General features: G+C 65.0%; 53 protein-coding genes, 1 tRNA gene and 1 pseudogene (2 of these 55 cut by a window edge). 21 read left to right on the top strand and 34 right to left on the bottom strand.

The window, feature by feature from the left end; all coding sequences use genetic code 11:
- Positions 1 to 1142, top strand: the 3' portion of a protein-coding gene (locus tag ACOGJC_RS17700) for a cysteine desulfurase family protein (protein ID WP_419846311.1). The gene continues 1 nt to the left of window position 1, outside the view; the window shows 1142 of its 1143 coding nt (coding positions 2–1143); only part of the start codon is in view: it crosses the left edge, with 2 bases visible at positions 1 to 2; the stop codon is at positions 1140 to 1142.
- Here the strand turns inward: ACOGJC_RS17700 and ACOGJC_RS17705 are convergent.
- Complete coding sequence (locus ACOGJC_RS17705; RefSeq protein WP_419846312.1) at positions 1139 to 1552, bottom strand: HAD family hydrolase; 414 nt, start codon at positions 1550 to 1552, stop codon at positions 1139 to 1141. The two genes, ACOGJC_RS17700 and ACOGJC_RS17705, sit on opposite strands and share 4 nt — an antisense overlap.
- 136 nt (positions 1553 to 1688) lie before the next feature.
- Between ACOGJC_RS17705 and ACOGJC_RS17710 the strand changes: the two genes are divergently transcribed.
- Entirely contained in the window at positions 1689 to 2210 is a 522-nt protein-coding gene (locus ACOGJC_RS17710; protein WP_419848270.1) for a TSUP family transporter, read from the top strand.
- Positions 2211 to 2228: 18 nt separating this feature from the next.
- Here ACOGJC_RS17710 and ACOGJC_RS17715 read toward each other — a convergent pair whose 3' ends face one another.
- Genes ACOGJC_RS17715 through ACOGJC_RS17730 form a run of 4 tightly spaced genes read right to left on the bottom strand, consistent with a single transcriptional unit; the run spans position 2229 to position 5077 of the window.
- Complete coding sequence (locus tag ACOGJC_RS17715) at positions 2229 to 2399, bottom strand: hypothetical protein (protein WP_419846313.1); 171 nt, start codon at positions 2397 to 2399, stop codon at positions 2229 to 2231.
- A gap of 14 nt (positions 2400 to 2413) precedes the next feature.
- A complete protein-coding gene (locus tag ACOGJC_RS17720) occupies positions 2414 to 2932 on the bottom strand; it encodes a cupin domain-containing protein (protein WP_419846314.1) in 519 nt (172 codons plus the stop codon).
- Positions 2933 to 2976: 44 nt separating this feature from the next.
- On the bottom strand, positions 2977 to 3771 hold the full coding sequence (locus tag ACOGJC_RS17725) for an SDR family NAD(P)-dependent oxidoreductase (protein WP_419846315.1): 795 nt from the start codon (positions 3769 to 3771) through the stop codon (positions 2977 to 2979).
- Between the two features lie 49 nt (positions 3772 to 3820).
- Complete coding sequence (locus ACOGJC_RS17730) at positions 3821 to 5077, bottom strand: amidohydrolase family protein (RefSeq protein WP_419846316.1); 1257 nt, start codon at positions 5075 to 5077, stop codon at positions 3821 to 3823.
- 119 nt (positions 5078 to 5196) lie between these two features.
- On the opposite strand from ACOGJC_RS17730, the gene ACOGJC_RS17735 reads away from it, so the two are divergent.
- Both ACOGJC_RS17735 and ACOGJC_RS17740 read left to right on the top strand, forming a co-directional pair.
- Positions 5197 to 5613 carry a Zn-ribbon domain-containing OB-fold protein gene (locus tag ACOGJC_RS17735; protein ID WP_419846317.1) on the top strand — a complete coding sequence of 139 codons (417 nt, stop codon included), beginning with the start codon at positions 5197 to 5199 and terminating at the stop codon, positions 5611 to 5613.
- Entirely contained in the window at positions 5613 to 6791 is a 1179-nt protein-coding gene (locus tag ACOGJC_RS17740) for a thiolase C-terminal domain-containing protein (RefSeq protein WP_419846318.1), read from the top strand. The genes ACOGJC_RS17735 and ACOGJC_RS17740 overlap by 1 nt, the downstream gene beginning before the upstream one ends.
- 22 nt (positions 6792 to 6813) lie before the next feature.
- Here ACOGJC_RS17740 and ACOGJC_RS17745 read toward each other — a convergent pair whose 3' ends face one another.
- The gene (locus tag ACOGJC_RS17745; protein ID WP_419846319.1) at positions 6814 to 7866 is read right to left on the bottom strand and encodes an amidohydrolase family protein; all 1053 of its coding nucleotides are present in this window, start codon (positions 7864 to 7866) and stop codon (positions 6814 to 6816) included.
- A gap of 143 nt (positions 7867 to 8009) precedes the next feature.
- Here ACOGJC_RS17745 and ACOGJC_RS17750 point away from each other — a divergent pair, with 143 nt between their 5' ends.
- The gene (locus ACOGJC_RS17750; RefSeq protein ID WP_419846320.1) at positions 8010 to 10394 is read left to right on the top strand and encodes a CoA transferase; all 2385 of its coding nucleotides are present in this window, start codon (positions 8010 to 8012) and stop codon (positions 10392 to 10394) included.
- Between the two features lie 29 nt (positions 10395 to 10423).
- Here ACOGJC_RS17750 and ACOGJC_RS17755 read toward each other — a convergent pair whose 3' ends face one another.
- Both ACOGJC_RS17755 and ACOGJC_RS17760 read right to left on the bottom strand, forming a co-directional pair.
- Positions 10424 to 11722, bottom strand: a complete 1299-nt coding sequence (locus ACOGJC_RS17755) for a cytochrome P450 (RefSeq protein ID WP_419846321.1) — start codon at positions 11720 to 11722, stop codon at positions 10424 to 10426.
- A 15-nt stretch (positions 11723 to 11737) separates the two neighbouring features.
- Positions 11738 to 12562, bottom strand: coding sequence for a TauD/TfdA dioxygenase family protein (locus ACOGJC_RS17760; RefSeq protein ID WP_419846322.1), 825 nt, complete (start codon positions 12560 to 12562; stop codon positions 11738 to 11740).
- Positions 12563 to 12720: 158 nt separating this feature from the next.
- Between ACOGJC_RS17760 and ACOGJC_RS17765 the strand changes: the two genes are divergently transcribed.
- From ACOGJC_RS17765 to ACOGJC_RS17780, 4 genes are read left to right on the top strand one after another with little or no spacing between them, the layout of a single operon-like run.
- The gene (locus tag ACOGJC_RS17765; protein WP_419846323.1) at positions 12721 to 13800 is read left to right on the top strand and encodes a hypothetical protein; all 1080 of its coding nucleotides are present in this window, start codon (positions 12721 to 12723) and stop codon (positions 13798 to 13800) included.
- A gap of 25 nt (positions 13801 to 13825) precedes the next feature.
- On the top strand, positions 13826 to 14587 hold the full coding sequence (locus ACOGJC_RS17770; RefSeq protein ID WP_419846324.1) for an SDR family NAD(P)-dependent oxidoreductase: 762 nt from the start codon (positions 13826 to 13828) through the stop codon (positions 14585 to 14587).
- Positions 14588 to 14634: 47 nt separating this feature from the next.
- The gene (locus ACOGJC_RS17775) at positions 14635 to 14946 is read left to right on the top strand and encodes a helix-turn-helix domain-containing protein (RefSeq protein WP_419846325.1); all 312 of its coding nucleotides are present in this window, start codon (positions 14635 to 14637) and stop codon (positions 14944 to 14946) included.
- Complete coding sequence (locus ACOGJC_RS17780) at positions 14943 to 15113, top strand: hypothetical protein (protein WP_419846326.1); 171 nt, start codon at positions 14943 to 14945, stop codon at positions 15111 to 15113. Before ACOGJC_RS17775 ends, ACOGJC_RS17780 begins: the two co-directional genes overlap by 4 nt.
- Before the next feature lie 17 nt (positions 15114 to 15130).
- Here ACOGJC_RS17780 and ACOGJC_RS17785 read toward each other — a convergent pair whose 3' ends face one another.
- Both ACOGJC_RS17785 and ACOGJC_RS17790 read right to left on the bottom strand, forming a co-directional pair.
- The gene (locus ACOGJC_RS17785; RefSeq protein WP_419846327.1) at positions 15131 to 16243 is read right to left on the bottom strand and encodes a DUF1214 domain-containing protein; all 1113 of its coding nucleotides are present in this window, start codon (positions 16241 to 16243) and stop codon (positions 15131 to 15133) included.
- Positions 16244 to 16289: 46 nt separating this feature from the next.
- Positions 16290 to 16718, bottom strand: a complete 429-nt coding sequence (locus ACOGJC_RS17790) for a nuclear transport factor 2 family protein (protein WP_419846328.1) — start codon at positions 16716 to 16718, stop codon at positions 16290 to 16292.
- Positions 16719 to 16758: 40 nt separating this feature from the next.
- Between ACOGJC_RS17790 and ACOGJC_RS17795 the strand changes: the two genes are divergently transcribed.
- A complete protein-coding gene (locus tag ACOGJC_RS17795) occupies positions 16759 to 18282 on the top strand; it encodes a nitroreductase family deazaflavin-dependent oxidoreductase (protein WP_419846329.1) in 1524 nt (507 codons plus the stop codon).
- A gap of 22 nt (positions 18283 to 18304) precedes the next feature.
- On the opposite strand, the gene ACOGJC_RS17800 is transcribed toward ACOGJC_RS17795, so the two are convergent.
- Complete coding sequence (locus ACOGJC_RS17800) at positions 18305 to 19594, bottom strand: glutamine synthetase family protein (RefSeq protein ID WP_419846330.1); 1290 nt, start codon at positions 19592 to 19594, stop codon at positions 18305 to 18307.
- Positions 19581 to 21890: a xanthine dehydrogenase family protein molybdopterin-binding subunit gene (locus ACOGJC_RS17805; protein WP_419846331.1), complete on the bottom strand. Its 2310-nt coding sequence runs from the start codon at positions 21888 to 21890 to the stop codon at positions 19581 to 19583. The genes ACOGJC_RS17800 and ACOGJC_RS17805 overlap by 14 nt, the downstream gene beginning before the upstream one ends.
- An 84-nt stretch (positions 21891 to 21974) precedes the next feature.
- Between ACOGJC_RS17805 and ACOGJC_RS17810 the strand changes: the two genes are divergently transcribed.
- The 5 genes from ACOGJC_RS17810 to ACOGJC_RS17830 all read left to right on the top strand — a co-directional run bounded on the left by ACOGJC_RS17810 (position 21975) and on the right by ACOGJC_RS17830 (position 28257).
- Entirely contained in the window at positions 21975 to 23372 is a 1398-nt protein-coding gene (locus ACOGJC_RS17810) for an amidohydrolase family protein (protein ID WP_419846332.1), read from the top strand.
- A 108-nt stretch (positions 23373 to 23480) separates the two neighbouring features.
- The gene (locus ACOGJC_RS17815) at positions 23481 to 24650 is read left to right on the top strand and encodes a BMP family lipoprotein (protein ID WP_419846333.1); all 1170 of its coding nucleotides are present in this window, start codon (positions 23481 to 23483) and stop codon (positions 24648 to 24650) included.
- 7 nt (positions 24651 to 24657) lie between these two features.
- Positions 24658 to 26208, top strand: a complete 1551-nt coding sequence (locus ACOGJC_RS17820; RefSeq protein WP_419846334.1) for an ABC transporter ATP-binding protein — start codon at positions 24658 to 24660, stop codon at positions 26206 to 26208.
- A complete protein-coding gene (locus ACOGJC_RS17825) occupies positions 26201 to 27325 on the top strand; it encodes an ABC transporter permease (protein WP_419846335.1) in 1125 nt (374 codons plus the stop codon). Before ACOGJC_RS17820 ends, ACOGJC_RS17825 begins: the two co-directional genes overlap by 8 nt.
- Positions 27322 to 28257 carry an ABC transporter permease gene (locus ACOGJC_RS17830; protein WP_419846336.1) on the top strand — a complete coding sequence of 312 codons (936 nt, stop codon included), beginning with the start codon at positions 27322 to 27324 and terminating at the stop codon, positions 28255 to 28257. The genes ACOGJC_RS17825 and ACOGJC_RS17830 overlap by 4 nt, the downstream gene beginning before the upstream one ends.
- Here the strand turns inward: ACOGJC_RS17830 and add are convergent.
- The 4 genes from add to ACOGJC_RS17850 all read right to left on the bottom strand — a co-directional run bounded on the left by add (position 28239) and on the right by ACOGJC_RS17850 (position 34134).
- Positions 28239 to 29240, bottom strand: coding sequence for an adenosine deaminase (gene add / locus ACOGJC_RS17835; RefSeq protein WP_419846337.1), 1002 nt, complete (start codon positions 29238 to 29240; stop codon positions 28239 to 28241). The two genes, ACOGJC_RS17830 and add, sit on opposite strands and share 19 nt — an antisense overlap.
- Positions 29237 to 30475: an acyl-CoA dehydrogenase family protein gene (locus tag ACOGJC_RS17840; protein WP_419846338.1), complete on the bottom strand. Its 1239-nt coding sequence runs from the start codon at positions 30473 to 30475 to the stop codon at positions 29237 to 29239. Before ACOGJC_RS17840 ends, add begins: the two co-directional genes overlap by 4 nt.
- Before the next feature lie 87 nt (positions 30476 to 30562).
- Positions 30563 to 32359 carry an adenine deaminase gene (locus ACOGJC_RS17845; RefSeq protein ID WP_419848271.1) on the bottom strand — a complete coding sequence of 599 codons (1797 nt, stop codon included), beginning with the start codon at positions 32357 to 32359 and terminating at the stop codon, positions 30563 to 30565.
- Between the two features lie 5 nt (positions 32360 to 32364).
- Positions 32365 to 34134, bottom strand: coding sequence for an adenine deaminase (locus ACOGJC_RS17850; protein WP_419846339.1), 1770 nt, complete (start codon positions 34132 to 34134; stop codon positions 32365 to 32367).
- A 163-nt stretch (positions 34135 to 34297) separates the two neighbouring features.
- Here ACOGJC_RS17850 and ACOGJC_RS17855 point away from each other — a divergent pair, with 163 nt between their 5' ends.
- Entirely contained in the window at positions 34298 to 35629 is a 1332-nt protein-coding gene (locus tag ACOGJC_RS17855; protein WP_419846340.1) for an amidohydrolase family protein, read from the top strand.
- A 28-nt stretch (positions 35630 to 35657) separates the two neighbouring features.
- Here the strand turns inward: ACOGJC_RS17855 and ACOGJC_RS17860 are convergent, their stop codons facing one another.
- Entirely contained in the window at positions 35658 to 36869 is a 1212-nt protein-coding gene (locus ACOGJC_RS17860) for a cytochrome P450 (protein ID WP_419846341.1), read from the bottom strand.
- Between the two features lie 101 nt (positions 36870 to 36970).
- A complete protein-coding gene (locus tag ACOGJC_RS17865) occupies positions 36971 to 37864 on the bottom strand; it encodes an NAD-dependent epimerase/dehydratase family protein (RefSeq protein WP_419846342.1) in 894 nt (297 codons plus the stop codon).
- Positions 37865 to 37996: 132 nt separating this feature from the next.
- Between ACOGJC_RS17865 and ACOGJC_RS17870 the strand changes: the two genes are divergently transcribed.
- Both ACOGJC_RS17870 and ACOGJC_RS17875 read left to right on the top strand, forming a co-directional pair.
- Positions 37997 to 38230 (top strand): type II toxin-antitoxin system ParD family antitoxin, encoded by a 234-nt coding sequence (locus tag ACOGJC_RS17870; protein ID WP_419846343.1) that lies wholly within the window; start codon positions 37997 to 37999, stop codon positions 38228 to 38230.
- A 3-nt stretch (positions 38231 to 38233) separates the two neighbouring features.
- On the top strand, positions 38234 to 38554 hold the full coding sequence (locus ACOGJC_RS17875; RefSeq protein ID WP_419846344.1) for a type II toxin-antitoxin system RelE/ParE family toxin: 321 nt from the start codon (positions 38234 to 38236) through the stop codon (positions 38552 to 38554).
- Positions 38555 to 38595: 41 nt separating this feature from the next.
- Here the strand turns inward: ACOGJC_RS17875 and ACOGJC_RS17880 are convergent.
- The 3 genes from ACOGJC_RS17880 to ACOGJC_RS17890 form a co-directional block, all read right to left on the bottom strand.
- Positions 38596 to 38680: transfer RNA gene (locus ACOGJC_RS17880), tRNA-Leu, on the bottom strand.
- Positions 38681 to 38822: 142 nt separating this feature from the next.
- Positions 38823 to 42152 (bottom strand): bifunctional proline dehydrogenase/L-glutamate gamma-semialdehyde dehydrogenase, encoded by a 3330-nt coding sequence (locus ACOGJC_RS17885; protein WP_419846345.1) that lies wholly within the window; start codon positions 42150 to 42152, stop codon positions 38823 to 38825.
- A 106-nt stretch (positions 42153 to 42258) separates the two neighbouring features.
- A complete protein-coding gene (locus ACOGJC_RS17890) occupies positions 42259 to 43752 on the bottom strand; it encodes an ABC transporter substrate-binding protein (protein ID WP_419846346.1) in 1494 nt (497 codons plus the stop codon).
- A 156-nt stretch (positions 43753 to 43908) separates the two neighbouring features.
- On the opposite strand from ACOGJC_RS17890, the gene ACOGJC_RS17895 reads away from it, so the two are divergent.
- Complete coding sequence (locus tag ACOGJC_RS17895) at positions 43909 to 44367, top strand: MarR family winged helix-turn-helix transcriptional regulator (protein ID WP_419846347.1); 459 nt, start codon at positions 43909 to 43911, stop codon at positions 44365 to 44367.
- A gap of 69 nt (positions 44368 to 44436) precedes the next feature.
- On the opposite strand, the gene ACOGJC_RS17900 is transcribed toward ACOGJC_RS17895, so the two are convergent.
- The 13 genes and pseudogenes from ACOGJC_RS17900 to ACOGJC_RS17960 all read right to left on the bottom strand — a co-directional run bounded on the left by ACOGJC_RS17900 (position 44437) and on the right by ACOGJC_RS17960 (position 55158).
- Complete coding sequence (locus ACOGJC_RS17900; protein ID WP_419846348.1) at positions 44437 to 45399, bottom strand: ester cyclase; 963 nt, start codon at positions 45397 to 45399, stop codon at positions 44437 to 44439.
- A gap of 5 nt (positions 45400 to 45404) precedes the next feature.
- Entirely contained in the window at positions 45405 to 46547 is a 1143-nt protein-coding gene (locus ACOGJC_RS17905) for a cobalamin-independent methionine synthase II family protein (RefSeq protein ID WP_419846349.1), read from the bottom strand.
- A gap of 9 nt (positions 46548 to 46556) precedes the next feature.
- Positions 46557 to 47735: an ABC transporter ATP-binding protein gene (locus tag ACOGJC_RS17910; RefSeq protein WP_419846350.1), complete on the bottom strand. Its 1179-nt coding sequence runs from the start codon at positions 47733 to 47735 to the stop codon at positions 46557 to 46559.
- Between the two features lie 100 nt (positions 47736 to 47835).
- On the bottom strand, positions 47836 to 48873 hold the full coding sequence (locus ACOGJC_RS17915) for an ester cyclase (protein ID WP_419846351.1): 1038 nt from the start codon (positions 48871 to 48873) through the stop codon (positions 47836 to 47838).
- 2 nt (positions 48874 to 48875) lie between these two features.
- Positions 48876 to 50105 (bottom strand): carbohydrate ABC transporter permease, encoded by a 1230-nt coding sequence (locus ACOGJC_RS17920; RefSeq protein WP_419846352.1) that lies wholly within the window; start codon positions 50103 to 50105, stop codon positions 48876 to 48878.
- Between the two features lies 1 nt (position 50106).
- Complete coding sequence (locus ACOGJC_RS17925) at positions 50107 to 50973, bottom strand: carbohydrate ABC transporter permease (RefSeq protein WP_419846353.1); 867 nt, start codon at positions 50971 to 50973, stop codon at positions 50107 to 50109.
- 96 nt (positions 50974 to 51069) lie between these two features.
- The gene (gene hisD / locus ACOGJC_RS17930) at positions 51070 to 52353 is read right to left on the bottom strand and encodes a histidinol dehydrogenase (protein WP_419846354.1); all 1284 of its coding nucleotides are present in this window, start codon (positions 52351 to 52353) and stop codon (positions 51070 to 51072) included.
- On the bottom strand, positions 52346 to 53383 hold the full coding sequence (locus ACOGJC_RS17935) for a LacI family DNA-binding transcriptional regulator (protein WP_419846355.1): 1038 nt from the start codon (positions 53381 to 53383) through the stop codon (positions 52346 to 52348). The genes hisD and ACOGJC_RS17935 overlap by 8 nt, the downstream gene beginning before the upstream one ends.
- Before the next feature lie 192 nt (positions 53384 to 53575).
- A pseudogene (locus ACOGJC_RS17940) lies at positions 53576 to 53829 on the bottom strand (catalase-peroxidase); the annotation flags it as partial.
- Between the two features lie 130 nt (positions 53830 to 53959).
- Positions 53960 to 54304: a type II toxin-antitoxin system PemK/MazF family toxin gene (locus ACOGJC_RS17945; RefSeq protein WP_419846356.1), complete on the bottom strand. Its 345-nt coding sequence runs from the start codon at positions 54302 to 54304 to the stop codon at positions 53960 to 53962.
- Positions 54288 to 54482 (bottom strand): hypothetical protein, encoded by a 195-nt coding sequence (locus ACOGJC_RS17950; RefSeq protein WP_419846357.1) that lies wholly within the window; start codon positions 54480 to 54482, stop codon positions 54288 to 54290. The genes ACOGJC_RS17945 and ACOGJC_RS17950 overlap by 17 nt, the downstream gene beginning before the upstream one ends.
- Positions 54483 to 54523: 41 nt before the next feature.
- Entirely contained in the window at positions 54524 to 54904 is a 381-nt protein-coding gene (locus ACOGJC_RS17955) for a type II toxin-antitoxin system VapC family toxin (protein ID WP_419846358.1), read from the bottom strand.
- Positions 54901 to 55158: a type II toxin-antitoxin system Phd/YefM family antitoxin gene (locus ACOGJC_RS17960; RefSeq protein WP_419846359.1), complete on the bottom strand. Its 258-nt coding sequence runs from the start codon at positions 55156 to 55158 to the stop codon at positions 54901 to 54903. Before ACOGJC_RS17960 ends, ACOGJC_RS17955 begins: the two co-directional genes overlap by 4 nt.
- Positions 55159 to 55458: 300 nt before the next feature.
- On the opposite strand from ACOGJC_RS17960, the gene ACOGJC_RS17965 reads away from it, so the two are divergent.
- Positions 55459 to 55746: a helix-turn-helix domain-containing protein gene (locus tag ACOGJC_RS17965; RefSeq protein WP_419846360.1), complete on the top strand. Its 288-nt coding sequence runs from the start codon at positions 55459 to 55461 to the stop codon at positions 55744 to 55746.
- A gap of 6 nt (positions 55747 to 55752) precedes the next feature.
- A protein-coding gene (locus ACOGJC_RS17970; protein ID WP_419846361.1) for a HipA domain-containing protein crosses the window boundary here: on the top strand, positions 55753 to 56204 show its start. 1003 nt of this gene lie beyond the right edge of the window; only the first 452 of its 1455 coding nucleotides appear in the window; its start codon is at positions 55753 to 55755; its stop codon lies off the right edge, out of view.

Consider the following 56204-nt stretch of genomic DNA (forward strand, 5'->3'; position numbering starts at 1 on the left):
TGACCAGTCGCCACTATCTCGACCACGCTTCCACCTCGCCCATCAGGCCGGAGGCGGTGGCGGCCATGAACCAGTGGTGGGCCGCGGGCCACGGCGACCCTTCCCGGATGCACGCCGAGGCACTCGGTGCCCGATACGAAATCGAACAGGCCCGCCAGCAGGTGGCCGGCTGCTTTGGCGCCCGATCCCGGGAGGTGGTTTTCACCAGCGGGGCTACCGAGTCGATCGCGGCCGCAGTTCGAGGGGCCTCACACCGGGGTGCCCATCAAGTGCTGAGTGCAGTGGAGCACTCTGCGGTGCGGCTGTCGGCCCAACGGCTGTCGGCCCAACGGCACCGCGCCACCGTGGTAGGGGTTGACCGCACTGGCCGGGTGGACCCCGACGATATGGCCGCGGCCATCGAGCCCCATACCGCGGCGGTCCACTGCCAGTGGGCCAACCACGAGGTGGGGACGGTGCAGCCGGTGGCCGAGGTGGTGGCCGCCTGCCGAGAGCAGTCGCCCGAGGTGTTGATCCATGTGGACGCCGCCGCGGCCGCCGGTCAGATTCCGGTCAGCTTCGAAGAGATCGGCGCCGATTTGCTGTCGATCAGCGCCCACAAGTTCGGGGGCCCACCCGGCGTAGGGGCTCTGCTGGTGCGCCGCGGGCTGCGTATAGTGCCGCTGCTGGAAGGCGGCGACCAGGAGCGGGCCCGGCGGGCTGGGCTGGAGAACGGCGCGGCCATAGCTGGTTTCGGCGCGGCCTGCGCCGCGCTCCTAGGAGGTGCCCTAGAGCAAGAGGCCAGCCGAGCTCGATCGCAAACCGACCGGCTCCGCCACCGGGCTCAAGAGATCGAGGGGGTTGAATTCTACGGTCACGCGACCCAGCGCTTGCCCCATTTGGTGTGTTTGGGCATTCGCGACGTGGAGCCCCAGGCCGTGCTGATCGCCTTGGACCGGGCCGGGGTGGCCGCCCACTCCGGCAGCTCGTGTGCATCAGAGTCACTGGAGCCGTCACCGGTGCTCGAGGCCATGGGGGTCGACGCCCACCACTCGCTTCGCTTCTCCGTGGGGTGGTCGACGTCCGATGACGACATAGACGCCGCGGCTCAGGCCCTTGAAGAGGCTCTGGCCGACCTGCGCCGCCTCAGGTTGGGCGGCTAGCCCAGCCAGTCGAAGAACTCTGTTCCGGCCAGCGCGTCGGAAATGCCGTTGAGGTCCTCGACGTGCAAGAACTCGAAACCGGCGGCCTCGGCGTAGTACCGATCAACGTCGGTGTCGCCGATGTGGATGTAGCGGGAGGCCTCGAACTGGTCCCGAACTTCCTCCAGGTGGTGCTTGCCCCCCACGAAGTCAACATCGATCCCGTGGATGTCCCACAACCGCTGCTGGTCGGAGCGCACCCGGTCGGAGCCGCTGCCCACCACATAGCCCCGGGCTTTGGCCTGGCGCATAGCCTCTAACAAAATCGGCCCGGGCGGATCGCCGCACTCCAGCGTGCCGTCGATGTCGAACGAGATGAGGATGGGGGCAGCATACTGCCGACCCTCACCAACCCTCTTGCCGTCCAACATCTCATTCGCCGTTGTTGGGAAAATGTGTTTGCATCACGGCAGTGAGCACTGATGGGGGCCTAATCGGCAGCATGCTGAGCAGCGACGACGAAGAGTCGGGATTCTCGTTCTGACTGCGCTGGAGATCCTCATCATCATCGGCTTCTCCACCGCCGGGGCTGTGGTGCACGGCTCATTGGGGCTCGGGGCGGCCCTGGTTGCCGGGCCTGCGCTGGTGGCCATCGACCCCGGGTTCGCTCCCGGACCGCTTATGGTCATAGGCCAGATCGTGGGGCTTCGCCACGCCATCGTCGAACGCCACCACACCGACCGCCGGGCAGTGCGCCATTGCGTTGTTGGGCTCCCTTTTGGCTTGGCTGCTGGCCTCGCCGTTCTTACCGCCATCAGCGACAAGACGCTTGGACTCCTGATCGGGAGCCTGACGGCGGCGGCCGCCATCGCGCTCATGTTCGGCCTGCGAATCCGCCGCAACCCTCCCGTCGAGATGGCCACCGGCTTTGCCACCGCGTTCACCAGCGTTACCGCCGGTTTGCCTGGTCCGCCGCTGGTACTCACCTTCAGCGATATGAAGCCGCCCATATTGCGGGGCACATTTGCCACCTACGTCCTCATGGTGGCTGCTTTCGGTCTCATTGGGCTTGTCGTGACCGGGGAGTAGGGCCGCCACGAATTGGAGCTAACTGGTTGGCTGCTCCCAGGGGTCTTGCTCGGGCTGGCCATAGCTCGCTTCGTCCGCCCCTACGTAGACCGCTCCTGGTTCAGGCCCGCCGTGCTGGTCGTCGCCCTTGCCGGGGCAGTGGCGTTGATTCTTCGCCAGCTGCTCTAACGCCGCCCGCCGTGGTGGCATGGCGCTGCGCTGGATTACCTCCCCGGCAGCGGCTGGGCATCGAGCAGAACGAAGGCCAGGCGAGCCGGTTCGGTGCCCCGGTTCTCCCAGTGGTGGGCCGTGCCGCGCTGGACCACCGTGTCGTACTTGTGCAGCGTGACCTCGCCCTCGTCCAGCAACAGGGTGACCTGGCCGTCGAGCACCACCATGTAGTCGATCGTCCTGGTGGTGTGCATCCCGGGTCGGCCATCGCTCTGGGTGACCGCGCCCTCCGCGGCGAGCCGCTCGGCGGTGGCGGCCACTGCTTCCGGGGCGATCTCCTGGCTGGGGGGAAGTTCGACCAGCCAGAACAACGAACCCTGGTGCGGGGCCTCAAGACGGGTCTCCCGCAACGCGGCATCAGCCACCTCCCCAGAGTTGTCCGCTGGGGATCCTTGGGTTGTCCAGATCTGCACCCGGCGCTTGTATTCGTGAACGTCGTTGAAGACGACGACCGACTTGCCATCGGCATCGTGTCCCGTGACCACGCGGCGGATCTGCTGGCTATTTTCCATTGCTTGCCTCTTTCTCAAGTCTTGAGGGTCTCTCTTGGCCGCGCTCAGAGCGGCATGACCCGCCCGCCGCTGGCGTGGATGGTGGCTCCGAGCATGGCGTGGCTCGGCGCCGAGGCGGCGTAGGCGATCACGTCGGCTGCCTCGTCGACCCTCAGCACCCGGCCCCAGGGCAGCAAGCCACGATGAACGACATTCAACATGTGCTCATCCTGCTCGGGAGTCGGAGGATTCTCACTGCCCATACCGCCGGTCGAGATGCCTCCGAGGGCGACAACGTTCACCACGATCCCGTAGGGGGCCAACTCCACGGCGGCCGATTTGGTCCAAGCGATCAATCCGCCCTTGGCGGCGTTGTACAGGGACACCGGGCTCATATCGGCGGGGGGCGGATTGAAGGGCGCCGTCGACGCCACGCTGACCACCCGGCCGTAGTTGGCCTCCTTCATGGCCGGGACAACCGCCTGGGTGCACAGCATCGGGCCGAGCAGGTTTACCCCGATGACCTGGTTGAATTCCTCCACTTCGAAGTGCTCGGTGCTGCTGGCTCCGCCGATTGCGGCGTTGTTGATCAGGGCATCGATGCGGCCGAACTCACCGAGCACGGTATCGGCCATCGCCGCGACATCATCGCGATTCGACACGTCGGCCCGCACCCAGATCGCCCGCTGGCCGGTCTCACCTTGGACGTTCTCGACGCTCTGCTCCCCCCAGTCCTGGCGGAGGTCCACCAAAGCGATGTCGTAGCCCCGTTGGGCCAGGGCCCGCGCGGTGGCTCCACCCACTCCCCAGGGACGAGCCCCGGTGACGATGGCAACCCTGTTGTCGCCGTGTGCAGTCATCTCCTGTGCTCCTTGGTGGTGGCTTGCGGTCTGGTACTAGAACCAAGACTCACGCGTAGGGACCGACGGTTCGGAAGGCAAAGTAGCCATAGCCCTTGCGCTCAGGCCCCTCCAGAGCCGGAATGGCGTCTAGCGGGGTGGTGATTTCTTCGATGGTGGGACCTATCTCGTCGGCGATCGACCGCAACGCGTCCATGTCGAGTCCGTAGACCCGGGCCGCGTTCTCCCCGACGATGGCCCGAACCTTGTCGTGGGGAATGCCGGCCATGGCATGGCGCAGCGACAGGTGGGTCATAGGGGTCTCGTGGGGGTCATCGGAGTAGCGCCAAGTGCCCTCGGGATGCGGGTAGTCGCGGCCCCAGAAGATGTTGGTCCACCACCAGTCCCCCACCGCGGCCTCCACCTCGAACGGGGCGATGAAGCTGGCGCCGACAAACACGTTCTGCTTGAAGTACTCGCTGGGAGGCTTGGATAGCTCTGCGTTGGCCAATGGCAGCGGCGCCAGGGCTGCCGAATCGAGCTCGACCAGGGCAGCTGGGATCCACACACCGGGCTGTTCGGTCATGGCCAGTTTGAGACCGGGGAATCGCTCGAACACTCCCCCCAGGATCATGCGGGCCACCGCCCGGCGGTTGTACGCCCCACCAGCTTCGATCAACAGCAGCGGCGTGCCGCCTACATCCCGCACTGCCGGATCGGTGGCCGCCCCGGCGTGGGTGCCCAGCACCAGACCAGTTTCTTGCACCTCGGCCCAGAACGGATCCCAGTCCGGCTCGTTGTACTGGGTCCATTGCGGTCGAGCGCTGGGGAAGTTAACCGCCCGCAACCCGTGGTCGGCCGCCCAGCAGACTTCTTGAATAGCGGCGTCGATGTCCCACATTGGGATATGGGCCAACCCGACGAGCCGCTCGGGCGCGGCCGAGCAGAAATCGGCCAGCCAGCGGTTGTAGATCTGAAATCCCACCCCGGCCAACTCGGGATTGTCGAACTCGGGCCACCCCTCGTCGACGAAGGGCATCGGCTCGCCGTTGAAGCTGTTGTGGAAGATCACCTCGGCGGCGATGCCGTCGCGGTCCATGTCGGCTAGGCGGGCCTCCGGGTCATTGTGCCCCGAGGTGTTGAGGTACAGCGACCCGCTCTCCCGCACTAGGGCGCGCATTTCCTCGACCTGGGTGCTCGCGGAGAACTCGTCGAAGGCCGACAGATAGGCCGATGGACAATACGACCGCAGCGCATCCAGGCTCGGCCCGGCATGGGAATCGCCGGACACCAACAACACCCGCTCGTTCTCGTTGGCCGTCATCATCGGCCCTAAGCCTTGCGACTACCGCGGAGTGGCACCAATCCGCAGGTTAGCTTCGACAACCACCCCTCGCCGCCAACGGCGACCTACCATGCACAGGCCGTCGCCAGAAAGGAGAGCAAATGGCTGCCGATGCGCCCACCCGGCCCTCGCCCACAGTTACCGACGACAGCGCCGTATTCTGGGATGCGGCTGCCGAGGGCCGCCTCGTGGCTCAACGCTGTGCCGATTGCGGAAGGCTGCGTCACCCGCCGCGTCCCATGTGCCCGGCATGCTCATCGCTGGAGGTGGAGGTGGTCGAGCTGTCCGGGATGGGAACCCTGTACAGCTATGCCATTCTCCACCACCCTCAGCACCCGGCATTCGACTATCCGGTGATTGGAGTACTAGTTGATCTCGACGAAGGGGTGCGTCTGATGTCCAACCTCACCAGTGCATCCAAAGACGATGTTCACATTGGGATGCGGGTGCAAGCCCATTTCGCTTCCACCGCCGACGGCGCGATGATCCCCGTCTTCCGCCCCCGCGAGGATTCGTGATGGGACGAAGCACTCTGTCGCGGAATGCGGCGTCCATTGTCGGAGCAGGATGCACTGAGTTCTCCCGACGTGCGGGTCGCACCGAACTTCAGCTGGCCTGCGAGTCGATCACCGCCGCTCTCGAGGACGCCGGCCTAGCTCCGCCCGACGTCGACGGAGTCGTGAGCTACACGGTTGATCCCGTGGACGAGACCGAGCTCGTCCGCTCAGTGGGGATAGAAGAGGTCAACTTCTCATCTCGAGTCCCCTATGGGGGTGGCGGGTCGGTGGGAGTGCTTCAGCACGCCGCGGCCGCAGTGGCCAGCGGCACCGCCGAAGTCGTGGTGGCCTACCGCGCTATCCGGGCCCGATCTGGAGCCACCCGCTTTGGGTCGGCCAAAACCGCGCCCACTCCCACTTCGGGTCATTCGGGAACCACGGCAATGCAGTGGTGCATGCCATTCGGGGTACTGACGCCGGCGTCTTGGATGGCGTTCAACTCCGTGCGCTACATGCACGAATTCGGGGTGGAGAGCGCGGACTTCGGCCGAGCCGTCGTCCAGCTGCGCGACTACGCCGCTTCGAACCCCGCGGCTTGGGGCTACCAGAACCCAATCACCTTGGATGAGCACCAGGAGTCGCGGTGGATCGTCGAGCCCTGCATCCACTTGCTGGACTGCTGTCAGGAGACCGACGGGTCGGTCGCCCTGGTGATCACCAGCCCGCAGCGAGCACGCGATCTGCCCCATACACCGGTTCACATTGCCACATCCTCAACCGCCGGACTGTTCGAACAAGAGATCGCCAGCGACCACTACCGGCCCAACCTCGCCATCATGGAAGGCACTGCCGCGCTGGGCAGCCGTCTGTTCGAGGATGCCGGTTTCTCCCGCAACGACATCGACATTGCCCTGATCTACGACGCTTTCTCCCCCATATTGCTAATGCAGCTCGAAGGCCTCGGATTCTGCGGGTTCGGTGAGGCGAAGGACTTCATCGCCGACGGCAATCTGGCTCTCAACGGCTCACTGCCCACCAACACCAACGGCGGGCTGATCGGCGAGGGCTACATCCACGGGCTCAATCTCGTGCTGGAGGCGGTGCGCCAGCTACGAGGAACTGCCGTCAATCAGGTGGCCGACGCCCGAACCGCGGTTATCTCCGCCAGCCGGACCGGGGCGATCCTGACGCTCGACTAACCGGCGAGACCGCCGGGTCAGCTCAGAGGTCGAGATTCCAGACCCGGATGGCATTGCCGCTCAAGATCAGCTCGCGCTCATCAGCAGGGATGCCTTCGAAGTCCTGGTTGACCAGCTCTCGCGAGTCCGGCCAGGTGCAGGCAGGATGGGGGTAGTCGGTGGACCACATCATGTTCTCAACGCCGATGTCGTAGCGGAGCTTGTGGACTGCAAACGGCTCGTGGATGAACGTCACGGACATGTTGCGGTTGAAGTAGAAGCTGGGGCGCTCGTCGATCTCGTTGAAGGGGTAATTGGTCACCGTCTTCATCTGGTCGATGATGAACAGCCACCAGGGGATCCAACCCACCCCCGGCTCCACCCACACCGTCTTCAGCTCGGGAAAGCGCACGAAGATTCCGCTGAGGATGAAGTTGGCGTACTGCACCGAGGTGAACATCGCTGACATCGGCTGGATGCAGCCCTGCCCGAACTGGGGCATCTCGTCTTGGAAGTAGTCGATCGGAGCCAGCCCGATGTGAAAGCAGGCTGGAAGCCCGGTCTCCTGGATGGCGGCCCACAGCGGGTCGTAGACCCGGTCGTAATAGTCGGGGGCGCCCAGCTCCACCGGGTACACCGGAAGTTGCAGCGACTTACCGCCCAGGGCAGCCACTCTGTGGACCTCTTCGACCGCGACGTCGATGTCGTGAATGGGTATCTGGTACGAAACCACCAGCCGGCTGGGGTCGGCTTCCCCGAATGCGATCAGCGAGTCGTTGAACGCCTGGGTGGCCTCCCGCCACCCGTCCTTCATGAGATACAGGTAGCGGAACGCGCTGAACTCGCAGTAGCACACCTCTACGTCGACACCGTCTTGGTCCATGTCCTTCAAGCGTTCATGGCCGTCGATATTTCCGGCCCGGCCTATGGCGTGGCGCACCCCCTCAAATCCCGGGGGCATCGTGTTCTGGCCGGCGCGAGTGGCCACCCCGCCCCCGACCTGGTCGACGGCTTGGTCGTAGTCACTGTGGAATTTCGTTGCCAGCCGGTCCTTCACTCCCTCATGGGTCAGGCGGACGTGGGAGTCCGATGACACGAGCAGCTCCCTCGTCCTGCCGTTAGTGGTTGACTCCAATGGTGCAGTCGCAGTCATGAATCTCCCTTGGTTGAGAATCGGGACTTATCCTAGCCCTGGAAGAAATCACCACTTGACATGGACTGGTGGCGGAAGGAGCAGCAATGGGGATCCTGAGCGGGGTGCGAGTGCTCGACCTGTCATGGGGCATCGCCGGCCCCATGGCCACGATGATGCTGGAGGACAACGGCGCTGAAGTCGTCCGCATCCAGCCTCCGCAAGGCGATCCATTCGCAAATCAGTCGGGCTATGTGGTGTGGCACCGGGGCGCAGAGCGCATCCCGCTCGACCTCCACCGCGAAGCCGATGCCGCTTCGTTCCGGGAGCTGGTGGAGAACTCAGACATCGTTGTCAGCGCGTTCTCCAGCGAGGCCACCCGCCGCTTGGGCCTCAGCCACGCCGCACTGGCCGAGATCAACCCCCTGGTCATCTCCTGTTCCATCACCGGCTACGGGCATCACTCCGACCACCAAGACCGGCCCGGAATCGACGCCCTGGTCGCCGCTCGAACCGGCCTGTTCTTCGATCAGCGGGGTCGGGTGGGGACGGCCATGAACTACATCGGCCGCCGCGAGCCCCCGTCGCCCGAGTTCGGCCCTCCCGATGGGATGGTCAGAGGTGTTGATCGACCTGGACCCATATTCCCCCGGACGAACTGGCCAAGCCTGGGCGCAGCTCACCTGGCCATTTTCGGGATCGCGGCCGCCCTGCGGGCCCGCGAGGTCACCGGCAGGGGCCAGGCGGTGGAGACATCGCTGCTCCAGGGCGCACTGTTCGCCGGGTCCCTCGTCTGGCAACGGGTCGAGCGTCCTGAAGACAGCCCCCTGTATTGGATGTGGCCCACCGACAGCCGATCGATCGAAGGCCTATTCGAGTGCGCCGACGGACGATGGGTCCACCACTGGAGCCTTTGGCCGGCTTGGGTCCGCGAAACCGCTTCAGCTTCCTCAGCTACTGCCACTGGTCCCGACACCGACTTTCGCCGGAGTTCTGATCGCATCGGCATGACTGCTGAGGACTTGCTCGTCACCCATTTCCTCTACCCTGAGTTGGCTGAAGCCTTCAAGCGACTCCCGGCCGGTGACTGGGTGGCCCAGGCAGAGGCGAACGAAATGGGGGTCGCGCTGGTGCGCTCCCCGCTCGAGGCCCTGCTCGACGAGTCGTTCCTGGCCGATGGATGTGTGGCCGAGGTTGACCATCCCCAGCACGGTCGGATCCGCCACATCGGCAACCCTCTGGAGTTTGGCGAGCCCTACGCTGAGAGCGTTCCGACCCGACCTAGGGGTGCATCCGAGCTCACCGGTGGGCCATTGGCCGGGATCAAGGTGCTCGATCTCGGTCTCGGGGTGGCTGGACCTTTCGGGCCGAGGATGCTTGCCGATCTCGGCGCTGACGTCATCAAGATCCATGCGCTGCACGACACCTTCTGGGCGGGCACGCATATGGGGCTCGGCACCAACCGGGGCAAGCGAAGCATCTCGGTCAACCTCAAAGATCCCCGCGGATCGGAGATCTTGCACCAGCTCATCGACCAGGCCGATGTCATCGCCACCAACTGGCGGCCTGGGGCGATGGCCCGCCTGGGGATCGATGAAGATTCGCTGCGGGAGCGCCGTCCCGACCTGGTGATCTGCAACTCCCGGGGATACGAGAAGGGGCCGCGCTCCGATCTGCCCGGCACCGACCAGACTGCCGCCGCGCTGTGCGGCACAGAGTGGGAAGACGGTGCCTGCTCAAGCGGCAATCCTCCGATGTGGTCGCGCTCGGGCATGGGAGACACGGGGAACGCGATGCTCAGTGCGACCGCTATCGCGTTGGCGCTGTTCGACCGGGAGCGCACCGGGGTAGGCCGCTCGGTAAGCACGTCCATCGTCAACGCCACCCTTCTGGCCACGTCTTACGCCTGGATAGACCCCGAAGACCCAGAAGTTACCTGGGATCAGGTCGATGCCGACCAGTGGGGCCTCAGCGCCCTCTATCGCATGTACGAGACCAGCGACGGATACATCGCCATCGCGGTGATCGATGAGCCGGCCTGGGCGGCTCTGTGTACGGTCCCGGGCTTTGAGCGATTGGCCGCAGACATCAGGTTTTCCGATCCGACGGCCCGGGCTGAGCACGACCAGGCGTTGAGCGAAGAGATGGCCTCGTGGTGTCGGGAGCGCTCTGCCGCCGAGGCGTTCAAGCTGCTTGATTCCAACCGCGTGCCTGCCGAAGTGGTGAACGAGGAGTTCTGCCGCGACTTCTTCGACGACCCCGAGGCTCTCGCTCTCGGGCTGCGAGCCCAGACGAATTCGGCATCTGTCGGCTTGTTCGAGGACGTCGGGCAGTTGGTGAACTTCAGCGACACCAAAGAGTCGGTTCAGCGGGGCCCCTGCGAGTGCGGCGAGCACACCGCTGAGATCCTGGCTGAGCTCGGCTACACCGCTGAACAGATCGAGGCATTGGCCAGCGACCAGGTTGTTCTGGTGGCCGACGGCGCGACCTGACCCGTAGGCCAACTCGGATTGGTTTCGCCTCAATTGCCGAGGGTGCCGCCGAACGGATCGAAGGTGACCAACAACTGGGTAAGACCGCGGAGGATGTAGCTGTCCATGTAGTTGTAGGTGTGGTCGTCGGCCAGAGTCAGGTTGGGCAAATCCAACATGGCATTGGTGCCTACTTTGCCCTCCAGGCGGGCCAAGCCCTGGCCGATGCAGTAGTGCTCGCCATAGCCGAAGGCAACGTGGTCATTGGAGTCGCGGTCGATGTCGAACCTATCGGGCATCGGGCACAACTCGGGGTCTCGATTGGCCGCCGCGAACGCCACCCATGCGAATTCGCCCTTGGCCACTGGCTTATCGCCCAATTGGGTGTCTCGGGTGGCAACTCGAAACAACCCGGTCACCGGTGCTTCGTGGCGGAGGGCCTCCTCCACGAAGGCGGGCACCAGATCCCGATCCTCGGCCAGCCGGTCGCGCAACTCGTGATCGGTGGCCAGTCGATGGCCGATGTTGGCCAATAGCGTGGTAGTCGTCTCGTTGCCCGCCAGAAGAAACTGTCTCAATGCGGTTATCCGCTCTTCGTGGGTCAAGGGCTCGCCGTCGACCTCGGCGTTGGCTACATCGGAAATCAGATCGCTTCGCGGCTCGGCCTGGCGCTGTTCGATCATGGCCGAGAAATAGTCCTCGAACTCAGACTCCGATCTGATGTAGCTGCGTACTTCGTCCCGGCTTGGGTTGGCCCGCCCGATGGGAATGGCGAAGTCATCCGACCATCCCTTGAATTTCCCGAGCTCTAGCTCGGGGACGCCGAGCATTCGGGAGATCATCACCATGGGCAACAAGACGGCGTACTCGCGAAACAGGTCGGCCCGGCCCCGATGGGCGAACCCAGCAACCAGCTGATCAGATACCGATATGACCTCGGGCTCCAGTGCCCGGAGGCGGGCAGGACGGAACGCCCGATTTAGCGCCCGGCGCTGCCGAACGTGCTCGGGCGGATCGGCGGTGTTGAGCACCCGCCCTCGATTGCGGCTTCGGAAACGGCTGACGGCCTCAGCCATGTCCGGCTCCCTAGCAATAGCGGCGGCGTGATCTGCCACGGGATTTCGGAAGTCATAGGTCGCGGTTGGTGACCGGTTCGACCACGTTTCCGGGTCGACAACGATGTCGTGCAGCAGCTGATAGCTGGTTATGACCCAGGCCCCCATTGCCCCGCTGTAGAAGGCTGGCTCCGACGCCTCCCGCACGTCGTCGAAGAGCTGCCAGGGAGAGGCCAGCAGGTCCTCGTCGCGATCGAGCAGCCGCTGAATCCTGTCATCCAGTGAATCTGCCATCGCCACCCTGGAAAGCTATTCGGCCGCTACCGGGCAGTCGCCCTCGACGAGCAGCCGCCGCAGTACGCGCTCCCCTTCCCAGGGGTCGCGCACGGCGAAGTGAGCGGTGCAACGCTCGTCCCAGATCACCACGTCTCCGTTGCGCCAGCGCCAGCGGCAGGTCACACTGGGATTGGTGGCATGCTCGGTGACGGCGGCCATGAGGCTGTGGCTGGCATCTTCGTCGAGACCGTCGACCGTGGCGTCGCCAACGCAGAAGATCGCCTCCTCCCCCGTCTCTGGGTGCCGACGCAACAGGGGCTGGTGCACCCCTTGGAGCTTGTCCCGCCAGATCTGCGGATCGAAGTCTGGGAATAACTGCTGCTTCAAGCCGATAAGCGTGTCGGGCACGCTGTGCACTGTGGAGAGGTCCCGCATCTGCTCCCGCAGCTCGTCGGGCAGCCACGAGGCAGCCAGCACCAGGTTGGCCCACATGGTGTCGCCGCCCACCGGCGGAACATCGATCGCCCGCAGGATCCCGAACGCCGGCGGGCTGGGCGCGTAGAGCACATCCAAGTGCCACCGATCAGTCAGCAGCTGGTGATCGCTCTTGACCCGCAACTCCGACGGCTCCGCCTTATCGACCCCAGCAAGACGGTCCATCGGATGAATCCACGGCTCGCCCAGCGACTCGGCCAGCCGGACATGATCAGCATCATCAAGGAACTGGTCGCGAACACCCACCACCTTGTACTCCAGAATCGCTCCCCGCAGTTCGGATGCCGTCCTGGCGTCGAGTTCCCCGAGGTTGACATCCAATAGCTCAGCCCCAAGCGCCGCCGTAAGCGGTTCAATTCGCATCCTGATGGCCTCCCGAAACTCAGTAGCGTCAAACATATGGCTTAGCAGCCCTCAAACTCACCAACTACCCGGCCAGCACTTCTCGGGTACTGAACCCCGCATATTGCCCTGGAACTTACGGCTTGAGAGGCGAGAGTGGTCTATTTTGCAGTACGTCTATGACGACATGGAGTGAGTTCTGCGAACGGATTGAGGCCCTCGGCGAGGGTCTGGACGACGAGGGGCAGCGGCACCTGGCCAATCAAGTGGCTTGTTGGCTGACCTATGCAATCGGCCACAACGACCCCCGCCATCCCGCCTTCTTCCGGAGCAGCGATCCCGTTTACCAATGGGGCGGGCCCAACGCCGACCAGGTGGCCCGCCGGACAGCGATCGACGGCGACGGGGTGTACCGGATTTCGGGCCACATGGGGGCCTGTGAGGAGTTCGTTCTCCAGATCAAGCTCGGCGCCACGCAAAGCGGAGGTGCGGGCGTAGGACTGGAAGTGACCGGATCGAGCCTCGGGCTCGGTCCCTGCGACGACATTGACATCCTGCTCGGAGGCGAGGACCCTGACGACGAGACCCAGAGCTGGCTACCCCTCGATCCTGAGGGGTCGTTCGTGCACATCCGCGACTACTACTTCGACTGGCAGCCCGCCGAGCCGGCCACGTTCGTCATCGAGCGCCTCGACACCATGGGCGAGCCCAAGCCGGAAATCGATGCCGGCGCCATCCTCGGCACCGCCCTCGGCGAGATTGAACACTCCTTCGAATTCTGGAACGGCTACCAGGAGCGCATGCTCGGTGATCAGCCCTCCAACACTTTCCTTCCCCCAGCTGGAATGGGGCGCGGTGTGAAGACCTTGATCTACAGCCACGCTGGCGTGGCCCTGGATCCCGAGGAAGCACTAGTGGTGAACGTCGACCACGGGGGCACCACTATGTGGGACGTCCAGCTCTACAACCGGCCGTGGTACGAAGCCCTCGACTTCACCAACCGACTCACCTGCCTCAACCACGCTCTCATCGAACCTGGGCCCATCGTGATTGCTGGCTCCGATCCGGGCGGCGCCAACTGGCTCGACACCGAAGGGCGGGATTCAGTGCTCTGCACCTTCCGATGGTGGAACCCGCCTGACACACCCATTGTCGACGCCCAGGTCATCCCCCTCAGCGAGCTCGACCTCCCCCCGGTAGACCGTCAATCTCAGATTGCCCGCCGCTCATCCCACATCGCCTGGCGATACCGGACATGATTGGGTGGGCCGCACAGGAGGTCTAATGTCAACGAAGCCGCTCACAGGAAGAGTCGCAGTCGTAACCGGCGCGGGACGTGGGATCGGACGGGCAAGTGCTGAGCGTCTGGCCAAAATGGGTGCCTCAGTCGTGCTTGCCGCTCGTTCTGTCCACGAACTTGACGAAACCGCGGCTGGCATTACCGACGCTGGCGGGCGGGCCGAGGTGATTGCGACGGATGTGACCTCGCGCTCCGAGGTTCGCCATCTTCTTGACCGAACCGAGGAGATCTTCGGGCGGCTGGACATCCTGGTGAACAATGCCGGTGCTATGCAGCCGCTTACCCCGGTTGGGGAACTCGCTGACGAAGACTGGGACCGCTGCTTCGACGTCAATGTGCATGGGGTGCACTTCTGCTGCGACACCGCACTCGAGCTCCTGGCCGCTGGCGACGGCGGCCACATCATCGTGATCGGCTCGGGCCAGGGTCATTCGCCCTCACCAGGTGCCGCTGCCTATTGCTCGGCGAAGGCCGCTGTTTCGATGTACGTCCGCGTGCTGGCACGGGAGCTTCGTCCCCGGGGAATCACGGTCAACGAGATTGTGCCCGGCGCGGTTGCCACCGAGCTCTTGAGCTGGACGGTTGGGCTGCCAATGGACCGTCTCGCGGAACTTGAGCCGGCACTCGGCGGGGATCGGGTCAAAGAGCCCAGCGAAGTTGCGGAGTACGTGGCATTTCTCGCCACCCGTTCACCACAAGATGGCCCGACCGGCCAGTGCTTCAGCCTCCTAGGACGCGATCTCTAGACCGGCTGCTATAGCCAAATGGTATCTGATCGGATACCATTGTAGGCATGGACGCGGCCGAGGTGATCCGCACTGCCCGGTGTCGGGCTGGCCTCACTCTGCGGGGCCTTGCTGCGGCTGCCGGCACCTCCCACTCGGCGATCGCGGCCTACGAGGCGGGAGCCAAGATTCCGTCTACCGCTACCCTCGACCGCATCGTGAGTGCCGCTGGTTTCGCCCTTGACTGGGAGATCAGTCCCCGCGTGCGGGGAGACGGCCGCCTTGACCGAGGGGAGGAATTGGCTGCTGTGGTCGAGTTGGCCGCCGAATTCCCGTCCCGACACTCCCCCACCCTGGAATTTCCCGTTTTCGGAAAATGAACCTGGCCGTGTTCAAGGCGTTCTTCGACCGCACTCGTGACTGGGCCGATCTCGAGGAAATGGACGCAGCCGGCACCCTTGACCACGAAGCGGTACTGGGCGTACTCGTTCGCTACTTAGGTGGCGAAGATCAGCGGGTTGCCCGCCTTCGAGCTCTAGCCGGCTAGGGAAGAGACACGGCAGATCAAACCGCGTCCACAGACAACACCTGAGTTTCGAGTTGGGTTGGCTGTTCGTCGGGGAGGAGGTAGCGCCAGAAGATGGTGCCGGTGGGGGCGCCCGCGGTGTCCAGCCAGTTGGGGACGCCGGGGTCGCGATGGGCGAGGATCATGCGAAACGAGCCGTCGGGCTCCAACACGGTCTGGCGTCGGTTGAGCGACACCCGTCGATCCCGGTAGGGCGGGGTCTGGATGAACCGGTTGTTGAGCACAACGTTGGCGAACCGGCAGCTTGGGAACCGGCCGCGGATCTCAAGCGCTTCATTGGGCCCCAGCTCATAGCGGGTCGAGCGGTAGGCATTGTCGGCCGCGGCGTACCCGATAGCTCGATTGCCCTCGTCGAGCGGGGGGTTGGTAAACCGATTGGGCTCGGGGGAAACCCAATCCAGCGGAATGTCGCGAGGACCGGTGGGCCAGTCCACGGTCACGCTGCGAAGGAATGTGATGACCCGCTGGAGACCCAGGGCGCAGGCCTCGTCGTCGGGGATGGCTGGAGGTCCGGGATCGACCGTCGGCTCAATGGACAGTGGAACGTGCATGTTGGGGTCGGTCGCCGCCGGACGATCCCATTCGAAATAATGGCGGGTGGTAACGCTGCCCGATTCTGGGGTGAGCGCCAGCCAGTTTTCGGGCTGGGGGTTCTGACTCAGGTGCAGCTCGTAGCTCCCATCGGAGCCCACCTTTATCTCATCGTCGTTGAGCGTGGCCCCCAGTGCTTTCGACATGCCCCCACCGGCCGTCCCGACCTCGACGGTGAAGGATGTATAGACCGCTCCAGCCAGGTTGCCTCGGATGACATAGTCGCGCTCGGGGGCGATCACCGAGCCGTAGTAGATAGCGTCGGGGTTGTCCCCCAAGAGCTTCTTGGTCGGTGAGAACCACCGATAGAACCACGGCCGGGCCGGATCAGCCTGCGACCAAAACTCCAGGGCGTGCTGCAAGCAGTTGAGTGCGAACATCCGCGCCTCTGCCCGCTCGTCCGCCGTCGGCATGGCTCTGGCTTCGCGCCCCCAATCCCGCTCGATGTCACCCATCAACTCGACGAGTTCGTCCCATACCTGTCCCGATCGATCAGTCACCGATGTCTCCTTCCGCTGGCAATTGTCTTCACCTATTCATAATCGCTCAGTGGTCGGGGTCCAGCAGCGGGCCGAAGGCGGCGGCGCACCGCTGGGAGTCGTAGAACTCGCGGAAGCGGCTGATAAGGCCGTCTTGCATCTCCACCAGCGTGATGTAGCTGTTTTGATACCGCTCTCCCGAGCCAAGCATGTGGCCATCGCTGTCGTACTCCACGAGGAAGCGGTCAGGGTCGATGAGCTCGTAGATCTCAATGATGTGAAAGGCCATACTCACCAGGCCGTATGAGGTGAAAAGCCGGTCGTAAACCGCCTGCTTGCCAACGGTGCGCGACGGCTTGCCGGTGAACGAGAATGGAGCCTCAAACACGATTTCGTCGTGCCAGTACTGCGCCAGCGTGTCGACATCGCCAGTGGCGATCAGATCGAAGTACTCCCGAATCCGCTGGAGATTGGCTGCTCGCTTGTCGGGGTCCACCAGCGGAATCTAACCCCACTGGCCACTAGGGTGGCTTCCAATGCGCGTAATGATGACGGGAGCGACCGGCTTTATCGGTGGCCACACCGCGGCGCGCGCCATTCAGGCTGGTCACGAAGTTTGTGCCTTGGTGAGGTCGCCCCAAAAGCTCGAAGACCTCCAAGCGGCCTTCGACTTGCCTGCTATCGATTACGTCCAAGGGGACATGACCGATCCTGACGCTGTCGCCTCGGCTCTCGATGGCGCTGACGCGGCGATCCACTGCGCCGCCGTCGTATCTCTCGATGCCCGCGGCAATGCCCAAGGGATCGAGAACAGCATTGCCGGTGCCCGACTCGTGCTCCACAAGGCCCACGAAATGGAGCTCGACCCGATCATCCACGTCTCCAGCGTGGCGGCTCTATTCGATCCCGGCGCCGGATCGCTCACCGTCGACCACCCGCCGTCGTCGGCCGGATACACCTACGGCCAAGCCAAGGCTGATGCGGAGATGGTGGCCCGCAAGCTCCAGGCTGACGGTGCTCCCTTGGCGATCGTTTATCCGAGCGCGGTGATCGGGCCGCCCGCCGGTTCGGCCTTCGGCGAGGCCAGCGAGGACATGGCCCGATTCACGGCAAGCGGCATCATTCCCACCCGCAAGGCCGCGGTGGCGATCTCCGATGTCCGAGACATGGCCTCGCTCCTCGTGGCGCTACTGGAACCGGGCCATGGGCCCCGTCGCGTGATGTGCGGCGGCCATCTGGTGGACATGAATCTCTTTGCCGCAATCTACCGAGACTTCACCGGTCGAAGGTTCCCCATGATGCCGCTGCCACCATCAGCACTCCGGGGGATGGGGCGCGTGGCCGATGCCATTCGGCGAGTTGTGCCGATCAACGCGGCGATGAACAGATTCAGCATGAGCGTGCTCACCCAGTGGGAGGGGTCGGAAGACAGCGATCTCGCCGCCTACGGGGTCGAGTTCCGGGCAATAGAGGAGACGTTCGCCGACAGCCTGACTGCTTGGCACGAAGCCGGCCTCCTCTCCAACCGCCAGATCGGCAAGGCGCTCCCGATTCCTGATCCCAGCAAAGCGCCGACCCCGCCTAAAGGCTTCCGCATGCCGGCCCGCGTGGTGCTGTCGAGACCGTTTCGGACCCTCGGCCCGCACATCGTTCCGCGGGCCCACCGGGCAATCAACCGGCTCACCCGAGGGAAAACACTGCTCGATTCCGCGGCGCAGCCCATGCTCATGCTCTTCACCACAGGCGCCAAGACCGGCCAGACCCGAGAGACTCCCCTCGGCGCGGTCCCGCTCGAAGAGGGCCGCTTTCTGGTGGTGGGGAGTAACTTTGCCCGCGGACATCATCCCGCGTGGACGGCGAACCTCTTGGCCAACCCCGATGCTGAGATCGTGTTCCGCGGCCAGCGGACGCCGATGCGGGCTCGACTCCTATCAGGCGCCGAACGTGAATCGAGGTGGCAGACCGCCGTGGCCTGGTATCCGCTCTGGATTCAATACGACGCAGTTACCGAGCGCGAGCTGCGCTTGTTCGAATTGGAGCCCGTCACAAGCAGAGACTGATTGTCGGAACTGATCGACACTCCTAGTGGTACGTCAGGTACTCGTTGAGCTCCCAGTCGGTGACCGCCTGGGAGAACCGGCGCCACTCCTCACGCTTCATGGCCACAAAGTTGGCCACCAGGCCTGATCCGACGGCTTCTACCAAGGCGTAGTCGGCCTCGAGCGCATCGAGGGCCAGACTCAGGTTCTCCGGGGCGCACCGCTCCGTATTGGCAGTTTCGAGGCCATCGCCCTCTTCGCACGGGGGTGGTGAGATGTGGTTCTTGGCTCCGAGGAGCGCGGCCTGCAACAGCGCCGCGGTGGCCACGTAGGGGTTCGATGCGCCATCAGGCAGTCGGTTCTCCAGACGAGTGCCGGCGCCGCGGTCGCTCGGGACTCGTATCGCTACGGCGCGGTGGTCGTATCCCCAGTTGGCCCAATAGCCCGACAACTGCCCGGGGATGAGCCGCTTGTAGGCGTTGACGGTGGGGGCGCACAGTGCGGTCAGCGCCTCGTGATGTTCGAGCATGCCCCCGATGCCGTGGTGGGCGATGGCAGAGAGTCCATCGGCGGCCTGTGGATCGTGGAACAAATGCTCACCGGCATCGTTCTGGAAGCTGATGTTCACGTGGAGGCCGTTGCCGCCGCGATCGCCGAATGGCCGACCGAGGAACGTCAACAGAAGCCCGTGCCGAGCGGCGATCTCGCGGCACAGCAGCTTGAGGAGGAAGGTGTTGTCGATCGCCTCGAGGGGCTCCTGGTGCTCGATGGTGAACTCGAACTGAGGCGTGTCGTACTCGCTGGCGATGGTTTCCAGTCCGATGCCCGCAGTTGCGGCCGCGGCCATGATGTCGTCCAGCAGGCCGACGGGGTCCACCAGCGGGCCGGTTCCGTAGCAGTGCGAGCCGGGAGTGTCCCATTCCTCCCAGCCCCCCTTTCCGTCGGGCTGAAGCACATAGGCCTCCAGCTCGATCCCGACTCTGGCCCGGTAGCCGGCGGCTTCGAGGTCATCGACTGCTTTGGCCAACGCGTTCCGAGGCGAGATGGCGAGCGGCTTGCCGTCTTGGAGGAGGTCAGCAATGACCACGCCGGTCCCCTCCTGCCACCAGTCTCTGATCTGCTCAAGGTCGTAAACGGCCCGGAAATCACCGAGCCCTTCGAGCACTTCGGCTCCGGGGGCGGGGATCAATGCCCGGTCGTACCCCACCCCGAAGATGGCGATGGAAAAGCCCACCTCCCCGGTGGCCGCTGCCACCGGTATGTACTTTCCGCGGGCGAATCCGAACATGTCGGGGTAGAGCACCCGCACTCTGGTGTGGTCAAGGTTGGCCATGGAGCACCTCCCATATTCGGTTGGGCGACAGCGGAGTGGTCACGTTGTTCCAGTCCACGTCGGGCAGCGCAGCGCAGACGGCATTCACGACCGCAGCGTATGCGCCATTGGTTCCCCCCTCCCCCATTCCCTTCATACCCCCCGGGGTGTGCGGGCTGGGGATCTCCAAGTGCTCGACGCGGATGTCGGGCATTGTCGCGCTGTTTGGTACGTGATAATCGAGCAATGTCGACATCAGCGGTTGACCATTGTTGTCGTAGACGAACTCCTCGATCAGGGCCGCGCCCAGCCCTTGGGCCACACCGCCCTGGATCTGGCCCTCGACGATGGTGGGGTTGACCATGGTGCCGCAGTCGCTCACCACCACATAGTCCTCCACGGCCACCTGTCCGGTGCCGGGATCAACCGCCACCCGGCACGCATGGGTGGCGTAGGAGAACGTGGCGCTGACGGGGTCGTACGAGTACGACTCGGCCAACCCGGGCTCGATTCCCTCAGGAAGCCGGAACCCCTGCCAGGCCCGCTTGGCCACGTCGGGGATGCTCACCCCGACATCGGTGCCTGCCACGCGGGCTTGACCCTCGCCGAGCTCGATGTCCGCCGGACTGGCCTCCAACATCTCGGCGGCGATGGCCCTGATCTTGTCCGCCACCCGCTGCGAGGCAACGACCGCAGCTCCGCCGCCCACCGCGATGGATCGCGAGGCGGCCGTGCCGTAGGGGGAATACGGGGTGGTGTCCGTGTCGCCGTGTACCAACTCGATCGTCTCCAGTCCCACTCCGAGCTCGTCGGCGACCAGCTGGGGGATGGTGGTCTCCAGACCCTGGCCATGGGGAGAGACCCCGGTGGCCACCCGAACCGACCCATCGGGCTCAACGCGGATGTCGGCGCTCTCGAACCCGCCAATGCTGAGGCCGATGAATTCGTTCGCGGTGCTCGGCCCGATCCCGGCCATCTGCACGTAGCAGCAATAGCCCACACCGCGGACCCGCCCATCGTCAGAAACAGCCGGACCGCGGTTGATGAGCTCTCGAGCCCGGCGCAGCGACTGCGGATAATCGCCGTTGTCGAGCTCGATCATGGTTCGAATCTGATACGGCAGCTCCTCGGGACCGATCATGTTCTGAAGCCGAAGCTCCACCGGATCGCGGCCCAGTTCCGCGGCCACCCGTTCGACCACCCGCTCGCGAATGCATGCCGCCTGGGTCTGGCCAAATCCCCGGTAGGCCCCCGTGGTCATGGTGCTGGTGGCCACCACCCGGCCCACGCAGCGCACGGCATCCCAGTGGTAGGGCCCGGGCACCACGCCGAACACGGTGAAGAGCGGTCCTCCGCCGAAAACCGCGAAACGACCCCCGGCGTTGCGAAGCCCCTCGACTCGCAGCCCCCGCAGCGTTCCGTCATCGTCGAACGCCACCTCGACGTCGTGGATCTCGTCGCGGGCGTGGGTGGTGGCTATCAGCGATTCGGACCGGTCCTCAACCCACTTCACCGGTCGCCCCAGGCTCATGGCGGCCGCGGCCACCATGACCTCGTCCTCGTACACGTGGTCTTTGAGCCCGAAGCCGCCCCCCACATCGGGGGCGATCACCCGCACTTGGCTCTGGGCCATACCCAGCGACTCGCACAGCGAATCGCGCACCGAATGCGGTGCTTGCGTCGATGTGTAGGCCGTGAGCTTCCCCTGGGGTCCGGGCACCGCGACGATCCCCCTCCCCTCGATGGCCAATCCGTGAACCCGCCCGATCCGCAGCCTCATGTGGAGCCTGCGGTCCGCCGCGGCGAACACCGCGGCGGTGTGGTCCTCGGAGTCGCCCGCATCGAACGAGGCCAGCACGTTGGAACCGAGCTCGGGATACAGCAATACGGCATCGGCGGCTAGCGCGTCGTCGATCTCCAACACCGGGTCGAGCTCTTCGATGTTCAAAACAACCCGTTCGGCCTGGTCTTCGGCCAGATACCGGGAATCGGCGATGGCCACGGCGACCGGCTGGCCCACGTACCGCAGCGCCTTGTCGATCACCGGTGTGGACCGCTGCTGCTGGCCGTCCAAAATCCACAGGACAGGGAGCTGGCCGGGAATGAGTTCCGCCAGCTGATCGGGGCTGAAAACCGTGGCGCGGCCGTCGTCGGCAGGGTCGAAACCGATCAGTCGCCCGTGGGCTACCGGACTCCGAACAATGGCGGCATGGACCATGTCGGGCAGCACGATGTCGTCGATGTAGCGCCCCTTGGCGCGTAGCAGCCCGTCGTCGTTCGTGCGGGGAACCCGCTGGCCGACCAGCCGGTGCTGCATAGGTGTCTCGACACTAGCGAGCGATGGCCAAGCCCATCAGCGGCGATTGCACTGCCCCAGGCTCAAGGGCGAAACTCGCAGGAGATGCCCGACACCTTGATTCGCAATATCAGCCATCTCGTCACCTTCGACGCCAACGACCGCGAGATGGAAGGCGCAGACCTGTTGGTGTCGGGTTCACGCATCGCCGCGGTGGGCCATGACCTGAAGGTCGACGACTCTGTTGAAGTCATCGACGGCCGCGGTCTGCTCGTGCTCCCTGGTCTGATCAACGGGCACCAGCATCTCTACCAGGTGGGACTCCGCTCGTTTGTCGAGCTCGAGCGGGCGCCCATTCACCCCTGGCTGACCGCGCTCCACGTGAAGACGCTGTACCTGTGGCGCCAGGGGCACTACACGCCGGCCTCGGTCGGCGCGGTCGCCCGGGCGGGCATGGTCGAGTCGCTGCTGGGCGGGGTTACCACCGTCGCCGACCAGCACTACGTGTTCGTCGAGGGCAACACGGAGCCTTTCATCGAGGAGATGATCGAGGGTGCCTTGGAGACCGGCATCCGGTTGCACGCCGGTCGGGGCTCCATGACCAAGGGCAAGCGGCACGGCGGCGTGGTCCCCGACATCGCGTGCCAAACGATCGACGAGGTCCTGCGCCACTCTCAAGAGCTGTTGGATCAGTACCACGACCCTGACCCCCTGGCGCAGATCCGGATAGATCTGGCGCCCTGCGGTGTGCACACCGACGAGCCGGAGATGTATCGGGAGTTCGCCCGACTGGCCGCCGAGTACCCGGAGGTTGGATTGCACACCCACCTTTATGAGGTCATCGACACCGGATTCTGTGTCGACACCTATGGCATCACCCCGTGGAATTTCCTTCGGGACACCGGCTGGCACCACGACAGGGTATGGCTGGCTCACATGGTTGATCCCCCTCATGAGGAGATCCCGGAATTTGCCGAGGCCGGCGTCGGCATCGTGCACCTGATCGCGCCTGATCTCCGCATGGGCTGGGGGCTGGCCCCCCTGCGGAAGTACCTCGATGCCGGATGCAAGGTCGGATTCGGCACGACCGGGTCGGCCTCCAACGATGGCTGCAACCAGCTCGGCGACGTGAGACTGGCCGCCCTGGCCCACCGCGACATGCACACCTCACCGCAGAAGTGGCCGAGCGCCCGCGAGCTGCTAGACCTGGCCACCCGGGGTTCGGCGGCCTGCCTGGGGCGCCATGAGCTGGGCGCAATCGAACCGGGAAAGGCTGCCGACATCGCGGCGTGGGACATGACCACCGTCGACCGTGTGGGAGTCCACGACGCGGTCATCGGACTGGTTCTCGGCGGGTTATCTGATCGGGCCTCTTTGGTCATGGTGGGAGGTGAAGTTGTGGTCCGAGACGGTCGCTGCACCACGGTGGACGAGACGGCCATCGCCGACGCGGCCCGTGAGGCCTATCCCGTCCGCCCGTCCTCGCACCGGCGCCGCGGCTGACTTGCCGACACTCTCAATCGACACCTGATCAGCAAGGGGGTAGTGTCGGTTGCTGTCAGATTGCGCGTGTTGTCCAACGACAACGCCGTACCAGGAGGGGGTATTTCCGTGAAACGGCGTTCTTCGATCTTGTTCAAACTTTTTGCGCTGCTGATGGTGTTCGGCCTGGTAGCCGCAGCGTGCGGCAACGACGACGACACCGACGCAGAACCAGTACCCGAGCCGGCGCCTACCGACAGCCAGGAGACCGAACCGGAGCCTGAACCGGAAGAGGAGCCCGAACCGGAGCCCGAGCCTGAAGACGACGGGGATGCTCTCAGGGTGGCCCTGTTGCTGCCCGGTGTCCGCAACGACAACTCTTTCAGCCAGGCGGCCTATGAGGGTCTGCGAGATGCCGTGGCCGAGGACGGAAACGTCGAGACTCAGGTTCTTGAGGAGATCATCGACCCGACCGACTCGCTACCGGCGCTCCGCGACTTCGCCAGCCAGGGGTTCGACCTGATCCTGGGCCACGGCATCGAGTATGTCGATCCGATCCAGCAGCTCTACGACGAGTTCCCCGACGTTGCCTTCTCGATGACCGGCGGTATCTTGGTTCCCGGCTCGGTCACCTCCAGCAACGTGGTGGACTGGCTGTACAACGTTCAGGACATGGCCTATCCGAACGGCATCTTGGCCGCGCAGGCAGTCATCGGCGACACCATCGGGATCGTCGGCGGTCCCGAGTTCGACTTCGTGAAGACCATGCATCAGTCGTTCCGCGATGCAGCCCTGTCGGTGAACCCCGATCTGAACTTCCTTGAGGGCTTTGCCGGTTCGTTCGTCGACGTCCAAGCCGCCGCTGAGGTCAGCCAGCAGCTGATCGACCAGGGGGCCGACTTCATCTACTGCTCCGGTGATGGAATCTGCATCGGTGCGGCTCAGACCGCATCAGCGGCCGGGATCCCGATCGCGGTCGGATTCGGCTCCCAGGAGCAGACCGCACCCGATGTCTATCTGGCGGCCACCGTCATCCGGATGAAGGACCTGTACCTGTCGTTCTTCGACCAGGTCCGCAACGGAACCTTCGGCACACCCGATGGCGAAGTGCACGCGGTGGGCGAAGAGGGATACGCCTTCTATCCGGGCGGCATCTTCAACGCCCAGGTAGAAGTCTTGCCGGTCAACATGGCGGCAACGGTGGAAACCGCGGTGGGGCTCGACGAGCTGCAAGCCGCCCTCGACGAACTGGTCGCCTCCATCGAAGCCGGCGAGTTCGCGATCCCGTTCCCCGGCTAGACACTCGTTGACCTCCGAACCAGGCGCGGACCCGGCCACCGGTACGCCCCTCTCGGTCAGGGGCGTCTCCCGGCGGTTCGGGTCCGTCCAGGCGCTGGCCAACGTGGATTTCACGCTGGAAGCAGGTGAGATCCACGCGCTTGTCGGCGAGAACGGAGCGGGCAAGTCCACACTGGCCAAGATCGTCGCCGGTTCGATCCGATCTGATTCCGGTTCGATGAGCCTGTTCGGCGAGCTCTACCGGCCCTCCTCGCGCCGGGAAGGAGCTGCGGCCGGAGTGGCCCACGTTCGACAGCAACTGTCGCTGGTCCGAGGCCTTACCGTCGCCCAGAACCTGCAACTGGGAAGACCAGATGCTCCGGCAATCTTCAATGCCGCCGCGGCCCGGGCCGAGGTTGAGCGGTGGTCCGACGAGTACGCGCTGAACGTTCCCGCGGAGACGCTCGTCGACGACATGCCGTTGGCCGTTCGACAGCAAGCTGAGATTCTCATCGCGGTGGCGTGGGGAGCACGGCTGCTGATCCTCGACGAGCCCAGCTCCGCGCTGGGACCGATCGAGACCCAAGCCCTCATTGCTCTGTGCCATCGCCTCCGGGCTGAAGGCACCCCCATCCTCTACATCTCCCACCGATTGCCCGAACTGGCTGAACTAGCCGATCGGCTCACCGTGCTTCGGGGCGGAAAGGTGGTGGTAGAGGGAGCCGATGTGCGGGCCGCCGACCTCCGCGAGGTCGCCACCCTGATGATCGGCGACGTCTCGCTTTTGGAGGTCAATCGGCCCGAGATTGCGCAAGGGCCAACCCGGCTGAGCGTCAGCAACCTCTCTGTCTCGTCAACCCAGGAGATCGGCTGTCACGACCTCGAATTCGAAGTAGCCGGCGGGGAGATACTCGGAGTGGTCGGCATCGCCGGCAATGGCCAGGAATCGCTGGCCCAGGCCCTCACCGGACAAGTCAAACTGGCCAGCGGCCACGTCGTGGTAGACGGCGAGGACATCTCCGGGTCGGCTCGGAAGGCCATCGCCGCAGGGGTTGCCCACCTGCACGAAGACCGCTCCACCGGACTGGCCGCTGCCTTCTCGGTGGCCGACAACGCCACCGCCCGCCATGTGGGAAGCCGGAGGTTCACCCGTTTCGGCGTCAGACTGCCGGACAAGATCGCCCGCCACGCCCGGGAATTGGTCGAGAGATTCCATGTCCGTCCCCCTGAGCCCGCCGCGATGGCAAGCTCGCTGTCGGGCGGGAATCAGCAGAAGCTGATGGCCGCTCGGGAACTCGAGAAGAATCCCACGGTGCTGGTGGCTCATGGCCCCACCAAGGGACTCGACCCTGAAGCGGCCAAAGCCATGCGCGATCGCTGTTTCGCGGCCGCCCAGGCCGGTGGTGCCGTTGTGGTTATTTCTGCCGACCTCGATGAGGTATCCGACCTAGCCCACCGGGTCATCGTGCTGTACCGCGGACGAGTGACCGACGCGTTCCCCATTGAGGAGATGACATCTGAGCGCCTGGGGGCGGCTATGGCCGGCTTGACCGAGACCACGGAGGCAGTGAGTGGCTGACACCTTCATCGGCGGCGATGTAGGCGACGCGTCCCCCGAGTCCCGCAAAGACGAGGGGCGCCGACTCACCACGTCGTTGTCGACAAGCTGCCTGGCCGTGCTCATCGCCATTGTTCTTGGCGGGCTGATCATGCTCATGTCCGGTGAGAACCCGCTTACCGCCTACACCGCCATGGTCGACGGCGCGTTCGGTTCGAAGTTCGCCCTCGGTGAGACCCTCTCCCGGGCCGCTCCCCTGGCCATTGTGGGGTACGGCACCGCAGTTGCGCTTCGCGCCGGCTTGATCACCATCGGCGCCCAGGGGCAAGTTGTGGCCGGGGCCATCGGAGCGCTCGTGACCGCCCAGTTCTTCGAGAGCGCTCCTTCGGCGGTTGCCATTCCGGCTGCCGCCCTGGGAGGCGCTCTGTTCGGCATGGCGTGGGTGTTGATCCCCGCGCTGTTGCGGGCCCACTTCAGTGTCAACGAGATCCTCTCCACCCTCCTGTTCACCGAATTCGCCGCCCTGCTCATCGAGTACCTCCTGAACAATCCCCTCAAACCCCCCACCGCCATCACGCCGCAGTCGGACCCCTACCCCGACAACGGCGTTTTGGGACTGGTGATCGACGGGACCCGCTTCCATATCGGGGTGTTCGTGGCCGTGGCCATCGGACTGCTTTTCGTGTGGTGGGTGCGCTCCGACCGGGGGTTCAGCTACGACCTGTACGGCGAGAACCCGAGCCTGGCCCAGAGCCTGGGCATCTCCGGCAACCGCGTCATCGTCAACTCGCTCCTCATCTCCGGGGCAACCGCCGGTCTCGTCGGATGGATTCAGGCCGCGGGGCTTCTCCAGAGGGTCTACGTGGAGATCGCATCCGACATCGGCTTCTTCGGCCTGGTTGTCGCCTTCCTCGGGGGGGCCACCCCGGGTGGAGTCTTGGTGGCGGCCCTCTTGTTCGGCGCCCTTCAGTCTGGCGGTCTGGCCATGCAGTCATCGGAGGGCATCCCGGCCTCGCTCTCCGACATCATCCAGGCGCTTCTTCTGCTCGGGTTCTCCATCCGCTATGCGCCCCAGATCATCCGCCTCACCCGCGGGGTCATGGCCAACTTCACCCTCATCGGGAAGAGACGGACATGAGCCAGCTTCTGGAAGCCACGTTTTGGAGCGCCACCGTGGCCGGCGGACTGCGGCTGGCCACCCCGTTGATCTACGCATCGATCGGCGAGACGTTCGCCCAGCGGGCCGGGGTGCTGAATCTGGGCCTCGAGGGCTACATGATCATCGGCGCCCTGACCTCCCTGTATGTCGCCGACCCAACCGCGGCCCCGCTCGGCTTCCTGGTGGGCGGGCTGGCCGGAATGGGCTTGGCGTTCATCATGGTCTTGCTCTCAATTCGCCTCTTCGCCAACCAAGTTGTGGTCGGTTTCGGGCTGACCATCCTGGGCATCGGCACCACGGGCTACATCTTCCACGTCACCACCGATGTCGGGGGACGAGACCGCCAAGTCTCCCTGCCATCGGAAATAGACATCCCGCTCCTGTCGGACATCCCATGGCTCGGCGATGCCGTATTCGGCCACAGCTGGTACACGTGGCTCTCGCTGGCGCTGGTGCTGGTGGCGGGATTCGTGGCGTCGCGGACCATCTTCGGTCTTGAGGTCAAAGCAGTTGGGGAGGACCCCGACGCGGCCGCGGCTAAGGGTGTCGACGTTTTGCGCATCCGCACGCAGGCCACGTTGATTTCTGGATTCCTCGGCGGTCTGGGCGGCGCCGCGCTGATGCTGGGCAGCGTGGGTCGGTTCCAGCCCTATCTCACCGCCAACCGCGGGTTCATCGCTCTGATCGTGATCATCATGGCCAGTTGGAGCATCTGGGGGGCCGCGGTGGGCGCGTTTGTCTTCGGGTTCTTCGAGGCACTGGGGTTCAACCTCAATAACGTGTTCGTGGACGTGCCCATCGAGGGTCTCAACGCCATACCGTTCTTCGTGGCCTTGGTGATCCTCACCGTGAGCGCCCGTTGGGCCCGGATGCCCCGAGGGCTGGGTGAGAACTACGTCCCCACGGTCTGATCTACCACGGCCCTGAGCGCCTGCTTGTCGGCATCGGAGCAAAAGGCGGCATCTATAGCTCGGTGCTGGGCGGCGACTAGATCGCCCAGACTCCAACCCAGGTGGTCGGCGGCCAACCGGAGCTCGCTGCACAGGGAGATGCCCAGCGTCTCGGGGTCGTCGGTGTTGATGGTGAAGCGCACCCCCGCCGCGGCCAGTTCCCTGATCGGATGGTCGTCCAAGCTTGAGTAGAGCAGGGTGCAGTTGGACGTCAGACAGACGTTCAGGGTGATGTTCCGCTCTTGGACCAGATCCAACACCGCCGAATCCTCAAGGCAGCGAACCCCATGATCAATGCGGCTCACGCCCAACAGCTCGATGGCGTCGCGGACCCCTTCAGCCCCCGACGACTCGCCGGCGTGGGCGGTGCGCCCCAGCCCGATTCGGGCCGCTTCGGCGTAGGCAGAGGCAAACCGGGGCCCAGTGCGCCCGGCGGCCTCTTCGTTGCCGTCGATGGAGAGTCCGACGATTCGTTCCAACCCTGCGCCTTCTATCCACTGAACCAACTGCTGGGCTTCTTCTTCGGATTGCTGCCGGAGAATCGAGGGCAGCAATCGAAAGTCGCCGAGGCCGTCGGCCTGGGCCCTATCGAACCCTTGAGCGCAGGCGGTGAAGAGCTCGCCAGTGGTCAGCCCCGACCAGTGGGTGGGATTCACGATTACCTCGGCGTAGACGATGCCCTGGTCATGGGCGTAGGCGGCAAAGTCGTAGGCCACTTGCTCAGCCGTGGGTTCGTCACGCACGAGCCCGCACACCCAGTCGAGCGTTTCCAGAAAGTCGGCCAGATTGTCCACCTCGAAGAGGCGATCCACGGGCCGGGGCGGCACCTCCCCGACCATGGCGGCTAGCTCGGCCACCCGCTCAGGGCGGAACGTGCCCTCCAGGTGGATGTGCAACTCGATCTTGGGGACAGCGCGAATCTGCTCCGCGCCGGGCGACGTCATGTGTAAATGCCGGGGGGAGGATCCCATCCGGTGAGGACGTGACGGCCGATCTCGGCGTGCTTCCACTCCACCGGGTCGTGCAGTGAGAGCGTGCGGACGTTGCGCCACCATTGATCGAATCCCAGAGGACGCCGTACCGAGCGAGTACCCATGAGCCCGAAGATGCCCTGCGCCGCGGCCAAACCGGCCCGGTCGGCCGCCGAGCGAGCGGCGTAGATCGGGATGGCCAGGTCGGTGCGGCTCATCTCGCCCCGCTCGAAGGCGTCGATCAACTCCCCACAGCGCATGGTCAACTCATGGGCGGCAGCCAGATCGGCCACCAGCTCCCCCGTCGTCCGCTGCACCATGGGATCGTCGGCCGCGTTGTCCACCTCGGCCGAGGGCCACGGGCGGCTGTGCTCGTTTACGAACGGCACCGCGGCCTGAAGCGCACCGATGCCTATCCCGATGTTCACCGCCGCGAATCCAGCCTCGAACCGGACCCCCGAATGGGGCAATGGCGCCCGCCCGGGGATGCTGGCATTCCACTCGGCACCCACATGGACGTTCTCAAAGCTGATGGACCCCGAATCGGTGGCCCGCTGGCCGAGGGTGTCCCAGTCGCGATGGACCGTCATGCCCGGGGTGTCTTTGGCCACTAGGTTCAACTGGAGTGCGAAGAACGGGTTCTCGGGGGTGAAGCGCTCGGGGTTGACGCCCCATACCGCCACGTAGTCGGCCTCGGCGGATCCAGTGGTGTAGATCTTCTGGCCGCTGATCACGTGGCTGCCGTCTTCTTGCTCCAGGGCCACCGTGGTGAACGGATCGGCCACCGTGCGCCCGGCCTCGGCCACGGCCAAGCCCAACATGGCGTTCTCCTCGAGGACCAGCGACGCCAGCCGGGGCTTCAGATCGTCGGAGCAGTAGCTGAAGATCTCCCGCACCAGCTCGTCGTGCACCTTGTAGACCTGGGCCACCGAGGAGTCGGCTGCGGCTAGTCGAACCTGGGCGTGCAGGCTGGCGGTGTGCGATGCCCCGATGCCGCCGAATTCCGCCGGCACGGCCAGCCCCAGGAATCCGCAGCCTTTGAGGGCCTCGACAGCTCTGGTGGGATACCGGCCCGCGTCGTCGTGCTCGGGCGCCAGCGGCGCCACCACCTCGGCAATCACCTCGTCCAGTGTCTCCAGGGCCTGCTCTTCGCCGTCGCCGAGCACCGGAGGGGCGATCGCCGATCCCAACAGCCGTGCCAATGTCATCGTTTTCTCCTCAATCGCCGGTCAATTGGATTCAACCTGTCCCCCGCTATCGTGCCTCATCCACAGCGCCTGGCCCATCTTTGTGCCCTATCCATTGTGAACGTGCTGCGGGCACCGGCAGCACAAGAGCACGGGAATGAACGACTGGGTGAAGGTGTCGATGAGACCCTTCTCGGTAAGGCCGTAGTCGGGGACACCGGCCAAACCGACGAAGGCCAGGATCATGTAGGGCGATGCAATATCGCAACCCAGCGACGCCGCGGCACGGTTGGCCTCAATCGACTCGTCGTACACCTGCTCCCATGGCTGGTCGCTCATGATCCCCCCCAAGGGGAGCGGAACGGTGGCCAACACCTCGCCGTCGGCCACGCACACGTAGCCGCCTCCGATCTGCTGGAGGGTGCGGGCGGCGTGAGCGAGGTCATCGTCGCTGGTGCCCACCACCACCAGATTCTGGTTCTCGCAGTTGCTGGTGATGCCCAGAGCGCCGCGGGTAAGCCCGAACCCCCGCACGAATCCCGTTGCCCGGGTATCGGTGCCATGATGGCGGTCGACAACCGTGATCTTGGCGATGTCGATGGCAGGATCGGGGACTACGTTGCCGTCCACTACTGGGAGCTCCGCTTCCATGGCCCGCTTGAAATAGCCGTCGTACATTTCCATGGCGCGAACCACGGCCACCTCGTCGGGAGCGGCGTCGGCTTCCACTCGGAACAGGTCGGGTCCGAAATCGCCGGGCAGATGAACCGTGTTGCGTATCCAATCCGGCATGGTGTCGGGATTGTCGAAGGCGGCCTCGCCGTCTCGACCGGCGACCTCTCCACCCACGATGACCAGCGAGGGTCGCACCTCAGCCAGGTCGTCGAGGAGCATCACATCGGCCAGCCGGCTGGGGGTGATCGAACCCAGTAGGTGATCAAGGCGGTAGTACTGCGCGGCGTTGAGCGAGGCCATCCGGTAGGCCTCTATGGCCGGGACCCCCTCGGCAATGGCGCTGCGGACGTGGTGGTCGATGTGGCCCTCGTCCCGGAGATCCTCCACGTGGCGGTCGTCGGCGCAGAAGCTCATGTGGTCGAACCCTCCGGATACTGCGCCAACATCCTCGAACACCAACGGCACGTTGTCGTTCATCGACCCCGACATCACCGTAATCATCACCCCGAGGCGGAGCCGGTCGATGACCTCGGCGGTGTCGAACGCGTTGTGGTCATCGCTGATGCCACCGGCCACATAGGCCCAGAGCGGTTCGTCGGTGATGCGGGCGGTGTGGCCTGTCAGCCTCCGGCCCGCGGCAATAGCGGTGTGGGCCTTGCGGGCGGCGGATATGTCCAGGTCGAACGGGTTGCTCTCGCCCAACGCGGCCACATTTGCCGCGGTGAGGCGCTCCAGCACGTCTTCTTCGGGCATCACTGCTCCGCCCAACTCCAGGTCGGGCACCCGGGGGATCTTGTGGGAGATCTGCTGGAAGATGCGCATCGGCGTGGCCGTGGAGGCCATGGCATCGGCGCCCTGGGTGCCGACCACGTTGGCCAAACAGTTGGGGTCGGCCAACACGGTGGTGGTGCCCCGGGGCACCACCAATCGGGCCAACTCCCCCGGCGTGAGCATGGTGTACTCGATGTGGAGGTGAACGTCGATGAACGTCGGCGCTACAAACTGGCCCGACGCATCGACTTCTATGGTGGCCTCCAGCCGTCCGGGCGGCGTCACCGCGGCGATGTGCTCCCCGACGATCAGGACGTCTCGCTCGATGAGCTCGCGGTTGTGGAGCGCCAGCACCATGCCGCCCCGAATGGCCAAGTCGGCCGGCTGATCACCTCGGGCGGTGGCCTGAAGCCGCAGAATCTGCTCGGGGGTGGGAGCAAGGTCGGCACCAATGAACATATTGCTCACGCCAATACGAGATCGTCGACCAGCTGACCTAGCGTGCCGTCGACAACGCCGATGTCGGTCACGTGCGGACCCGTCAAGCAGGCCAAGCTCATCAACATGACCGAGAAGAGTGGTTGGGTGAGGGGTCCGGGCGGCAGTCCTATGGCTTCGGCTGCGGCGCCCACCTCGCCTTGAAGCCGGGCGACCTCGGTGGCAGGCAAAGGCGACAGGATTCCCGCCACGGGGAGCTCCAGGATCGAGACCACTTCGCCGTCTCGTGCCACTGCGACCCCGCCTCGGGCGGCAATCACCGCGTTGGCCGCTACCGCCATGTCTGACGGGTCGCGGCCGAATACTGCGAGGTTGTGGGTGTCGTGGCTGAGCGTAGTAGCCACTGCGCCGGTCCAGTGTCCCCAACCGCCGAGTAGACCGGCGACTGGTGTGGCCGGAATCCGTCCGTGGCGGTGTACGACCACGTTCAGCAAATAGCCGTCGGGAATGGCAACGATCCCGTTGACGACCTCGACTTCGGCTTCGCCCCAGTCAGTAAGCACAACACCTTCGACCACTCTGAGACGGTGCTTGCCGTCGGCAATCCCAGGCAGCCGATAGACGAAGTCCTCGGGGGACATTGCCGGCAACTGGATCGTGTCGAGCGGAGGACTTGAGGGTGCCTCGGTGACCGGCTCAAGCATCGCTCCTCCGTGGGCCACCCGTCGACCGTCAAAGAACACGTCGTCGACCACGACGTCCTCCAATGAGGACAGCACCACCATGTCGGCCCGTCGCCCCGCGGCGACCTGGCCGAGGTCGGTGCGTTGGAGCCGGTAGGCCGCGTTATAGGTGGCGACTCGCAATGCTCTAACCGGTGGCAGGCCATAGCGGATCAGACGGCGTAGGAGGTCGTCGATGCCCCCTTCTTCCAGCAGCGTGAGGGCGAAAAGGTCGTCGGTAGCAGCGATGAGGTGGGTGGGGAACTCCGGTAGCTGGGCCAGTTCTTCGACTAGGAGCGGGAGCACGAAGTCGAAGGCGCCCCGCAGTTCGACGGTCATTCCCGCCCGAAGCTTCTCCATGGCATCAATGTGGGCGAACACCTCGTGGTCGGAGAATATGCCTGCGCTGAGATAAGCCTGGAGGGCGGGCCCGGTCAGGCCAGCGGCGTGCCCGCTGACCAGCTTGCCGCTCTCGTGGCCGGCGGCGACGATCTCCACCATACGGGTGTCGCGCGTCAAGACCCCGCCCATGTCCATGACCTCGGCTAGGCCACCTACTTCATCCCAGGAGAGCATCTCAGCGATATCAGCTGCGTGCAGATCGTGGCCCGAGAGTTCCAATCCCGGTAGCGGTGGTACGCAGGATGGGGCCTGTACGACGAAACGAACCGGCAGCCCTCGACTGGCTTCCACGGCGTACCGAACGCCTTCAACTCCGGCGATGTTGGCCAGCTCGTGCGGGTCTATGAAAACGGTGGTGGTGCCCCGGGGACAGACCACTTCCGCGTAACCGCCGGGAGTGAGCATCGAACTCTCGAAGTGCACATGCATATCGATGAATCCAGGGGCAATGAAACGGTCGGCGCAATCGAATGAGTCGGCGGCATCGGTGCGAGTTCCCGTTGGGTGGACGCTGGCGACCATCGGACCAACGAGTCCCACGTCAGCGCTGCGCAGCTCCCCTGTCCCCACGTCAACCACTGTGCCGCCAGTCAGGATCAGGTCGAAGGGTTCGTTGCCCAATGCGGCCCCGACTGCTCGAGACCGAGTCTCCTCGTCAAGATGACTGTACATAAACAGACGCTAGCTCTTGGCCGATGCCGCAGGCTGTGGAATGACTGGCAGACGACTACAGGCGAGCATGGCGGACACAAACAACTACTGTGGCCCGCGGAAGTGGCTGTTGAAGGCAGGTACGGTGACCAGTTTCTTGTTACGCGGTGGAACGGTGCTCCCGATGGAGGGCTCGAAGGCGGCCTTCGATCCGGGTTCAGTGTTGGTGATCGACGGCAAGATCGAGCTTGTGGGCCGCGTCGACGATGTCGACCAGCACGCTGCGGCCTCAAATGTGGAGGTGGTCGACGCCACCGGGCACGCGGTGGTCCCGGGATTTCACAACTGCCACCTGCACTCGGGCCTGCTGCGTGGAACCGCGGAATCGCTGGCCCTTTGGGAGTGGCTGGAAGACCACATCGATCCGGCCCACCGCGCTCTCACGCCGGAGATAGCCGAGGCGGCCTCGTGGATGGCCTACACCGAGGGACTGCGGGGCGGCACTACGTCGGTGCTGGACATGTGGCGGCACATGGATGGCTCGGCCCGGGTCGCCGAGGCCATCGGGATCCGGGCCACTCTGGCCCCCTACACCGCCGACCTGTACGACTACTTCGAGACCCTGGAGACCAATCGGCGGCTGCTGGAGTCCCACCGGGTGGCCGCCAATGGCCGGGTGCGCACTTGGGTGGGCCTCGAGCACATCTTCTATTGCACGCCCGACATGTTCCGAGGGGCAGCCGCCCTGGCCGAGGAGTTCGACACCGGTATCCACACCCATTCTTCGGAGTCGATCTGGGAAGTGCAGGAGTGCCTGCGCCAGTTCGGCCGCCGCCCCATCGAGGAGTTCTACAACCGGGGAATTCTGGGACCCCATACTGTGATCGCCCACGGGGTGTGGCTGGACGACCGGGAAGTGCAATTGATGGTGCAGACCGGAACCAGCGTCACTCACTGCCCCTGTTCCAACATGAAGCTTTCGTCGGGTCCGGCGCGGATCGGCTTCTACCGCCAGCAGGGCATGACGGTGGGGTTGGGCACCGACGGGGAGAAGGAGAACAACAACCTCGACATGCTCGAGGAGATGAAGTTCGCGTCGCTGCTCCAGAAGGTGAGCACTCTCGATCCCACCACCGGCGATCCCTGGGACATCCTCGACATGGCCACGCTTTCGGGCGCCCGGGCGCTGGGCCTCGACGACGTGACCGGCTCACTAGAGGCCGGCAAGGACGCCGATATCGTCACCGTGGACTTGGGCGGGCTGCACTTTGTGCCGGTCATGCGCGGAGACGATTTCAACATCGCCGCCCACCTGGTGTTCACCGCGTCATCCCACGACGTGGCCAACGTCTGGGTGCAAGGGCGGCAACTGGTGGCCAACGGAGAGGTGACTTCAGTCGACGTCGCCCAGGTTGCCGAGCAGGCCCAAGCCGCGGCCGAAGAGCTGTTCGAGCGCCGCCGTCATCTCAAAGGCGCCACCCCCAGCCCCGCAACCACCCTGGGGAAGAACGAGTAGCGCCGCTTGTCCCGCTAAGGCTGGTTCCTTAGAGACCGGTCGGGGTGAAGGTGAGGGGCATGGTTTTGGGAGCCCGGGTGAACACACCCTCGGGTGTGGGCGGCATGCCGTCGAATTCGACGTTGTCCATGGCATCGAGTAGTTGGTTGGTGGCGATGTCGACTTCGGTTTTGGCCAGCATGGCGCCGATGCAGAAGTGCCGGCCCAGGCAGAAGCCAGTGTGGTTGGCCGCCCCGGAGAACGCCTTGGACACGTCCAAGTCCTCACGGAAGATGTTGAAGGTGTCGGGATCGGCGTAGTGGCGAGGGTCCCGATTGGCGCCGGCGATGAGGCAGGTGACCGTAGAGCCAGCCGGGATGGTCACGCCGTGCATCTCCACGTCTTCCTCGGGCTGGCGCATGATCATTTGCACTGGCGGTGAGTGCCGCAGCGTCTCGGCGAAGGCGTTGTCGATGAGGCTGCGGTCGTCACGAACGGCTTGGAGCTGATCGGGGTTGGCGATCAGGTTCATCATCATGTTGGCCATCGCCTTGTCGGTGGTCTCTCCCCCGGCCACCAGCAGTAGCGACACGAACGCCTTGATCTCCAGGTCGGTCATCTGCTCGCCGTCGATGATGGCGGTACACAGCGTGCTGAGCAGGTCGTCGCCGGGGTTGGCCCGACGCTCGGCGATGATCGGCATCATGTAGGCCTCGAGCTCCTCTTTGGTCTGGAGCCCCTGGGCCATGACCTCCTCGTCGCCGGTGAGGTTGCTGAGGAACATCATGATCGAGTGGTACCACTTCTGGAACCGCTCGTGGTCCGACTTGTCCAGGCCCAGCATGTCGACGATCACGTTGATCGGGAAGCGGATGGAGAACTGATCGACCAGATCGACTTTGCCGTCGTGGCGGAAGCCGTCGATGAGGTCGCGGGCGTTGGCCTCGATGACCGGGACGAACTTGGCCGTCAGCTCGCTGCCCCGGAAGGCCGGCGCAATCAGGTTCCGGTGGGCTGAGTGATCGCGGCCCTCCATCTGGAGAATGGTCCGGCCGTGGACGGGCTCCAGTTGCCACTCATAGTTCTTTGAGGTGAATGCCTTGTCCTTGAAAGCCCGCTCCACGTCGTCGTAGCGCGAGATCAGCCAGGCCTCGGTGGCCTCGTGGTACACCACCGGGTGTTCCTCCCGCATGACCTCCAGCACGGCATTGGGGTCCTCAAGAAACGTTGGCGACAAGATGTCGGGTTCGATTGCAGTCACTGTTCCCCCTTGGTGGGCGCGGCCCGCTTGGTGGTTTCGCAGGGTACTTCCGGCGATCCAAGCCCACAATCTGCCTGCGGGCCGGGCAAACAGATTGCTGCTTAGGCGGGGTTGTTCAGAACCAGGCGCCGGATGCCGTCTTGCCAGTTCACCAGGCGGTCGGGGCGCAGGGCCTCGATGCGGCTGGTGTCCATGACGGTGCTGGGGATTGCGTTCTCGGACTCGACGATCTGGGGCGGGCCGCAGCCGTCGATCTCGGCCATGAATTCGCACCACTCGGCGACCGACACCAGCCCGGGGCTGGCCCAATTCAGCGTGGTGGCGGGCACCGAGGCCTGGTCGAGCAGCACGGGGATGTCGGCGGCGATGTCCTCGTCGTGGTTGAGGTTGTAGCGGGCGCCGTCGGTATGGACTTCGATGGCCATGCCGGCCCGCATCATCAGCAGATGGAACAGCGGCCAGCCGTTGGTGTCGCCGTAGGGCACGTTCAGCCGGGCGATCACCGTGGGCAGGTTGAACTCCCGGGCCGCGAACCGGGCCACCGACTCCGAGGCGATCTTGGAGATCGAATAGGTCGGCATCATGTGGGCGTGGTGGTTGCCATGGGGGCTGTCCTCGGTGAAGGGCTCGCCGCCGCTGGGCTGATAGACCGCGCCCGAAGAGCAGTGCATGAACGCCTCCGCGTCACGGAAATGGCTCATCAGATGGCCGGTGGCCTCCGAGCACACCGCCAAGTCGGTCTTCCAGTCGCCGGTCTTGATCACCGCCAGGTTCACCACCGCATCCACGTCGCGGGGGACGCCTGAGAAGTCGGCGTTCACGAAGTCAACCGCGATGCACTCCACTCCCCCAGCCTCAAGATCAGCCCGGGCATCAGGGTCTGAGAACCGGGCCAGCGCGATCACCCGATTGTCGGCGGCCAGGGTCTTGCACAGCGGTGGCCCCACCATCCCCGTCGGTCCCGTCACCACAATGGTCTTGTCCTGCAACTCCACAATGGGCTCCTTTGCAGATTGATGGGCTCAAACTACTGCCAGCCCACGGGGTGCGACACTCCAAGCAGCTCCAATCGGATTCCGACCAAGAGTGCTTTGGCAAAGTTTGCCAAAACGCTAGACTCTGGGGTCATGGCCACGATGAACGTATCTCTTCCCGACGATCTCAAGAGCTTTGTCGATTCTCAGGTCAACCATGGCAACTATGGATCGACCAGCGAGTACATACGGGATCTGATCCGCCACGACTACGACCGCGGCCAACTTCGAGACGCTCTCCTCGAAGGCGCCCGATCCCCCATCGCCACCGAAGCCGACCCTACCTACTTCGAATCACTCCGAGACCAAGCACAGGCCAACACCTAGCCCGTGCAAGTCCACCTCCGCGCCCTCGCGGCCAACGACGTCGAGGCCGCGGTGGCCTACTACCGCGAGGAAGCCGGTCCTGATACCGCACTCAATTTCGTAGACGCGCTAGAAGCCGCGATCAACCACCTTCAGCAGCATCCATTCACCGGATCGCTCCGATTCGCATTTGAACTAGAGATCCCAGAGCTTCGGAACTTGCCTCTCCAGAAATTCCCCTACCTCATCTTCTATGTGGCCACCGATAATCACATCGACATCTGGCGCATCCTGCACGCCCGAAGAGACATCCCCGCCCACCTCTCCCCGCCTCCACTCGCGTGATACCGCCAATCTCCGATGCGCTCAGAACGGACATCTGTCGGTGTCGGAGGGGGGACTTGAACCCCCACGCCCGTATTGGGCACTAGCCCCTCAAGCTAGCGCGTCTGCCAATTCCGCCACTCCGACGTGGACGCCGGGAAACCGGCGCAGAGGGCACCCTATCGCGCCGGGTACCCAGGGCTCTATGAGATTGCCAGCGGGCCTACGGAGCTGCCGGCCAGCGGGAGAGGGGAACCCCGCTGGCCGGCTGCCCGTCACCCGGCCTTCATCACCTGCGAACCTGGTGGGACAGGAGGTTGCCGTACCGGTGCGTCGTCTGGCTGACCGACTGTTCCCTCAGGTAGTGGAGCAGCTCGAGACGGCCGTTCGCCAGCACCGGGTCGTCGGCAACCTGGATCCCGAGGTCGTTGGCCGTGTCCCGGATGATCGGGGCGAGCGTCCCGATCACCCGCACCATGTCGGGCGGGGAACGGTCAAGCTGGGCAGCGAACTCGTCAGGTGTCTGCTCGGCCACGGTCGAGAGCGTGACGTCGACCCCGCAACGCTCAGCCGCGGCCAGCACCCGCTGGAACGCGATTTCGCGGCACGTGTCCTCGATGCGGACCGTGACGCGTTCAAGGGGGCGGTAGCGGAAGCGGTTCGATTCGCAGAACAGGCCGGTCGGGTCGTGCTCCACACCGAACTCTTCGGCCCAGGCAGCCGCATCGCTCTCGACTGCACGGGTCAGCCACGCTTGGTCCTCTACGGCTGGGGCCTCGGGAGACCATCGGCCGAGCTGTGCGACGTAGTTCGGCCCGCCAGCCTTGGCCCCGGGCCCAATGGTCGAGCGCTTCCATCCGCCGAAGGGTTGTCGCTGGACGATCGCACCGGTCGTTCCCCGGTTCACGTAGGCGTTGCCGACTTCCACGTTGTCGAGCCAGTAGTCGATCTCGGCTCGGTCCAGGCTGTGGAGACCGCCGGTGAGCCCGAAGTCGGTGCCGTTTTGGATCCGGACTGCGTCTTCAAGGCTGTCGGCGTGGATGAGTCCGAGCACGGGGCCGAAGCACTCGGTTTGGTGGAACCACGAGCCAGGCTGCACGTTCTCTCTGACGCCGGGCGTCCAGAAGCCCTTCGCCGTGCGCCGCGGCTCGACCAGCCACCGCTCACCGGTGTCGAGCTTGGTGAGGGCGCGCAGCAGCTTGCCGGTAGGTTCGACGATGGTTGGTCCGACGGTGGTGGCGAGGTCGGTGGGAGGGCCGACGCGGAGGCTCGACGTCGCGTCGATCAGTTGGCGGCGGAACCGCTCGGAGTCGTAGACGTTCCCGACGCAGATGGCCAGGCTGGCCGCCGAGCACTTCTGCCCGGCATGGCCGAATGCTGAGTCGACCAGGTCAGCGACCGCGAGGTCGAGATCGGCGTTGGGCGTGATCACCATTGCGTTCTTGCCCGAGGTCTCGGCGAAGATCCGCAGGCCGGGCTTCCAGGAGCGGAACAGCTGCGCCGTCTCGTGCGCACCCGTCAAGACAACGGCGTCGACGCTGGGGTGGGCGACCAGGTGGCGGCCTGTGTCGTTGTCGGGCACCCGCACGAACCGCAGCACATCCGCCGGGACGCCGGCGGCCCAACAGCACTCGGCCACCAGTTCCGCGCAGCGGTGGGTCTCGGGTGCCGGTTTGAGGATCACTGCGTTTCCAGCCGCCAGCGACGCCAAGACCCCACCGGCCGGGATGGCGACGGGGAAGTTCCATGGCGGGGCGACTAGCACCACCCCGAGGGGCTCGAAGGTGACGTCGTCCTGTATGAGATCGAGGGCGCGGTCGCCGTAGTAGCGGGCGAAATCGACCGCCTCGGAGACCTCGGGGTCGGCCTGAGCGACGGTCTTGCGGGCCTCGTGCGCCATGCACGACACGAGATCGCCTCGTCTGCGTTCGAGCTCGTGCGCCACCGCGTGGAGCACCGAGCGTCGTTCCTCGACACTTCGTGCGGCCCACCCACGTTGGGCGCCTCGCACGGATTCGAGGGTCGCGTCGATCTCGCCGACGTCATCGACCAAGGGTGCCCGAGGCTCGACGTCAGATGCCGCCAGTGCCTCGCTCAACCATTGCCGGTTCACCGCCAAGGCCGGGTCGGTGTCGGGCGTGTTCTGGAAGCCGGCGTCGGGCGCGATGGCTGTGGGCGGTGCTGTCCGGTCCTGACGGCGGTTGGGCGTCGCGCTGGCGGTCCAGCGATCGCGAACAGCCCGGCGAAACCGCTCGGCTTCGGATTGGGCGGCTGCGGACCCCGGCTCCATGGTGAAGAGGTGGTGGATGAAGTTCTCGTCCGACGCGTTCTCTTCGAGCCGGCGGAACAGGTAGCTGATCGCCACGTCGAGCTCAGCGGCGGCGACAGCCGGCGTGTAGAGCAGCACCCCGAAGGTGTCGGCCTGCAGCAGGCGGGCATGGGTCGGGGCCATGCCCTCCAACATCTCGAACTCGACTCGGTCAGTCACTGCCCGCTGTTCGGCGAGCAACTTCGCGAAGGCGACATCGAACAGGTTGTGACTGGCGACACCGACCTTCATTGCACCCAGCCGCTCGGCGTGGAGGAGCCAGTCGAGGCAGCGCTTGTAGTTGGCGTCTGTCTCGGCCTTAGTCGTGTATGGCGCCTGCTCCCAGCCGTGCATCGCGGCGTCGACCTGTTCCATGGCCAGGTTCGCGCCCTTGACAAGCCGGACCTTGACCGTCCCGCCCCGCTGTCCGTCGACATGTCGACCACGCCTTTCGGTGGCCCAGGCGGAGAGCTCCCGCAAAGCGTCGAACGAGTCCGGCAGGTACGCCTGGAGCACGACACCCGCGTCGACGCTGTGGAACCGCGGCTCGCTCAAGACCTCCGTGAATGCTCTGAGCGTCAGCTCGAGGTCGTGGTACTCCTCCATGTCGAGGTTGATGAACGTCGCCGGCGACGTGGCCCGGGCCTGCTCGAACAGCGGAGTGAGCGCCTTGGCCACCCGGGACACACACCCGTCGAAGTCCCATTCGTTGAGCTGGGAAACGAGCGACGTGACCTTTACCGAGACATAGTCGACGTCGGGCTCAGTCAGCAGCCGCATCGCCTCGGCGTGACGGCGGGCCGCCTCCCGGTCACCGAGCACGGCCTCACCAAGGAGGTTCACGTTGAGTCGGAATCCCTCTCGGCGACGCTGACCCAAGTGGGCCCGCATCGACCCGCTTTCAGCATCGACGATCAGATGTCCGATCAACGCCCGCATCCGGCGCCGAGCCAACGGCATCACCAGCCACGGCAGGATCGGGCCGAGCCATGCGCCAGCCCGTAGCAACAGCCGATCAGAACGGGACAAGAAGCCAGGAAGCTCCTCGTCATCCACCAACGCTGCGAGTTGATGCGCCGCCACCCGATTGTTCTCGGGCCGGATCACTCGGTCGACGAACCCCATCCCGAAACGCACGCCTGTTGGGTCTGCCACCAGACCGGCAAGACGTCGAGTGGTGCGGCCCTCAGCCGCGGTCTCCGCGACAGCAGCCCCACGGAGCCATTCGTCCACGAGTGCCACCGAGCGGTCCGCCAGCGCAGTCAGATCCTCAACCTCGGACGGGACATGCTCCTTTGGGTACGTAGTCATTCGTCAAGGTGTCGCACTCCTCCTCAGCCGCTCGCGCCGGGCCGAGGGCGGCTGAGGAGGAGTGGCCTCCCCGGGCGGTGCCTACCTGCCCGGGGAGGCAGGGGGATCAGAGCAGACCCTGTTCGGTGGCCTCCGCGATGTACGCCGCCTGAGCCGCTGCGAGAGCGTCTTCGGGCGACACGCCGTCGAGGATTGTGAGGAGCGCTTCGCCGATCTTGGCGCGAGCGATGCCAGCCGCCGGGTGCGGCGAGTCGGCACCCCGGCCTTCGACGAGGCTCGTCGCTGCGGCCAGCGCGTTGCGCGGCGCGTTCGGGTTGGTGGCATCTGCACGGGTGACGAGACCGAACTCGGCCGCAGCGTTCATGCTCTCGAGATCAGTGGCCGCGAGGATCGCCAGGAAGATCAGCTCCGGATCGACCCGGGTGTTCATCGGGATGGCGTAGCCGTCGATGTATGCCGGAGCGCCCCGGACACCACCAGGGGTCGAGCCGAGGGCCGGGGCGAACGCGATGTCGCCGACCACAGTCGACGCCTCGGGATCGTCCATGGCACCGGCACGCGACGCCCACAGGTAGCCGAGCGGGATCTCGGCGGTCTGCAGGCCGGCCTGCACGTCATCGACGCTGTACGAACCGTTGAGCGGCGAACACTCCTCGAGGATGCGGACGAGGATGTTGACAGCCTCGAGCGCCTCGGGCGTCTCCCAGTTGGTCGTGCCGTCGGGGTTGGTCGACCGGAGTCCGAGCGACGAGATCACGCTGTCGAAGTGGATGTACCAGCTCGACGGCGAGCTGAGCCGCATGCCGTAGGCGGTGTCGTAGCCGGCGTCCTGCAGGACCGGGCACAGGTCGAACAGTTCGTCGAACGTGTCGGGGACGTCGACGCCGAGCTCGTCGAAGATCGCCTGGTTGTAGAACGTGTGCAGCGTGTTCGACACCATCGGGATGGTGTAGATGTTGCCGTCGACCGAACCCATCTCGAGGAAGGCGGGGTCGACCTGGTCGAGGTCGAACTGATCGCGGTACTTCTCGATGAGATCGTTCAGCGGGTACAGGTAGCCCTGGTTGGCCAACTCGCCGATCACGTTGTTCGAGGCCTGGATGATTTCGAAGTTTGGACTGCCGGTAGCGAGATCGAGGTTCATCTGCTCGGTCGCCTGGGCCGAGTCGAGGAACTGGATGTTGAAGGTGTAGTTGCCTTCAGCGCACTCCTCGAGCTCGTCGGCGTACTGCACGACGATCGGGAACTCCCAACCGATCAGGTCGATCTCGACGTTATCCTCGGGGTTCGGAATGGGACACTCGTCGGAGATGAGCGCCAGCTCCACATCCTCTGCGGGCTCTTCGGCATCACCGTCGTCGGCACCCGCGCCGTCGTCGTCGGCACCGTCGTCGTCGGCACCGTCGTCGGCAGCACCATCGTCGGCAGCACCGTCGTTGGCATCACCTTCGTCGTCGGCAGCACCGTCGTCGGAGGCCGGCGCAGCGTCGTCGGACGTACTCGTGTCCTCGTCGTCATCGGAGCCACACGCCGCGGCGATCAGCCCCAGGACGAGGAGAAGCGCAACCAGCATTCGCCAGGTTGCATTCTTGTTCTTCATCGGATTCCCTCTCTCTTTGGCAACGTTCCATCCGGCTCGTTGCAAAGCCACCGAGTCGAAACTCGATGGGTTGACTTTACTCCAACGTTCAATGAAAACTCAAGTATGACTTCCCCGCTTCTGACAAACGATGAAATGCTCGTGTGGCGATCACTGATGATCCTCACGCGGCAGGGTCTGCCCCAACTCGAGCCCACCTTTCAACGCCACGGGCTGATCGCCCTCGACTACAGCATCCTCGTTGCGGTCGCCGAGGAACCAGAGGGCCGGATGAGCGCGGGCGAGCTCGCCGAGATCCTCGGGGTGACGCCGAGCCGGCTGAGCCATCGCCTCCGCAAGCGGGAGGAGGCCGGCGAGGTCACCCGCACGACCGCAGCGGCCGACGCCCGGAGAGTCACTATCGCGATCACCGACAAGGGCCGCGATGTCGTCGCCATGGTCACCGATCAGCACCGCGAGGACATCCGCCGGCTGCTGCTTGATCCGCTCGACGGACCCGAACAGACCGCCGAACTCGCCCGAGCGCTGGCCAGCATCGCCACCCGCATCACCGACCACCCGTACCTCACCCAGTACGTGCCGGAGGCGGCGTCGTCACCCGAGCGGGCCGGCTGACCTCATTGGAGCCACGCCCAGTGGACGGTCACGGCGCGAGCAACTCCTTTGCAGCGACCGAACCGTCGGTCACGGAAGGTTCTCGAGCAAGTCGACGCCGCATTGGGCGGCGAAGTCGATCAGGTCGATCAGGACCCAGTTCTCGTGGAGCTTGGGCCCACGGCGGACGTAGAAGTCCATGATGTTCTGGCCGATCGGACCACCTGTAGGGTTGATCCCCCGGAACGGCTCACCGGTGAAGTCGCCCCGCATACTCGGCCACCCGGTGAAGGCCGACGTGAGGCCGTCGGCGAATCGAGCCTCGTGGAACCCGCCCCGCCGGTTCGGGAACGAACGCACGGAAGGCCCCTGGGCGAAGCGCTCGAACTCGTCGAACCCGTACGCCGAGCCGACCCCGTGCGGCCCGTGCCAGACCATGTCGTCGTGCCAGTACGCGGCCATCCCCATCGACTCGAGATCGCTGCCGTTGAGGCGGTTGCAGCCACCCAACATGTCCTCGACGAGGCGCAGTGTGAACTCGGACTCGGCCAAGTCGCTCACGCCTCGCGTGAGACCGTTGCGGAGGATGGGACCCGGCGGCAGGTCGTTGCGCGCCGGAGGCTCGGGCAGCAGATGTATGCCGGCCTGCGCAGCGAACCCCACGATGTCGAACAGGACCCGGATCTCGACGATCTTGCCGTCCTCGATGCGGGCGAAGTCGCCGTAGCGCAACGACGCCGTGCGCCCCGAGGGTCGGATTCCGAACAGCTGGTGGGAGAACACCCCGGTGATGTGACCGGTGTGGGCGACCCACACTTCGTCGCCGTTGCAGATGCCACCCAGGAAGAGATAAGGCTCCCACCGTCGGTGGAGCAGCGCTTCGGCCAACGGCGCATGCACGGTCTCCCGCACCGCGGCCGCGCCGTCGAGTCGCCCGATCGGCGCAGGACCGTGGAACTCGACGTCGGGGTGAAGCGCGGTGCGATGGACGCCTGTGAACACATCCCAGATGAGCTGCTTGGCGGCCTGAACGTCCGCAACCCTCGGTGACACGGCGGCTACCAAAGCCGCTCGGACGCGATCCGAGCCCCGTCGGCCAGCGAGCCGAGCTTGGCGTACGCGATCTCGGGGTCGATTCCGGCGTAGCCGGCAAACGTCGAGAATCCGCAGTCGGTGCCTGCCATGACGCGCTCGCGGCCGACGATGCGGGCGAAGGTCTCGATGCGCTGGGCGATCAGCTCGGGGTGTTCGACGAAGTGGGTCGTGGTGTCGATCACGCCGGGGATGAGGATCTTGTCCTCGGGGATGTCGGTCTCGGCGAACGTCTTCCACTCGTGGGCGTGGCGAGGGTTGGCCGCCTCGAACAGGAATGCCCGCGGCTTGGCCTTGAGCGCGATGGGGAGCACCTGGCTCATCGGCGCGTCGTGGGTGTGGGGGCCCTCGTAGTTTCCCCAGCAGATGTGGAGCCGGAGCAGCTCGGCCGGGATGTTGGCGACGGCATGGTTGAGCGCTTCGACATGGATGTTTGCGAGCCGCTCGTACTCCTCGTCGGGCTGGCCCTTGAACATCATATGGCGACCGAGCCCGAGGTCGGGCGAATCGAGCTGCAGCACGTAGCCCGCACCGGTGATCGCCTCGTACTCCGCCCGCATACCGTCGGCGAGCGCGTACAGGTAGGTCTCGTGATCGCCGTAGTGGGCATCGGGCTGGAAGAGCGCGATCACGCCAGGGGACGCCGCGTTCATGAAGCCCTGGACCGGGTTGTGCTTGGCGACCGCTGCGTCCATGTTGGCGATGTCGGCCTTGCAGGGACCCAGGTCCTTGACCGTGATCGGCCCGACACACTGGGGGCGCCGGTACGTCGGCGTGCCGCCGGTCTTGGCCTGGCGCTCGAGGAACGACGGGAACTCCTCGAGATCGGCCGGAGCCCGACGTTCGCTGTCGCCGTCAAAACCGGTGATCCGGTCCTTGATGTAGGTGGCGTAACTGAGCTTGCTCATCTCGCCGTCGCTCACGACGTCGACGCCGACCGCCACCTGGCGCGCCACCACCTCGTCGACCGCGGCCGCGACGTTGGCCGCGTGAGTGTCGAGATCGACGTCGGCGCCTTGCTCGATCCCGAAGATGCCATCGGTGACGGCCTGATTGCGCGGAAGGGAACCGACGTGGGTGGTGAGGATCCGCTCGGTGCTCTGCTCCATCGTCTCGGTCTAGCCGCGTATCGCGAGATGCGTCGCCTTGTCGAAGAAGTGGAACTTCGCGGCGTTGATGTTGATCTGGATCGCGTCGCCGAAGCGCGCCTCGGAGAGCGGGCTCAAGCGCGCGGTGCACCGCGAACTCGACTCGTCGCCGAGCTCGTCGAGCGCATCGGGATCGCCGCTGTCGACGTGGGTCGCATCGATGCTGAAGTGCATGAGCGTCTCCGCACCGAGCGCCTCGCGGACGTCGACGGTGGCCGAGATGCGCTGATCGGCCGGGTGGTCCGGCTGGACCGCAGCATCCTCGAGATCCTCGGGCCGGATGCCGAGGACGATCGGCTGGCCGAGATACCCGTGGAGCGCCGGACGGGCGGCCACCACCGACTCGGGCACGGCGACGGACTGGCTGCCGAGCTGCACGGTGTAGCCCCCACTGGTGCCGTCCTGGCTCAGGACCCCTTCGTAGAGGTTCATCGACGGCGAGCCGATGAAGGCGGCGACGAACACGTTGTCGGGGTCGGCGTAGAGCTCCTCGGGGGCGGCGACCTGCTGGAGGTGACCGTCCTTGATCACGGCAACGCGGTCGCCCATCGTCATCGCCTCGACCTGGTCGTGTGTGACGTAGAAGGTCGTGACGCCGAGCTCGCGCTGGATCCCGGCGATGTCGGCTCGCATCTGAACTCGGAGTTTGGCGTCGAGGTTCGACAGCGGCTCGTCCATCAAGAACAGAGCCGGCCGGCGCACGATCGCACGACCCATGGCGACGCGCTGCCGCTGGCCACCCGACAACTGCGCCGGCTTCTTGTCGAGCTGCTCGGTGAGCTCGAGGATCTGAGCCGCCTCCTCCACCTGTTGGTGGAGGTCGCTCTTGTCGACCTTGCGCAGCTTGAGCGGGAACGCGATGTTCTCCCGCACCGTCATCTGCGGGTACAGCGCGTAGTTCTGGAACACCATCGCGATGTCGCGATCCTTGGGCTCGACCTCATTGACCCGGCGGTCGCCGACCTTCAGCTCACCACCACTGATGTCTTCCAGCCCGGCGATCATCCGCAGGGCGGTCGACTTGCCGCAGCCCGAGGGACCGACCAGGACCAGGAACTCGCCGTCGACGAGTTCGAGACTCAGGTCGGTGACGGCCTGGAAGCCGTTGGGGTAGATCTTGGTGACCTTGTCCAGAGTGACAGCAGCCATCACTGGCCTCCTTGGTGCTGGAGATCTTGTTGTTGTAGATGCGGCGGGGCGGGCGGCGTGCGCTCGCCAAGGTCGTAGGCCTCCCAGCCGTTGGTGGCCATCAGAGTTCCTCCTGTCCGGTGAGCTGCCGCAGGCGGGCCAGCACGTCGAGGCCCTGCAGGTCCAGCCAATGGAGCAGGTCGATGAAGACCCAGTTCTCGGCGAGCTTATCGCCGTCGCGGCGGTACACGTCGACCACCCGCATGTCGGCGTCGACGCCTGAACCGGGCAGGCCCATGAACCCGCCGGTGGCGATGTTGGTGAGGTTGGCCCAGCCGAAGAAGCACGCATAATTGCCCTCGCCGAACCGGGCGATGTGGCCGTTGAACCGCTTGCCGGTCAGGTTCGTGCGGAACGGGTACTGGTGCTGTTGCTGGTAGCGGTCGATCGTGTACGTCGCGCCGATGCCTTCGGGGCCTGACCAGATCATGTCGTCGTGCCAGCAATTCGCGAGAACCGAACTCGGCATGCGGTCTTCGCCGATCTCGTTGGCGATCTCGTTCGCCTCGAGGAGATCGGCGACCATGCGCTCGACGAGCTCGATCGTCGCCTCGCCTTCGGCCGCGTCCTGGGTCTCGTATAGCAGGCCGTCGTGGGTCCGGGGGCCGGGATGGATGTGCGACGAGCCGGTCTGCGGTGGCAACGGGTAGTGGCCGGCCTGACGCATGACGCTGATCACGTCGACGAAAAGGGCGGTCTCGGCGATCTGCTCGCCTTCGACCCGGTGGAACTCGGAGTAGCGGACGAAGACCATCTTGCGGGTCGGCGGGATCCCGAGCCACGGGTGGTCGAACAGGCCGAGAAGATGACCCATCTGACAGACCCACACATCGGCCGTGTCGCCGACCACGGACTCGCCGGCGAGGAAGACGTCGGGGCGGCGCTGCAGCGGGCTGAACGCCTCCTGCACCGGCACCCAGAACGTCTCGGCGACCGCATCGGCTCCCACCTGTTCGTGCCACGGGTGCATACCCCGCCACGAGTAGTCCTCGGCGGTGTGCTTGCGCAGGACCGCAGCGATGTCCTGGTCGCCGCTCAGGGCGTCCAGGTCGGCGTAGTAGTCGAGAACCACTCGCTTGGCGGCCTGCAGGTCAGTCACGGCTAACCCTTCACCGCACCAGCGCCCAAGCCCTTCACGAGGTGCTTCTGGAACAGGATGATCACGATCACGATCGGCAGGGTGATCGACACCGCTGCCGCAGCCGCTTCGGTGATCGTTCTCGAACTCTCGCCACCGGTGAGCGACACGATCGCCACCGGCAACGTCCACTCGGTCGGGGCGAGCACTCGGACGAACAGGTACTCGTTGTAGGCGAGCAGCAGGGTGAACAGGCCGGTGGCGATGATCGCCGGCCACATGACCGGGATGATGACCTTGCGGAAGGCCTCGAGGCGGGTGGCGCCGTCCATCATCGCCGCTTCCTCGAGCTCCTTCGGCACGTCCATGAAGAACGAGCGGAACATCCAGATCGTGAACGGCTGGTTGACAGCAACCAGCGCGAGGACAATGCCGACTCGCGAGTCGAGTATCTGCAGCTCGTCGATGAACGGGAAGTCGATCAGGGGGAAGTCCCAGTCGGCGATCCCCTTGTCGCGCAGCCATGCGTCGATGCGGTTCGCACCGAAGAAGTACGGCAGCACGAAGGCTGTGCGCGGCAGGGCACGGAAGCCGAGCGCCACGATGAGGATCACCGCGCCGGAGATCCCCGAGTACCGGGCGAGGCCGTAGCCGGCGAGCAGGCCGATCGAGAGCGAGATAAGCATGGTGAGCACCGTGACGACGATGCTGTTGATCAGGAAGTCGTAGGTGTCCTCGGTCGCCCAGGCCCGGGGGAAGCGCCAGAGCCCGAACCACAGGGTGAACACCGCGCCGCCAATGAACCAGTTCTTGGCTGGCCAGTCGCGCGAGTACGCCAGGTATGCGACGACCGCCATGACGGCGAGGTACCAGAACGTGGGCCAGAACTGGATGTTTTCGGCGATCACGAGCAGATGGACCCCGACGAGCCCCATCCAGGCGAGCAGCCAGGGCCGGCCGTCGGCGTTGCGTCTGGACATGAGTCCGAAGAACGCCGCGATGGCGGCGATCAGCACGATGAAGCCGAGTACGAGCCACAGGCTGTCCTCGAGTTTCTTCTCGTCGAGCCAGAAGTTGCGGTAGGCGTTGCCGGTGGTCTCATAACCCCAGAGCACCGGGATCTTGGCGGCCACGTCGCGGGTGAACTTGATCGAGGTCTGGATCGTCCACAGGAACGGCAGGACACTCCAGACGACCAGCAGGATCAGGACACTGTGGAGACCGATCCGCGGGAGCAGGTTGGACTTCTTCATGTCAGTCCCTCTCCGCGATCTGGTCCTTGTAGCTGCGATACAAGAACGGGATGAGCACGACGAAGATGCCGATCACGGTGAGGATCGACATCGCGTTGCCCTTGCCGAGGCGGCCAATGTCGAACGCCGTGGCGGTGCGGACGTTGTAGACGGCGAGAGTGTGCGCGTCGGTGAACCGGTTGCCGGTCCAGACGAACACCTGGTCGTACACCCGGTACATGTCCATGATCGAGATCAGCGCCACGAACAGGAGCAGGGTGCGCAGGTGCGGCAGGGTCACATGCCACAGCTGGCGCCAGAAGCCGGCGCCGTCGATCTGCGCCGCCTCGACGCGGTCCTGGGGGAGCGTCTGGAGGCCAGCGAAGAAGGTGATGAAGGCGAACGGTGTTACCGCCCACACCAGCTGGATGATGATCAGCCAGCGCACGTTGCTGGACGTGACCTGGAAAGGATCGTCGGTGATGCTCTCCCAGATCCATGCGATCAACCCGCCCCGATCGAAGAGGTCTTTGTAGACGAGTGAGCCGACGACGGGCGTGACGACCATGGGCATGAGCAGGGCGGCCATGTAGATCGAGCGGCCGCGCTTCACCCGATCGAGGAGGAGCGCGATCGTCAAGCCGAGCACCAACTGGAGCGGGACCACGATGATGACGAGCAGGATCGTCCAGCGAGCCGCGCTCCAGAACTCCGGGTCGGAGAGGATGTCGCGATAGTTGTCGAACCCGATGAACACCGGGTTCTGAAGATCGCGCAACGTCAGCCGCTGGAACCCGAGCCAGATCGTTGCGAGCAGCGGGACGATCATCAGTGTGAGCATCACGGCGACGCTCGGAACGGTGAACCCCCAGAATGTTCGTTTGTTCATCCACTCCCCCTTCCCAGGGGCCGTCCGCCATCGACCGGGATCACCGCCCCGGTTGTGAACGGGAGGTCGGCGACGAGCGCGAGGCGTGTGGTCATGTCAGGCTGGCTGCCCCGAGTAACGCTCGACGCGGATGTCGGCCTGAGCCTGGTGGCCGGAGAAGTTCTCGATGGCGCACAGACGGCTGCAGTACTCGCCGATCAGGGCGGACGATGCCGGATCCGTGACCCGCTGGTAGGTCACGGTCTTGATGAACTTCCCGACCCAGAGGCCGCCGGTGTAGCGAGCAGCACCCTGGGTGGGGAGGGTGTGGTTGGTGCCGATGACCTTGTCGCCGTAGCTGACGTTGGTCATGGGCCCGAGGAACAGCGCGCCGTAGTTGACCATGTTCGCGAGGAAGAAGTCGTCGTCGTCGGTCATCACCTGCACGTGCTCGAAGGCGAGCTCGTTCGCGAGATCGAGCATCTCCTGGTGAGAGTTGCAGACGATGACCCGGCCGTAGTCGTCCCACGCGACCGACGCGATGTCGGCCGTGGGCAGCGTCTGGAGCTGGCGTTCGACCTCGGCCATCGTGTCGAGTCCGAGCTGGCGGCTGGTGGTGAGCATGACCGCCGGAGAGGTGGGCCCGTGTTCGGCCTGACCGAGGAGGTCGGTCGCACACATCTCGGCGTCGACGGTGTGGTCGGTGAGCAGGAGCGTTTCGGTGGGCCCGGCGGGGAGGTCGATGCCGACCCGGCCGTAGAGCTGACGCTTGGCCTCGGCCACGAACGCGTTGCCCGGCCCGACCAGAACGTCGACGGGGTCGACGAACTCGGTGCCCAGAGCGAGGGAGGCGACGGCCTGGATGCCGCCGAGAACGTAGATCTCGTCGGCGCCGGCAAGATGCATGGCGGTGACGGTCTCGGCGGGGACGGCGCCGTTGATCGGCGGGGTGCAGGCAGCCACGCGAGGGACGCCTGCCACCTTGGCGGTAAGGACGCTCATGTGTGCCGAGGCCACCATCGGGTAGCGGCCGCCGGGTACGTACGCGCCCACATTCTGGACCGGGATGTGTTTGTGGCCGAGGGTGACCCCCGGGAGGGTCTCGATCTCGGTCTCGAGCATCGAGTCAAGCTGGGCCTGGGCGAAGTTCCGGATCTGGGTCTGGGCGAATCGGATGTCGTCGAGCGTGCCGGGGTCGACGCTCGCCACGGTCTCCTCGATCTGTTCCGCCGAGAGCCTGAACCGCTCGGGCTTCCAGTCGTCGAACTGGGCCGACAACTCGCGTACCGCGGCCTCACCGCGCTCGGCGATGTCGTCGATGATCGAGCGAACCCGCTCGGCGAGGGCCTGGTCGGTGCCGTGGGCCTCCTTCTTCTTCGCGTCCTTGAGGATCTCAGCCATCGTTCCTGGGGGTTTGGGTGGGGGTCGTGGTCTTGCCGATGCGGATGGTGCCGGGAACGACGACGTCGGCTGGCGCCGAGGTGTCGTCGCTCCGGGCTGTCTGATCGCCGTCCCGGCGATCGAGGGTGAGTTTGACGGCCTTCTCGACGAGGACGTCGGTCGACTGAACGAGGGTGGTGAGGTCGTAGCCGGCCCAGCTCGCCTGAGGGAGCCCGTCGAAGCCGGTGAGGATGAGGTCGTCGGGCACTCGGATACCACCGGACTCGAGTCCATCGAGCACTCCGAACGCGAGCTCATCGCCGGCCACCATCACGGCGTCTGGCAGGTCGTCCGCCTGGGCGATTCGGGCGGCGGCTTTGTAGCCGTCGTCGTAGGCGAATCCCCCGGCCGCGATGTATGGACACGCCACTCCGTGCTCCCCGAGCGCCCTCGCAGCTCCGCGATAGCGGATCTGATCGGTCGAAGCCGACGAGATGCCACCGACGTATTGGACAGTTCGCGCGCCTCGGCCGATCACATGCTCGGCGAGGTCGCGCATCCCGCTCTCGTTGTCGACACTCACCGACGGCACAATTCCGGCCGCAGCGGGCTGGTTGAACGCCACCAGCGGAAGGCCGGTTCGCTCCATTCGCACGAGCTGGCCGCTACCGATCCGCGCCGACGCGAGGACGAGGCCGTCGACCCGATACTGTGCGACCGAAGCCAGAACCGCGTCGACGTCGTCTGCGTCGGAGAAGCTGAACAGGAGCAGTTGCTCGCCTCGGGCCGCCAGCTGGGCCGAGAAGGCGGAGATGACGCTCTGCCAGAACTCACCGGTGGCTGGTACGACGGCCCCGACGATGTTGGTTCGCTGGGACTTGAGCGAGCGAGCGATCGCGTTCGGCACGTAGCCGAGCGTCTCTGCCGCGGCCTCGACCTTCGCTCGGGTGGCGGGTGATACGTGCTCGGGCGAGGAGAAGGTGCGCGCGACGGTGGCCTGTGAGACCCCGGCTTCAGCGGCGACATCGACGGACGTGACGCGGCGTGGCATGGCTCCTTCCCTCTACCCCTCTGACTATGAATACGTAGTTTGAATACGTAGCCATTGTCAACCCCGAACGGTTCTGGAAAGACACAACGATCGCGCCGGTTGCCCTGGGCTCTATGAGATTGCCAGCGAGCCTACGGAGCTGCCGGCCAGCGGGAGAGGGGGTTCCCGCTGGCCGGCTGGCCGTTACTGGGCTCAGGTCAGGTCGAACCGATCCAGGTTCATGACTTTGGCCCAGGCTGAGGCGAAGTCGTTGACGAACTTCTCCTCGCCGTCGTCGCAGCCGTACACCTCGGCGATGGCCCGAAGCTGCGAGTTGGAGCCGAACACCAGGTCAGCCGCGGTGGCCGTCCAGCGGGCTCGCCGGTGGTGCAATCCCTGCCCTCGTAGACGCCGGGCTGGTCGATTGACGCCTGCCACTCGGTGTCCATGGTGAGCAGGTTGGTGAAGCGGCGGACGCACCATTCCCGTCGGCCCCGTCACCACAATGGTCTTGTTCCGCAACTCCGCTTTGAACTCCTCTTGCGCTGTGAGGAAATAAACCCAATGCGAGCCCTATGAATCCGGCACCCCAAGGTGCTACCCGGGGATATCGAGGATCAGGCTGAGAACCTCTCGGATCTGGGTCAGCGCATTCCCTCCGACGTTGCCCCTTGTGCTCTCGATGCGGCTGGCGGCGACGGCGCGGATGTGCTGGCACTGGGCGGCTGAGGCATCGTCCAGCCCGTTGCCGGGATCGGCTTCAACCTCCACTTCTGATGCAAATCCTCGAATGGCCGTCGTCAGCGGCACGACTTGGACAACGCTCGGGTTTGCGTCGAGCACACGCTGGGCAGTCACCACAACCGCGGGATGCCGAAAGCCGGCTTCTCGCCCCGCGGGCGTCCCGAGATCTAGGTCGACGACATCACCCGAGGTCAGCATCAAGCCAACTGACCTCTTCAACAGTGAGTTCACCGTGCAACTCAGCGCCGATCTTGTCTTGGCGCAACCGCCGCACCGCGATAGCAACCGTGTCGCCCACTGTTGTACCCAGAGAAGCGGCCAGCTGCTTCAATTCCCGGTGCGTTGCGGCGTCGATTCGCACGCTGGTGCTTTGCATACATTTATGTTAGCAGTTATGCATACACCAATTGCTCAGGGTCATCGTCGTGCGTCGATGATTTCTGTGTCGTAGGAGCCCAGAGACTGGTCGGCGGTTACCAGGGACAGCGCTTCGAGTTGGGCCTGGGCAATGAGCATCCGGTCGAAGGGGTCTTGGTGGTGGGCGGGAAGCGAAGGGGCATGCTCAGCGTGTTCCATTGAGATGGCTAGGGGAACGAACCCTCCTGACTGGAGCGCAGCGACAAGGCCATCGGGCATGGTCAGCTTGCCGAGCGCTCGCTTGATCCCGAGCTCCCACGGAGTGACTGCCGAGAAGTAGACCTCATCCGCGTTTTCTATCAATTGTCGGCACTGCGAGCCCAGGGATTCGCTGCCTTCGAGCCACCACAGGGCGACATGGCTGTCTACCAAGACCCTCACGGCATTTCTGCCTCAGCCGACTCCTCGAACAAGGCCACGACCTCCGCATCAGAGCCGACCACATCTCCGCGATAGCCAACCCGCCCAGCCCACGCCCCGGCAACCCGGGCCGGGCGACCAGGGCGCCATGGAACGATCCTGGCCACCGGGTTCCCATTACGGGCCACAATCACCTCAACACCCGCCTCGGCCTCGCGAATCAGCTCCGACAGCCGCGACTTCGCCTCATGTGTGTTAACCACCAGAGCAGACATAGTCCTAGCTTAGCTAAGAGCATCACTGATCTCAACCGCAATTGGGGTGCGAGCACTGACGTTCCCCATCAGTCATTCGATTCCAAAGTCGGTCGATACTCCAAGTGAACACGCATACTTTGACAAAGAAGGGGCGAACCGCGTCGGCAAGGTGGCGATGATGGCAAGAGGCATGGGAGAAGCGGCGCGACATGGAGCCATCTGCGGGATGCGAATGCAACCGTTCGCTCCCAACATGGTTTCGGATGCCGTTCGGTTACCGAGAGGGGGTGTGTCACCGAACGGTGGTACGATATGGGCATGTCGGATTCGGATAACGCTATATGGGTGCCGATACGCACTGCTGAGGAGATGGGCAGGTTCATCCGCTCTTCCCGCGAGGGAGCGCAGATGACCCAGGCCGCGCTGGCAGGCAGGCTTGGCGTGTCCCGCAAATGGGTGTCGGAGGTGGAACAGGGTAAGCAGTCAGCCGAAGTCGGCAAGGTCTTGGCTGCGCTTCTGCATCTGGGGTTCACACCGATGGCCACCCGCACCCCGCCGCCGGCATTCGATGTCGATGCCCTTCTCGGCTCGCTGACAGGGGAGTAGCCAGCCGTGGAACTCGCTGTGCTGATCGGCGGGCGCATTGCTGGGACGCTCGACCTGTCCGACAGCCGCAGCCCTGTGTTCGCATACGATCCGGCCTACGGAATCTACGGCGGACCTCCGTTATCAGTGCGGTTCCCGATCCCCGACGGCGGTGCCGAGGGCAACGATCTGCGCGGATGGCTCGAAGGCCTGCTGCCTGACCACGACGACTTTCTTCGCGCCTTGCGCGCCGAGCACGACCTCGCCCGCACCGACACGCTGCTGCTGCTCGGAACGCCGATGGGTGCCGACTGCGCTGGCGCCGTCCAGTTCTGCCCGCCCGACCAGGCAGAAGCGATGGCCGCCGACAAGGGCGGAGCCGACCCCATATCTGAGGCTGAGATAGCCGACTGGCTCAGAGCGCTTCAAGTCGACCCAGCCCGCCGAGGGCGTCGGTCCCCTGATGCCGATTCAGGATT

The sequence above is a fragment of the Candidatus Poriferisocius sp. genome, from assembly GCF_965204015.1.
GTDB lineage: Bacteria > Actinomycetota > Acidimicrobiia > Acidimicrobiales > Bin134 > Poriferisocius.

Bases quoted from the DNA above. Each gene is read 5' to 3' on its own strand.
- ACOGJC_RS17705 (WP_419846312.1), bottom strand. From the start codon at position 1,552: ATGTTGGACGGCAAGAGGGTTGGTGAGGGTCGGCAGTATGCTGCCCCC.
- ACOGJC_RS17715 (WP_419846313.1), bottom strand. From the start codon at position 2,399: ATGCCACCACGGCGGGCGGCGTTAGAGCAGCTGGCGAAGAATCAACGC.
- ACOGJC_RS17720 (WP_419846314.1), bottom strand. From the start codon at position 2,932: ATGGAAAATAGCCAGCAGATCCGCCGCGTGGTCACGGGACACGATGCC.
- ACOGJC_RS17725 (WP_419846315.1), bottom strand. From the start codon at position 3,771: ATGACTGCACACGGCGACAACAGGGTTGCCATCGTCACCGGGGCTCGT.
- ACOGJC_RS17730 (WP_419846316.1), bottom strand. From the start codon at position 5,077: ATGATGACGGCCAACGAGAACGAGCGGGTGTTGTTGGTGTCCGGCGAT.
- ACOGJC_RS17735 (WP_419846317.1), top strand. From the start codon at position 5,197: ATGGCTGCCGATGCGCCCACCCGGCCCTCGCCCACAGTTACCGACGAC.
- ACOGJC_RS17740 (WP_419846318.1), top strand. From the start codon at position 5,613: ATGGGACGAAGCACTCTGTCGCGGAATGCGGCGTCCATTGTCGGAGCA.
- ACOGJC_RS17750 (WP_419846320.1), top strand. From the start codon at position 8,010: ATGGGGATCCTGAGCGGGGTGCGAGTGCTCGACCTGTCATGGGGCATC.
- ACOGJC_RS17755 (WP_419846321.1), bottom strand. From the start codon at position 11,722: ATGGCAGATTCACTGGATGACAGGATTCAGCGGCTGCTCGATCGCGAC.
- ACOGJC_RS17760 (WP_419846322.1), bottom strand. From the start codon at position 12,562: ATGCGAATTGAACCGCTTACGGCGGCGCTTGGGGCTGAGCTATTGGAT.
- ACOGJC_RS17765 (WP_419846323.1), top strand. From the start codon at position 12,721: ATGACGACATGGAGTGAGTTCTGCGAACGGATTGAGGCCCTCGGCGAG.
- ACOGJC_RS17770 (WP_419846324.1), top strand. From the start codon at position 13,826: ATGTCAACGAAGCCGCTCACAGGAAGAGTCGCAGTCGTAACCGGCGCG.
- ACOGJC_RS17775 (WP_419846325.1), top strand. From the start codon at position 14,635: ATGGACGCGGCCGAGGTGATCCGCACTGCCCGGTGTCGGGCTGGCCTC.
- ACOGJC_RS17780 (WP_419846326.1), top strand. From the start codon at position 14,943: ATGAACCTGGCCGTGTTCAAGGCGTTCTTCGACCGCACTCGTGACTGG.
- ACOGJC_RS17795 (WP_419846329.1), top strand. From the start codon at position 16,759: ATGCGCGTAATGATGACGGGAGCGACCGGCTTTATCGGTGGCCACACC.
- ACOGJC_RS17800 (WP_419846330.1), bottom strand. From the start codon at position 19,594: ATGGCCAACCTTGACCACACCAGAGTGCGGGTGCTCTACCCCGACATG.
- ACOGJC_RS17805 (WP_419846331.1), bottom strand. From the start codon at position 21,890: ATGCAGCACCGGCTGGTCGGCCAGCGGGTTCCCCGCACGAACGACGAC.
- ACOGJC_RS17810 (WP_419846332.1), top strand. From the start codon at position 21,975: ATGCCCGACACCTTGATTCGCAATATCAGCCATCTCGTCACCTTCGAC.
- ACOGJC_RS17830 (WP_419846336.1), top strand. From the start codon at position 27,322: ATGAGCCAGCTTCTGGAAGCCACGTTTTGGAGCGCCACCGTGGCCGGC.
- add (WP_419846337.1), bottom strand. From the start codon at position 29,240: ATGACGTCGCCCGGCGCGGAGCAGATTCGCGCTGTCCCCAAGATCGAG.
- ACOGJC_RS17840 (WP_419846338.1), bottom strand. From the start codon at position 30,475: ATGACATTGGCACGGCTGTTGGGATCGGCGATCGCCCCTCCGGTGCTC.
- ACOGJC_RS17845 (WP_419848271.1), bottom strand. From the start codon at position 32,359: ATGTTCATTGGTGCCGACCTTGCTCCCACCCCCGAGCAGATTCTGCGG.
- ACOGJC_RS17850 (WP_419846339.1), bottom strand. From the start codon at position 34,134: ATGTACAGTCATCTTGACGAGGAGACTCGGTCTCGAGCAGTCGGGGCC.
- ACOGJC_RS17855 (WP_419846340.1), top strand. From the start codon at position 34,298: ATGGAGGGCTCGAAGGCGGCCTTCGATCCGGGTTCAGTGTTGGTGATC.
- ACOGJC_RS17870 (WP_419846343.1), top strand. From the start codon at position 37,997: ATGGCCACGATGAACGTATCTCTTCCCGACGATCTCAAGAGCTTTGTC.
- ACOGJC_RS17885 (WP_419846345.1), bottom strand. From the start codon at position 42,152: ATGACTACGTACCCAAAGGAGCATGTCCCGTCCGAGGTTGAGGATCTG.
- ACOGJC_RS17890 (WP_419846346.1), bottom strand. From the start codon at position 43,752: ATGAAGAACAAGAATGCAACCTGGCGAATGCTGGTTGCGCTTCTCCTC.
- ACOGJC_RS17895 (WP_419846347.1), top strand. From the start codon at position 43,909: ATGATCCTCACGCGGCAGGGTCTGCCCCAACTCGAGCCCACCTTTCAA.
- ACOGJC_RS17905 (WP_419846349.1), bottom strand. From the start codon at position 46,547: ATGGAGCAGAGCACCGAGCGGATCCTCACCACCCACGTCGGTTCCCTT.
- ACOGJC_RS17910 (WP_419846350.1), bottom strand. From the start codon at position 47,735: ATGGCTGCTGTCACTCTGGACAAGGTCACCAAGATCTACCCCAACGGC.
- ACOGJC_RS17920 (WP_419846352.1), bottom strand. From the start codon at position 50,105: ATGAAGAAGTCCAACCTGCTCCCGCGGATCGGTCTCCACAGTGTCCTG.
- ACOGJC_RS17925 (WP_419846353.1), bottom strand. From the start codon at position 50,973: ATGAACAAACGAACATTCTGGGGGTTCACCGTTCCGAGCGTCGCCGTG.
- hisD (WP_419846354.1), bottom strand. From the start codon at position 52,353: ATGGCTGAGATCCTCAAGGACGCGAAGAAGAAGGAGGCCCACGGCACC.
- ACOGJC_RS17935 (WP_419846355.1), bottom strand. From the start codon at position 53,383: ATGCCACGCCGCGTCACGTCCGTCGATGTCGCCGCTGAAGCCGGGGTC.
- ACOGJC_RS17945 (WP_419846356.1), bottom strand. From the start codon at position 54,304: ATGCTGACCTCGGGTGATGTCGTCGACCTAGATCTCGGGACGCCCGCG.
- ACOGJC_RS17950 (WP_419846357.1), bottom strand. From the start codon at position 54,482: ATGCAAAGCACCAGCGTGCGAATCGACGCCGCAACGCACCGGGAATTG.
- ACOGJC_RS17960 (WP_419846359.1), bottom strand. From the start codon at position 55,158: ATGTCTGCTCTGGTGGTTAACACACATGAGGCGAAGTCGCGGCTGTCG.
- ACOGJC_RS17965 (WP_419846360.1), top strand. From the start codon at position 55,459: ATGTCGGATTCGGATAACGCTATATGGGTGCCGATACGCACTGCTGAG.